Here is a 57,671-nt window from a genome sequence, read left to right as displayed (position 1 = left end):
ATGTCTCTGGATATCATTCGTGGCATATCAATTTTAGGAATATTTCTTGTGAATATGATGTCATTTCATTCCCCGTTGTTATACATTGATCCTTTGACTTGGTGGGACGAACCTTTAGAGAAAGCAACATATATATTCATAGATGTCTTTGCTCAAGCTAGCTTTTATCCATTATTTTCGCTGCTGTTTGGCTATAGTCTTATCTTAATTCGCGAAAAGTCGCAAAGTCGTGGCTTGAATTTTCCGGTCCTTGCTGTAAGACGATTATTCATGCTTCTTATGATTGGGATTTTTCATGCCTTTTTTGTATGGCATGGTGATATTTTAATTGAATATGCGCTGTTAGGTTTTCTTGTTTTACCCATGTTGGTGTTCTCCGGTCGGACGCTGCTCTTGTTTGGTACAGGCCTTTACGGTATTCCAACGATTTTGTTAGTTTTTCTATTAATGTTCACTTCAAGTGGAAGTCAGATGCTTCCAAGCGAATTGACTGATATTCAAGCTGTTGAACAATCCCTTGTAGTTTATCAAAGTGGAACTTTTTGGGAAATTACGACGCAGCGGGTTAGTGATTGGTATTTTACAAATAATCTCGGCAATCTCCCATTTTTCCTCATCTCGATTTATCCGTTTATGTTAATTGGTGCTGGGGTTGCCAAAGAAAGCTGGCTCATTCGTACGCGTCAATATAAGCACGAGATTTTAATCCTTTGCTGTTTGACGTTTGTGGTCGGTCTCATCGTGAAGCTGCTTCCGTATTGGTTGGAAGGGAACGCCGCCGTACAGTTTGCTCAGGATAGCATTGGTGGCTTTAGTTTAACGATTTTTTATGGTTTATGGATCGTGCTTCTTGTCGAAAAAGAAAGCCTGAGAAGATGGCTTGCCCCGTTTGCAGCAATTGGAAAAATGTCGCTCAGCAACTATCTATTCCAATCAGTTATCGCTACATTAATTTTTTACTCATATGGACTGGGGCTTTATGGGGAAATATCTTTGTTTGAAGGAGCATTGCTTGTATTGGCAATATTTGTAGTGCAGCTATTGTGCAGCTCATTATGGCTGCGGCGCTTTTCATACGGACCGGTTGAATGGCTGTGGCGTTTAGTTACATATGTAAAGTTTGTGAAGCTGCGAAAATCAACTGAGAAATGACCGCTTTTTTAAATTTTTATAGTTTTTAAGTTTATCACCTTATATTTAGTATTTTTCTACAAATTGTGATATGATGTATTTGTTAATAATAATTATTAAGTGGGAATTAGGGGGAAATTTAATTGGTTCACGCACATATCACGGCATGGTTACTGGCGCTAATTCTATTTTTTGTGGCTGTTTCGCTGCAAAAGAGAGGCAACGAAAAGGGCGCAAAAATTGTCAAAATGATTTTAAGAGTTTTCTATATTTTAATTGTATTAACTGGCGGTATGATCATCACAATGTGGAGCATGCACCTATTGAAAGCTGCAGTTGGAATTTGGGTCATCGGTAGCATGGAAATGGTCTTAGCAAAGCTTAACAAGCAGCAGAAAGCAACTGGAGCATGGGCTCAATTTGTGATTGCGTTAGTTTTAGTATTCGCTTTAGGCTTTTCCTTACCAATCGGCTTCGATTTCTTTTAATCAATGAAATGAAAACCAGGTCCGCTAATGATGCGGGACCTGGTTTTTCTTTTTCAAAAATCATGGGAGCGGGCCGCTTCCGCATTTCTAATTAAGAAATCTTTTCGATAATCAAGCGTTTCCCGCTGTTTAGTGTAAATTCAAAGCGATCGCTACTTTTTTCATAGTAGGTGAAATGATGTTGCACGGTACAAATTAGTTCCTGATTATCAAATACAAGAAAATTCACACCGCTATTTGGAATATTTCGATTCAAAAACGTTAAATGATTGTAGCAATAAATACAATCATAAATGGAGAATTTTAATGAGTTTAGTGTCGTGATGAAGTGAATGAAGGCATCATCATGAAGATCCTCCACCAATCTTTCCAAAGAATAAATCAGATGCCTCTTAATTCTGAGTGTATCTTGATTTTTGAAAAGATAAATATCGTCAGCAAATCCAAGCTTTCCTTCCTCGAATAAAATTCCCTTTTTCCAGCATTTGTTGTGAAATACTTCAATTTCTTGATGTAGATATTCATCGAGACTTGAGGCTTCCTCTGTTTCTTCATCAAAGAAAACCCATTGATCGTTAATATATTCAACTATTCCAGTTGTAAAGGCCCTTGCCTGACCTTCAAATAGGCGCATTCGCTGTTGTCGATTCATGATTTCCCTCCGTGGATAGTCCCTCACTTTCTTTCTAGACACTTTACCCACTTTTTAAACCATTAGCTTGTTTTTTAAAATAACCATTTTTTCGAGGATGCATAAGATAAATCATTACCGGAACAATAGTCTAATTTGGAAGTGAGGAGAAAAGACAGATGTGCGGAATCTCGGGTTGGGTTGATTATCAAAAAGACATTCGTTCTGAAGCAAAAACAATTGCGAAGATGGCAGAAACTTTAGCAAAACGTGGTCCTGATGATACGAATGTTTGGACGGATTTACATGCCGGATTTGGTCATAAACGCCTCGTCGTTGTCGACCCTGTTGGGGGTAAGCAGCCGATGACCAAGGACCGTTACACCATTTGTTATAATGGCGAACTTTACAATACTGAGGATATCCGCAAAGAGCTTCTTATTAAAGGATATTCTTTCAAGGGTCATTCCGATACAGAAGTTTTACTAACGGCATATATTGAGTGGCAGGAGCAGTGCGTTGATTATTTAAACGGGATATTTGCCTTTGCTGTTTGGGATGAAAAACGGGAAAAACTGTTCATCGGTCGGGATCGTCTTGGTGTAAAACCACTATTTTACAAGGAATCTGGGAGCGGTTTGATTTTTGGTTCTGAATTAAAGGCCCTACTAGCACACCCACAGGTTGCTTGCGAAATTGATCGTGAAGGCTTGGCGGAGGTGTTTGGACTTGGACCATCCCGTTCTCCAGGAGTTGGTGTTTTTAAAGGAGTGAAGGAATTGCGTCCGGGCCATGCTCTTTCGTTAACCGTGAACGGATTAAAGGTGTGGCGTTACTGGAATGTGGTGAGTGCTGAGCACCAGGACAGTGTCGGTGATACGATTGATAAGGTCCGCGAACTTGTTACGGATGCTGTGACTCGCCAGCTCGTTTCCGATGTTCCGCTTTGTACGTTTTTGTCCGGCGGTGTCGATTCTAGTGCGATAACAGCGATAGCCGCTCGGCAGTTTGCCGCTGAAGGAAAGGGTTCGTTGCATACTTATTCCATCGATTACGAAGGGAACGCGAAGTTTTTTAAAGAAAATGAATTTCAACCCAATTCTGATGCCGCTTTTATTCAGAAAATGGTCCAGGATTTTGGAACCATTCATCATAGCTGCATCATTTCTCAAGCTGATTTGGCCCAGCATTTAAACGAAGCAGTTCATGTGCGCGATTTGCCAGGAATGGCCGATGTCGATTCGTCATTATTATGGTTTTGTCGCGAAATCAAGCAGGATTTTGTTGTTAGCCTGTCAGGGGAATGTGCTGATGAGATTTTTGGCGGTTACCCATGGTTTTATCGCGAGGACGATTTGAATCGAGCAGGATTTCCATGGATGAGAAGCGTTGATGCACGCCAATCATTGTTGAAAGATAAGTGGCAAGCACGATTGCGATTGCCTGAATACACGATGAGCAGGTACTCAGAAGCCATTGCTGAGACGCCACGACTTGATGGTGAAAGTACGGTCGATGCTAAGCGGCGTGAGTTGTTTTATTTGAATATGATTTGGTTTATGACCACGCTCTTAGATCGTAAAGACCGAATGAGTATGGGAGCGAGTCTTGAGGTGCGCGTACCATTCGCTGACCACCGACTAGTCGAGTATGTGTGGAACATTCCATGGGAAATGAAAACCTTTGGTCATCGTGAAAAAGGGTTATTGCGTAAGGCATTAGAAGGCTTGTTACCTGCTGAAATCCTTTATCGGAAAAAGAGCCCTTATCCGAAAACGCACAATCCAGAGTATACGAAGCTAGTAACCGGGTTGTTAGGCGATGCTCTCGGCGATAAGAACTCTGCTTTACATGAGTTTTTTGATGGTGAGAAGTTGCGTGCGATTGTTGATACCGGTGGTGCATCGTTTAAGGAGCCGTGGTTCGGCCAACTGATGACCGGTCCGCAATTATTAGCTCATCTCTATCAAATCCATGTGTGGTTCAAAGATTACGGGATTAATATAGTGGAAAATTGAGTCGGGGCCGCCTGTAGGCGGCCTTTTGGTTTGGGTATGAGTGCTGAAAATCGGTTTTGGCAAATAAATCTTTATTTTGGCAAATAAAAATTAAAATTGGCAAATAAATCTACAATTTGGCAAATAAATTTAAAAAATGGCAAATAAGCTTGTTCGCACCTTACTTTTTAATCTCAAAAGGAAGTTGATAAACTCTATTTTTCTTTGCATCAGTGTGTGGTAGCCCCAACTTCTTCAACATTTTTGAAGCTACATAAATAGATTCTAATCCCAAAAATTCACGAAACTGCTGATTTGTGATCTCTGGACCAAAAATCAGGTAATAGTCTTTTAACGCTTTAAGATGTGCATCTTTAGATTTACACTCACATCTCATGCAGTGCCATGAGCCCCCGTGATATTTCATACCGAGCTGGCCGCAGAGCGGACAATGCACCCCGCAGAATACTTCAGAGCACTTTATTTTATACATTTTTTCGATATTGTATGTAGGTTCAACATGATGCTTTAACAACACTTGGCTTATGTATTGAAGGTCGGTATGTGAATAAATAACGTGTTGATATTTTGCCGAAAATTGATTCAGGCGAGGAATGACACTGCGGCCACGGCATACTCGAAACTCTGCTTCGGAGCCAGGTGTGGTTTTAATGATACAATTTTGATTCGTCAACGCTACCAAATATTCGAACGATGCAATCGGAAATCCGAAACTCGCAAGCCATCTGTGTAATTCACCAAGCTGAAATTGTGCCTGGAGCATCGGATTTTCGTAGCCGATTTCACCGTTTTGAATCATTTGAGCACGGTTTTCATCAACTTCGATGGTACCGGCTAGATTTTTGGCTTCAATAATTGGAATATGTGTTGGAGTTAGGAGCAAGGTATCAATTTGGAAGTGGGTGTGACGCTCGTTGGCTAAGCGCAGTCCTTTGATGATGTAGTAATCTTGATAGGGAAGGTAATGAAGAAAAGAATCTAGAGTTAATTCACCTTGGTGTCCTGATTTTTCACGCCTCAGCTGCTCTTGAATAACAGGAATCTTTGGATGATTGCTTCGAATTCGGCAAAGGACTGCCTCGAGCAATTCGAGTTTCCGCGATCGTTTTCGTTTGTTCATATACATTGTCGATTCTCCTTACTTATAATAATCTAATAAAAAAATTACAAAACTTCGCCATAAACATAATGATTCGCTATCAAACTCAATTCGACCTCTTTCCCTTTTTATTTTTCAAAAATATTACATAATCTTTCTTGTTTGACCTTATCCTCTTAACAAGCTAATCTAGAGTCATATGTAAAATTGTGAGAAGATTTAGCGAATACTTGCGAATCATCTCATTTCAAGGGGGAGCGGAAGCTTGAATAAAGGGATGTTTACTTTCATACTGACCATGTTTCTTCTTTTATCTGGAACGGCAGTAGCTGCTGAAAACAAAGAAGATAACTGGGAGAATGAATCAATTTATTACATCATGATTGATCGCTTCAATAATGGTGATACGACTAATGATTTTACGGTGGACTCGAGTGATCCAACAGCCTATCATGGCGGCGATTTTAAAGGGGTAGAATTGCAGCTTGATTACATTAAGAAAATGGGCTTTACGACGATTGCCTTGTCTCCGATTTTTGCTAATCAGGAAAAAGGCTATCAAGGCTATTGGGTGAACAATTTTAAAAAAACTGAAGAGCATTTTGGGACGCTTAAGCAGTTTAAGAGTCTTGTGAAGGAAGCGCATAAACGCGATTTAAAGGTTATGATTGAATTCGCACCAAACACAGCGGGTACTGATCATCCTTTTCTAAAGGAAGCTGACAAAAAGGATTGGTTCACTTCTAATCAATCAGGACAGCCACTGCTTAATCTTGGCAATAGCGACGTTCAAGATTATCTTGTTGAGGTTGGCGATTGGTGGATAGCAGAAACTGATATTGACGGCTATGTGCTTGATCAAAGTCAGCCAAATACAACGGAATTTTGGAACAATTTTTCAAAAGAAATCAAACAGAGTAATCCAAGTGTGTTCTTGCTCAGTGATAACACAGCGTTAGACGGGGAAGAAACAGAAATAGATGGAATCGCTGATTATCAAGGAAATCAAGTGCTGCGTAAAGGCTTTGCAAAGCCGGACGCCCCACTGGCAGATATGATTCCGATTTTAGAAAAAAATCAACAAATTTCATCGCAAAAAGTTGTGGCCAATTTCATGGACAATTTGCGGATGAACCGCTTTACCCATGAGGCAGTCGTTAACAACCTCCATCCTGGCTCACGCTGGAAACTGGCGCTAACGTGCCTTTATACCGCCCCGGGCGTTCCGGTAGTTTATTATGGTAGTGAAATTGCGCTTGAAGGGAATGCAAGCGATCATAAGCAAATGGATTTCAGGACTGACCAGGATCTTGTTGACTATATTACGAAGCTGGGTGAGTTGCGGAATAAAATCCCTGCATTGACGAAGGGGACATTTGAACCGTTATATGCTGAGGGTGGCATGATTGTGTACAAGCGGGAATATGAAGGCGAAATTGCTGTGATTGCCATCAACAATACATCGAAAACACAAAACATCACGATTGAGGCTGATAAAATTGCCGAGGATATGCAGTTGCAAGGGTTGCTCATGGACGATCAAGCGAAGGCGAAGGATGGCAAGTATAAGCTGATTGTCGACCGTGATGAAGCTGAAATATATATGGTCACAGAAAAAAGCGGCTTAAACATTCCATACATTGTCGTAATGGGAATCGTTTATTTGCTGTTTACGGTGTTTATTATTATGTTATTAAAACGTAGAAAACGAAAAGCAACAGAATAATGAAAAGCAGGACTGGAATCAAAATTCCAGTCCTGTTGTATTTTAGCGGTAATTCACAAACTGCACGTCTACAGTTAGGTCAGCCTCACGCACGGCAGTGATGATTTTTTGGAGATCATCCCGGCTTTTTCCAGTTACACGAACTTGGTCGTCTTGAATTTGGCTCTTCACTTTGACACCACTGTTTTTAATAATTGTATTAATTTTCTTTGCGTTTTCTTTATCAATTCCCTGAACTAATTTGGCACGTTGGCGAACAGTGCCACCGGATGCCCCTTCAATTTTGCCATAATCAAGGTTTTTAATCGGTACACCGCGCTTGAATAATTTGCTGAACAGAACGTCTTTCAATTGGCCAAGCTTATATTCATCATCAGAAATGAGCACGAGCTCTTCCTTATCTAGCTTTACCTCGCTTTTGCTTCCTTTAAAATCGTAACGTGTTCCGATTTCTTTCATTGTTAAGTTAATAGCATTGGTAACTTCAGAAAAATCAACCTGTGAAACAATATCAAATGAACTATCCTTTGCCATAGCTACCTCCGAAAATTTTTACTTTATTCACTTATAGTTCCATTATAGTAAAAATTCAGCAAAATAAAAACGATTGCTTCCTAATAAACATTTATTGCGAACTTGACTCATGTCAATTATTTTTCATAATGATCATTATAAAATCTAGCTATAAACCATTAAAGGAGGAACTGGATCATGTCATTAGCGAGTTTTCAATTAGAGGAATTAACATGTCCATCTTGTATAAAAAAAATAGAATCTTCCCTTCAGAAAATTGACGGAGTGGCCTCAGTCAAGGTGATGTTCAATTCAAGTAAGGTCAAAACGGAATTCGATGCAACACTAGTAAACGCGACGGTACTTGAAGAAACCATTAAAAAGCTTGGTTACGAGGTGTTATTAACTAAAGTTTCTTAACGAGAGGATGAAATCATGAATCATTTTATTAAAAAGAATAAAAATTATGTGACCGTCATTGCACTTGGTTTAATCGTAAGCGGTTTTACGGTGGGAGCTATCGGTCAAGAGAAACTACAACAAATTGCCTTTATCCTGACAACCATTCTTGCAGGAATTCCTATTGCTTATAAAGCAATTCAATCGCTAAGGATGAAAACCTTCAGCATTGAGTTATTGGTCACGATTGCAGTGATTGGGGCGTTAATCATTCAGGAATATACTGAATCGGCAGTTGTAACGTTTTTGTTCTTGTTTGGTGATTATTTAGAAGCTCGTACTTTAGCGAAAACACGTTCAGCATTAAAAGCCCTGCTCGAGATGGCGCCCGAGGAAGCGGTTGTGCTTCGCAATCATATGAGTGTTACAATCCCAGTTGATGAGGTTGAAATTGGTGACCAAGTAATTATTTATGCTGGAGGGAAGGTTCCTGTTGATGGTCGAATCACCTCCGGGCAGGCTACTTTAAATGAGGCAGCAGTTACAGGTGAATCTGTACCTGCACAGAAAAAAATCAGTGATAAAGTCTTTTGTGGCACGATTGTGGATAATGGCTATATTGAAGTAATCGCCGAAAAGGTGGGTGACAATACAACATTTGCAAGAATTATTGAATTAGTGGAAGAGGCCCAGGAATCAAAATCAAAAACGGAAAAATACTTAAATAAATTTTCTAACTACTACACACCTACTGTAGTAATCTTGGCATTAGTGGTTCTTGTTTTAACCAGAGACCTCCATATAGCGATCACCTTTCTTGTCATCGCCTGCCCTGGAGCATTGGTTATTGGCGCTCCAGTTTCAAATGTGGCTGGAATTGGTAATGGCGCCAAAAATGGTGTGCTTGTTAAAGGTGGTGAGGTCATGGATAAGTTTGCGAAGGTGGACACTGTTGTCTTTGATAAAACAGGTACGTTAACGAAAGGGAAACCGGAGGTCACTGATATTAAAACCTTTGGTATATTTACCGAAAATGAACTGTTAAAATTGGTCGCTCAGGCCGAAACCATTTCGGAGCACCATTTAGGGCAAACGATTGTGAAAGAGGCAAAAGCTCGTAATCTAGAGCTAACGAGGGACATTGCCGATGGTGAAATCATTAAAGGTAACGGTATCAGAGCAAAGGTTGGGGGTAACAGCTTAATCATCGGCAACCGCAATTTTATGGACAGTGAAAACATCACTCTTTCCAAAAATATCACTGATTATGCACTATCACGTGAAAAAACAGGTAATACTGCAATCTTTGCAGCTATTGATGGACAAATCGGTGGAATTATTTCGATTGCTGATCAAATTCGAGATGATGCCCGCAAAGCGCTGACTGAAATGAAAAAGAACGGGATAAAGAAAATGGTGATGCTGACAGGTGATAATCGGCACACCGCTCAGTTAGTCGCAACGCAATTAGGTTTGGACGAATTTCATGCTGAGTTACTACCTGAAAATAAAGTTGAGTTTGTGAAAATCTTAAAAAACAGCGGTCATGTCGTGGCGATGGCAGGCGATGGTATAAATGATGCGCCAGCGATTGCCACAGCAGATATCGGTTTAGCAATGGGTAAAGGCGGTACGGACATCTCAATGGAAACTGCTGATGTTGTGCTAATGGCTGATAAATTGATGCAGTTTTCTCATGCCTACTCGCTATCGAAAGCAACGATTCGAAATATGAAGCAAAATACATTATTCGCTGTGGCGACTGTAGTCTTTTTACTAATTGGAGTATTATTTGGCTCCGTTCATTTAGCATCAGGGATGTTTATTCATGAGGCAAGCGTATTGCTGGTTATTTTAAATGCGATGCGCCTGATAAAATTTAACAATCAATCTCCAATCACGAAGAGCTAGAAAAAACATGACGCTGACCTCGTTTAATTTTTCCCATTGTAGTAAAATATAGAAGTTCATATTTCACAATGGATTATTTAAAATTAAATGGAGGAAAAAAGCATGCCTTTAGCAGAAAATTTAGGTCATGTCATCGAACTAACCGTAACGAGAGAATCAGAATTTGGCTATTTCTTAACAGATGGTACAGAAGATGTATTGATGCATAAAAATGAAGCAAGCAAAACTTACAGCCTTGATGAAGCGGTCAATGTGTTTCTTTATACAGATTCACATGGGCGAATCGCCGCAACTGATACGATTCCACTTGTGACTGTTGGAAAATATGAGTGGGTGAAGGTTGCGGATGTAAAGCCTGGCTTAGGGGTATTTTTAGATATTGGTACCCAAAAGGAACTGTTGCTTGGGGAAGAAGATTTACCTGCGCATAAAGCAGTCTGGCCAACAGTTGGTGATTTATTGTATGTAACGATTCGCGTCAACAAAAACCAACGCCTCTATGCGAAACTTGCTACCGATCCAATTATGGAGGAAAAAGCGGTAGAAGCCACTGAGAAAGATTTTAACAAAAATGTTCATGGCTATATATATCGAACAGCGAAGGTTGGTAGCTGGTTGTTCACGGCTGAAGGATACAAGGGATTCATCCATGAATCACAGCGCCCGAATGAGCCGCGTCTTGGTGAAAAAGTCGAGGGGCGCGTCATTGATGTCAAAGTGGACGGTACGATCAATGTGTCTATGCTTGCAAGAAAGCAGGATGTGCAAGACGTTGATGCTGATAAAATTTATCAGTACTTGTTAACACGAAATGGGGCGATGCCTTATGGTGACAAGAGCTTACCTGAGGATATTACGGAACGCTTCAACATGAGCAAAGCCGCCTTTAAACGTGCGCTTGGGAAATTAATGAAAGAGGGCAAGGTCTATCAGGAAGACCGCTGGACTTATATTAAGAAAGAAGAGGGCGACTCCAATTAAGGAGTGCCCTCTTTTTCTATGCGCCTTGCGCTTTTCTTATAGGTGATCAGTCTTTTTAGAATACGACCGTTCTCCGGCTTTGCGATTTTTTTCGCGCATCATATTCTTTTCGTGCCTCAATGCATTATTGTCCTGGGCCTTTTTGTCATTATCAGATGTACGCGGCATTTTCCATTCTCCTTTCAAAAATAACTACAGTTTATTGTTTGTCAGATGAGAAAGGAGTATGTAAATGGCGTTAAGATGGAATCTTATTTAAAAAGAAGATAGCGATCGTTCCAGGACCGGTGTGAGCTCCTATAGCTGAACCTATGTCGGTGACAACAATCTGTTTTGGATGAAATGTATCTTCAATCATCGCTTTAATGTCTTGAAGGGTATCATCGCTTTCAGCATGGCTGATGCCGATAATTTGAGTCTCGAGCTGGTCGCCACGCTCCTTCATTAATTCAATCAAGCGGCTTAACACTTTTTTCTTGCCACGAAGCTTTTCAATTGGAACAAGCTTGCCTTCTTCCATATGGATTAAAGGTTTAATGTTTAAAAGACCACCTAAAAATGCTGATGCCTTTGATAATCGACCGCCACGGGCTAAGTAGTCTAAATCGTGGACCGAGACAAGACTTTCCATATGATGGCTAAAGAATTCAACTTGATTTACAAGTTCTTCTTTTGGGACGCCTGCGTTCACCAGGCGGACGGCCTCCATGACGACTAAACCATGTCCCAATGACGCACAAGTTGAGTCGATGACGGTTAGCTTAAAATCAGGATAATCTTCTTTCACTTGATTAAGAATCATTGAGGCGGTTGAGTATGTACCGGAAAGCCCAGAAGAGAATGCGATATACACGCCATCTTGATTGTTTTTTGCCATTTCCGTAAATAGATCCTCAAAAACATTTGGTGGAACTTGAGCTGTTTTCGGAATTTTCCCTTCTCGAATGGCCTGATATATTTTACTAGGTTCGATTTCAATTAAATCATCATATTCCTTATCATCAAGTTGGACCTTTAATGATAGTAGAATAACATTATTTTCTTTAAAGTAGCTTAATGGTAAATCTGCTCCACTATCCGTGATAATTGTTAATGCCATTTGTTTCACCTGCTTTTGCGAAATATTTATTTTAAGTGTATCGGTTCCTTGAAAAAAATACAATCTTTCACTATGTGTTCACTATAATGTTGGGGGTCTTAGAATGGTCATAACGGAAATAAGAAAAATCATTGCTGTATTAATCGGAGCTGTATTAAATGCAATGGCTTTAAATTTGTTTTTGATTCCTGCCAATGTATATTCGAGCGGATTTAGTGGAGCAGCTCAATTAGTCTCAAAGATTGTTACGGATTATACACCGTTTACTTTGTCTACAGGGGTATTATATTTCCTTTTTAATATACCGGTAACAATCATCGCCTGGAAGAAGGTCGGTAAGTCGTTTACTATTTATAGTTTTATTAGTGTGTTATTAATGTCTTTATTTCTAGGAATCGTCCCAGTTAAGGAAGTATCTGACGACATTCTGTTGAATGCCGTTTTTGGTAGTGTGATTTCTGCTGTAGGTGTTGGTTTTACGTTAAAATGGGGCGCGTCAACCGGTGGAATGGATATTGTTGCGATGCTTTTATCGAGAATGAAGGATCGACCGGTCGGCACTTACATTTTTGCGTTAAATTCTTTCATCATATTATCAGCAGGGTTATTGTTCGGCTGGGAGAAGGCGCTTTATACGCTTGTTACATTGTATGTCTCGACTAGGGTAATTGATGCCATCCATACTCGTCATGTGAAATTAACAGCCATGATCATTACAAAAAAACCGGAGGAACTCAAGAAGGCGATTCATGCCAAATTGGTACGCGGGATTACCTCAATCAATGTTAAAGGGGGCTTTACCAATGAGCCCAAGGAAATGTTGATGACGGTAATAACGAGGTACGAGTTGTATGATTTGGAACGAATTATTAAGGAAGTTGATCCCGGAGCATTCACAAATATCATCCAAACAACCGGAATATTTGGCTTCTTCAGGAAGGACTAAATGAACAAGGCTGATTTCCTAATAAAATCAGCCTTGTTCCGACTTACATCCTAATGTAGATTCTCAAGCTCGCTTTGCAGTTGGCTAAGTTGATGTTGTTCGGCTACGGTCGAATTGGCATAGGCCGATACTAAAGCATTTTTTGCTCGATCGATTGCCAGTTGCTTTTCATCATCAGACGCCTGCTTTGCCAAGTTCACAAACTTTCGGGCTTCTTGGAATAGTGGATTACCCATCTTATAATCCCCCGAAAGTTGTAGTGTGATCATTGGACATCTTACGGGCCTCTGCCTCAGCATAGGTCGTATGATAAGGAAGGCGCTCATCATGTTTCATGACCGTCGTTGCACCTTGTGTTACAAAGCGTCGAGATTTATTCCGTTTACCCATCTACAATCCCTCCAACTGAGCTTGATTTTAAAGCAAGAAAGAAAGTAAGTAAGTAAGTAACTCTCTTGCTTCATTCATAGTATCTCCGTATCAAAGGGATTTACAAAGGTAAGAGTTGGTTTGTCATGTAATTGTCAAAATTAACCTATAGAGCGTTAAGATTCAAATACTCATTTAAATAAACGGCGACGCCATCCTCTTCATTTGTCAGGGTAACGTCATTAGCGATTGCTTTCACATGATCGATGCCGTTGCCCATTGCAATTCCTTTTCCAGCAAAATCAAGCATCTCTAGATCATTGTCCTCATCACCAAAGGCAATTACTCTTTCTCTTGGAATGTTGTAATAATCGCAAGCACGTTTTAAACCAACTGCTTTATTTAAGCCGCTTTTAATGATTTCGATAACATGCCAAGGGGCCGTCCAACTTCGATGGTCGACAACTTCCGCATGAACTTCTGAAAGGTGCTCACGAATTTTAGGCAAATGCTCCTCATTAGTGTGAATGAGCATGCTCGTCGGGGCATCTGGAAGGAATTTCAATAAGTCGCCACTCGTCACATTTGGTTTTCCAAGCTGAAAGATCTCGATTAATTTTTCATCATGATAATGTAAATAAACGTCATCTCTGATTTCGGCGATAATATTATGAAAAGAGTATGAGTCAAGTGCTTCGATGATTTCCTTCGTAACTCTCATATCAAGGGGGGAATGGTAAATGCCCCATTGGTCGTTGTGCGGATGATGAATAAATGCACCATTAAAGTTTACAATAGGTGTATCTAAATTTAATTCACGATAATACATTTCACTGGAGCGGTAAGGCCTGCCTGTCGCAATCATTACAATGTGCCCATGCTCACGTGCTCTATGGATGACTGCCTTAGTTTTATCTGATATTCGTTTATCATCAGTTAATAACGTCCCATCAAGGTCTAATGCAATAAGGTGTTTATTCGTCATAGATTCCCCTTCTCTATTTTTAGTATTAACCTCTTTAAGTTTAAACGAGGATGTTCACCTGAGTGTTAACGATGTGTAAAGCTTGGGAAAATATTGCTAACATGGTAAACTAATTTTATGTTTTTTATAAAAGAAAATGCAAATAGATTGACCAAAACTTTTCGATATTTGTGAAGGAGTGATATAGATGGATGAAGCGTTAAAAGAAAATATTATGGGTGCATTAGAATTAGTCATCGACCCTGAACTAGGAATTGATATCGTAAACCTCGGACTGGTATATGGTGTAGATATGGACGAAAATGGTAAAACAACAGTGACCATGACCTTAACGGCAATGGGCTGTCCACTTGCAGGTGTAATAGTTGATCAAGTGAAAACGGCTTTAGCTGATATTTCAGAAGTAAAAGAAACTGAGGTGAATATTGTCTTTAATCCACCTTGGACCAAGGATAAAATGTCACGATATGCCAAAATTGCGCTAGGAGTACGTGATTAATCATGAACAATAAAGTCATTCTAGTTAGCTCTAACCAGCTTGGAAAAGGAGATCAGGAGCTTGGTGAAGGAATTTTGGAGACATTTTTTACGCTTTTAAAGCAACGTGAGGATTTGCCAACTGCCATCTTTTTAATGAATAGTGGTGTGCTGACATTAACTGAGCAATCATTAGTCTCCGTTCATCTTAAAGAGCTTGAGGCGAAGGGTGTTGACATCCTCGCCTGTAAAACCTGTGTCGATTATTATCAAGTTGAAGAGCAACTTATTGCTGGTAAAATTAGCGGCATGCCGACATTTATTGACCTCGCTGCTACACACGAAGTGATCACGATTTCTTAATAGCTTACTTAAAAAACTCCTGCCAAGTAGGAGTTTTTTTATTGAAAAAAACATAAATTAATTCCATTTATTGTATAATCACTTTATGTTGAAAAATTGCTAAAATATTCACATTCTTTTTAATAATCTAAGGTGCAGTTATGTATGGTAAAGATAACAGAGAAGAAATTAGGTGAGAGGTGAAAAAGATGAGTATACTGACTGTTCGTGATTTGCAGAAAAGCTTTGGAGATTTTCAAGCTGTCAAAAAGGTTTCCTTTTCAGTTGAAAAGGGTGAGGCCTTTGGATTATTAGGTCCGAATGGAGCGGGAAAATCAACAATCATCAATATGATTACGGGTTTATTTTCACCAACATCAGGAAGCATTTACTTAAACGAGATCGATGTAAAGAAAAACCCAAAGCAGGCACAAAAATCGATTGGAGTAGTACCACAGGACATCGCATTGTATCAGGATATGACGGCAAGGGAGAATTTAAAGTTTTGGGGCAGGATGTACGGTTTATCAGGGAAAGCATTACATAATAGTGTTGAGGAAGTTCTGGGAATTATTGGGCTAACTGAGAGGGCGAAGGACAAGGTTAATACTTTCTCGGGTGGAATGAAGCGACGTGTTAACATTGGTGCAGCAATTCTCCATAAGCCGGAACTGCTCATCATGGATGAACCAACAGTCGGAATTGATCCGCAGTCAAGAAATCATATTTTAGAAACAATTAAAACCTTGAATAGTCAGGGAATGACGATCATTTATACGAGCCATTACATGGAGGAAGTTGAGTACCTGTGCCAACGCATTGGAATTATTGACCATGGCGAGCTGATTACGTGCGGGACGATGCCGGAGCTACGCGAAACAATTGGTGACCGTTCGCGTATTAACCTTACCTATGAAGGTGATCTGCCAAACATAGATCAAATGCGTCAGGAATTATCACCTTTGTTCGCTGAAAAGGATATTAGTATTTTTGACCATCAATTAACTGTGTTTCATAAGGAGCCGCAATTAGTGTTAACGGATTTTATCAAAGTGGCTACCGGTACAGGTGCAAAGATCACTTCGGTTGATATTGTTGAGCCCAACCTTGAAAGCGTCTTTTTGCATTTGACTGGCCGCAGTCTGAGAGATTAGGGGGGAGGATCATGAGTTTTTTCTGGCTGGCAGTAAAGGATTTACTGCTTACATGTCGTGATAAAAAAGCCTTTTTAACACTTATCGCAATGCCTCTCTTACTTATTGCTATTTTAGGTGCAGCATTCGGAAATGTTTTTCAAGAGGAAGAGGGAAATGTAACGATTGAAAAATTTACACTTGGAATTGTTAACGAGGATGTCGGTGAACTTGGAAAGGTATTAAGTGATGATGTGTTCGCAAAAGCATTATCCGAGCAAGTTCGCGTCAAAAATTTGGATGAGAAAGATCTCAAAGAACAAATTGAAACTCGCAAGCTTAAAGTTGGCATCGTCATCCCGAGCGATTTTTCAGAAACGGTTTTGGCAGGAAAAGAGGCTGACATCAAATTAATATCCATCCCTAATCCTGGCATTAAAGCTACAATTGTTCAAAGTGTGTTAGAGCAGTTTACCCAGTCTGTTGCAGTTGAAGCAGAGCTAACAAAAATAGCAACGGAGCAAGCACTAAAGTCAGGAATGACGTTGGAACAATTTCAAGCTAGTAAAAGCAGTGGCAAGCAGCAAGCAGTTGATAAAGAGGAGTACGAAAAATTAATAGCAGAGAAAACGGTTAAAGCTGATAGCAATCCAGTTGGGGCATTTCAATATTATGCAGCCGCCATGGGCGTGATGTTTTTATTGATTACTGTTACAGATGGCGTTTCTGCGATGATACAAGAGAAGGAACAGGAAGTCTATAAGCGTCTCCTAGTATCCAAGCTAAGCTTTGCTAATTATTTAACAGGTAAAATGCTGGGGCTGATTGTGATCAGTTTAATTCAATCCTTTGTCATCATTCTTGGTACAACTCTCTTGTTTGATGTTGCATGGGGAGATTCATTGCTTGGAATCATTACAAATACGGTTGCTTTCGTTATCAGTGCTTGTGGTCTTGGTGTGCTCGTGGGCTCTTTTATTAAAAAAGAAAAAACCTTCAGCGTCGCGGCCATGCTTGGCACACAAATAATGGCGGCATTAGGTGGAAGTATGGCGCCGTTATATATTTTCCCTGATTGGGCTGTGTGGGCCGGAAAAATGTTGCCAAATGGTCTAGCATTGCAAACATATTTGGATTTAATGTCTGGTGCATCCTTTCTGGAGATCCTACCAGAGGCGTCAGTAAGTTTGGGCCTAGGTCTCGTATTTTTTACACTAGGCTTAATTCGCCTTTCAATCGAGAGGAGGGGCAGTTATGCATAGAATTTTGGCAATTCTCATGCTCCATTTAAAGGAATTTGCTAAGTCGCCCGCATCTTGGGTACTGATGATCCTTATGCCAGTTGTTTTTAGTTTTATTTTTGGCGGAATGGCGATGAACTCGGAAACCGCAAAACCAGTAGTAAATATTGTTGCCAATGATGATGTTGTTTCGACTGAAGTGGTTAAATTGCTAAAGCAAAATGACCAATACCAGTGGGAGATGGTGACAGAAACGAAAGCGAAGAATAATGTGCTCGAACAAGAAGCGATTGCGGCGGTGGTGATTCCTGCCAACCTTAAACAACGATTAGCAGATCGAAACGCGTTATTTGATACCATCCTTCAGCGAAAAAGTGAACAATACATGGGGCTGGAACCATTTATCAATGGCACTGCCCAATTGCTGGTCCGCACTTATCAGGTAACAGGTGAGATAAAAAGTGAGGATTTTGCTAAGGTGTTATCAGCAATAAATAGCACTGCAAAAATCAATGTAGAGAAGAAAATTCTTCAGAAAAATGATGAGACAAAAGATGCTGTCAATTTAATGTTTGTAGGCTTTGCGATTATGTTTATGATGTTCGGTTTGACTGGAGCAGCTTCAACGATTCTTGACGAAAAGCTAGGGGGAACCTGGGCGCGTTTATTCATATCCCCGGCAACGAAGCTTGAAATCAGTGTAGGCTATTTAGTTTCCTATTTTTTGATGGGCTGGATTCAATTTGCCGTGTTGATGCTCGCAATGAATTTAATGTTTGATATCAAATGGAGTCATTTGGAATATTTAATTCCATTTGCATCGCTCGTTATTTTATGTGTCGTTGGCTTCGGCTTAATGATTGCCGGTTTAGTAAAAACGAAACAGCAAGCGATGGCATTAAGTGCAGTGGTAATTACCAGTACTTGTATGCTTGGCGGTGTGTATTGGTCGCTTGATTTAGTTCCAGAATTTATGAAGAAAATTTCACTCGCTGTTCCACAAAGCTGGGCAATGGCAGGTTTTGAAGAAATTATCAGCGGGAGTCTTCATACCGGTACACTTATAACAGATACGCTAGTTTTGTTTGGGTTTAGCATCGTATTTTTCTCAATAGGTTTACGCCTAATAAAATATGATTGATTATAGGTTGTGACAGAAAAAAGACGTGTTTTTCGCCTTTATAACAATTTCCCTTCACCATTGTGACGAACTTCACTTTTATGAAACCAGAAGTGACTTATAATACATTTACAAGCTGGTTGAATTGGAAAATAGGAGGCGAATCAAAATGGTGTTTAATCGAGATTTTAATCGCGATCCATTTATCGTCATTTGGGAATTAACAAGAGCATGTCAGCTAAACTGTCTGCATTGTCGTGCAGAGGCTCAATATAAACGTGATCCAAGAGAGCTAACATTTGAAGAAGGTAAAGTATTAATCGACCAAATAAAAGAATTAAATAATCCTATGCTTGTTTTTACTGGTGGAGACCCGTTAGAACGCGAGGATGTATTTGATATTGCCAAATATGCAGTAGATAAAGGTGTTCGTGTATCGATGACACCAAGTGCAACACCAAATGTGACAAAGGAAGCAATCCAGAAAGCAAAAGAGGTCGGCTTGTCACGTTGGGCATTTAGTTTGGATGGACCAACGGCAGAAATACACGATCATTTCCGTGGTACAAACGGGTCCTTTGCCTTAACAATGGAGCGAATTAAGTATTTGCATGAATTGGAAATTCCAATTCAAATTAATACGGTTATTTCCCGTTATAACATCGATCATTTAGAAGAGATGGCTAAGCTAGTAGAAGAACTTGATTGCGTATTATGGAGTGTTTTCTTTCTTGTTCCAACTGGGCGCGGTCAAACTTCTGATATGATTTCGCCGGTCCAACACGAACAGGTATTTACGTGGCTTTATAAGTTAAGCAAGCGTGTTCCGTTTGATATTAAAACGACAGCAGGTCAGCACTACCGCCGCGTTGTGATTCAACAAAAGAAACGCGAAGCGAAAGAACAGCCAACTGAAATCCAATATTTAGATGCTTTAACTCAACAAGGATTAACGGGTTCAATTGACGGATTAGGACGTGCACCAAAAGGTGTTAATGATGGAAACGGGTTTATCTTTATTTCACATATTGGTGATGTTTACCCGAGCGGATTATTACCAATCAAGGTTGGTAATGTTAGAGAACAGACACTTGGAGAAATCTATCGCGAATCGCCAGTATTAAAAGCGTTAAGAGATCCTGATCAATATAAAGGTAAATGTGGTGTTTGTGAGTTCCGCCACGTTTGTGGTGGCTCACGCTCTCGTGCTTATGCAATGACGGGCGACTATTTAGAAAGTGAACCATTCTGTGTTTATGTTCCGAAAGCGCTTCGTAAAAAAGAAGAAACTGTACCTGTGCAACAATGAAAAGAAAGGGGCTGACCTTGAAAAAAAGTCAGCCTCTTTCATTAGTGAATTATTCGATGCTGCAATAAACTGCTGGGCAATTTTCACAGCCGATTTCATCCTTTAAATATTGGAGATTATGGACGAAAATTTTGCCTTTTTTTATCGAGATAACTTTTTCGCGTTTTAGCTCATTTAAGATCCTGTTAGTGCTTTCGCGTGATGTGCCACAGAAATTAGCAAGCTCCTGATTGGTTAATGGTAAATCAATAAGAATTCCATCAGGCTGTTCTATTCCATAGCTATTGGTCATACGAATAAGTGTGGAAAATAAGGCTCCTCTTTTTCCATTTAAAACGAGGTCCCGGAACTTTGTTTGCGTTTTGCGGAAGTGGTCACTCATCCATTTCATGAACTCAAATGCTAATGAAGGGTTTTGAAAGATTTCTTTTTCGAGAACATCTTTGCGGATTGCCGCGACTTCACCCTCTTCAATCACAAGTCCACTAAGTAAATACTTAGGAGCATCAGTGAACAAGGTTAATTCGCCACATAAATCGTTCGCACTGCAAATTCGTAATGCTAATTCGCGCCCATCAGCGGTAATTTTGCTTATTTGGACTTTTCCAGATAGAACGAGATAAAGTTCTTCCGCAGTCGTTCCTTCCTGAAACAAGTATGCCCCTTTTTTTGTATGAATAATTCGATCGGTAAATCGTAGCAGTTCCTTAATCTCTATTGGTTTTGTTGCTTTGAGTGTATCAGGCATTGTCATCACCCTTTAATTAATATCATTCCCAAATAACATCATCGATATTTCTCCTAATTCTAACACCGATGTGGTGTTATTGAAAGATAATGAAATAACGATTATTAGCCATTCATCCATCATTTTTGGGAAAATTCACAGAAACGACAAAAACTAAGAAAACATGACGTTTTTGCTGAACTTGTCGAAGTTTAATTGTGAATAAGCGTTGTGTGGTATGTACGAAAAGATAATTTTGTGAGATAATTAACAGTCAAAGAACCGTTTTCACTATTACAATATTTATAAGGACTTCTATATATATATGGAGTTGAACTATATGACTAATCAACAGGTAAGAGACCAGTTAGATCGTCCGCTTCGGGATATTCGCATATCAGTTATCGATAGATGTAATTTTCGATGCCAGTATTGTATGCCGGCTGAACTTTTTGGACCGGATTTTGCTTTTTTACCAAGATCAGAATTGCTCTCCTACGAAGAAATACATCGGCTTGCCAGTATATTTATCGGGTTAGGTGTTGAGAAAATCCGACTTACAGGCGGTGAACCGCTGATGCGGAAGGATTTGCCAGTTCTTGTTCAAATGTTGTCTAATATTCAAGGTCTGAAGGACATAGCTCTTACCACTAATGGAGTCATGCTGCCAAAGTATGCCGAAAAGCTTAAGGCAGCAGGTCTAAAACGGGTTAATATTAGCTTAGACAGCTTAAGTGATGAGTTATTTGGTCAAATCAATGGTCGTAATGTTGGAGTTGGTCCTGTCCTTAAGGGAATCGAATCAGCCCAAAAGGCGGGTCTAGGCGTCAAGATTAATATGGTCGTGAAAAAGGGACTAAATGATTCGGAAATTATTCCAATGGCTAAATTCTGTAAAGAGAATGGCCTCGAGCTTCGTTATATTGAATTTATGGATGTCGGAAGCACAAATGGTTGGAAAATGGATGATGTTGTCACGAAAAAGGAAATTTATGAAATGTTAAAAGAGCATTTTGAATTTGAACCTGTCGAGGCAGCCTATTATGGCGAAGTAGCAAAGCGTTACCGTTATAAAGGGACAAATGTTGATGTCGGCTTTATCACCTCTGTTTCCGAATCCTTCTGTTCAACCTGTACGAGAGCAAGATTGTCAGCTAACGGACAAATCTTCACGTGTCTCTTCAACGGGAACGGCCATGATATAAAAGATTTTATGCGCAGTGGCGTATCTGATAAAGAGATTGAGAAACGCATTACAGAAATTTGGAACCATCGTCAGGATCGTTATTCAGATGAGCGAACTGAAGAAACAAGAAAAGCACGCAAGAAAATTGAAATGTCCTATATCGGCGGATAATAAGAAAAGCGGAAGCGGCTGTCGCTTCCGCTTTTCTTATTTATTTTCATAAGACAAAACAACCCTCAACGAGTGAGGGTTGTTTTGAATTCGGTAATATTGGCAATTCTTTAATAGTATCTAGGGAATAGAATATTGTTTTCAAGATGAACGTGCATAAATGTTTCGGATTCAAGCATTTCTAAACGCTTGTATACTAAGCGGTATGTGCCACAAGCATCGATTGGTGGAACATAGTCGGAAGTGATATCGCGTAATTCAAATAAAATCGCGCCAGCTGCATCATGCTCTTTTTCAAGCTCTTTCAGTTCAGCGATCATCGCATCACGCTCAGCGCCTTCAACCTGATCCAACTTTAACAGTGTCGGGAATATTGTTGCTTCTTCCTTAGCTGTATGCTCAAGCAATTCCTTCTTTAATGAGAAAAATAAATCATGAAGTCTTAGTAATTCGGGATGAGAGTCCCCGTGAACCTTTGCAACCTTCGTCACATAAGGACTAAGCATGGTTAATTCTTCTTCTAATGGGCGGTGGTATTTTTCAATAATGTGGTTAACTAAAGTCTCGGAATCAGTGCTGGTCCAAACTTCCATATCAACCGGCTCACCGCTATTCTTTTCATACACTTGTGTTAGTTCTTCCATTAATTTATCTGTATCAATATTTCTTTCTGCAGCTGCTTCACGAACTGGACGGTTTCCACCACAACAGAAATCGATTCGATAACTTTTAAAAAGGTCGGCTGCCTTTGGAACCTCGTTAACAATATCTCTCACTAATGAATCAACATTAAATGGCATTGTAGTTGTCATGAATCTTCCTCCTTGATATCCCTTTGTTTTATCTTCCTCTTTAGAATATAAAAAATGACCAAGGTGCTAGGTGATATAAATCACACGTAAAAGGTGTTTTTACTAACTTGCCAATTTCAGCCGATTATTATGACAAGGAAAAAAAGACAAAAATCTGTGATAAAATGCATGTTATATCCATTTTTATTATGCTTATAATGTAATGACGTATAGTGAAAAATAAGAATTATTTCATACATAAGGAATAGTGTGTACACAATGAGGAGTTGACCGCAATGTTAGATAGACGAAAACCCATTCCAATCGCTGATGCAGTGCAGCATGTGATGAACCATAAGCGAGCTGGACAAACAGAGTTTGTTTCAATTTTTGAAAGCCATAACCGTTATTTAGCGGAGGATCTTGTGGCGACAAGTGACGTGCCTCATTTCGATCGCGCTCCATACGATGGCTTTGCGATTCGCTCAATTGACTCGAAGGAAGCTTCACTTAATTTCCCAGTCGAATTTGAAATTGTTGACCATATCGGTGCTGGCCAGGTTTCAAAGAAGGAAGTTGGACCATTTCAAGCTGTTCGGATTATGACAGGTGCGCAAATGCCAGAAGGTACTGATGCCGTTGTGATGCTTGAACTTGCCAAAGATATTGATAAAGATGGAGATAAATTTATGTCCATCAAACGCTCATATAAAAAAGGAGACAATGTTTCTTTTACAGGAGAAGATGCCAAAAAAGGTGAGGTTCTCGTTAAAAAAGGTACATTAATTAACCCTGGAATTCAGGCAATGTTAGCGACATTTGGCTACGCCAAGGTGCCGGTCGCTAAAAAACCGCTTGTTGGCTTGTTCGCTACAGGAACTGAATTACTTGAGGTCGATGAAGAACTTGTGCCAGGTAAAATCCGAAACAGTAACTCGTATATGATTTCGGCACAAATTGATCGAGCTGGGGCTGAGGTCGTTTATTTTGGTAAACTTCCAGACGAATTTGATACCTGCTACGATGCGGTTATTGGGGCATTGGATAAGGTTGATATGCTCATCACTACTGGAGGCGTGTCGGTCGGTGATTTTGATTTTATGCCGGCTATTTATGAAAAGATGGGTGCTGAAGTTTTATTTAATAAAGTGGCAATGCGTCCAGGAAGTGTGACAACAGTTGCCCAGTCCAAAGGGAAACTACTATTTGGGTTGTCAGGAAATCCGTCTGCGTGCTATGTTGGTTTCGAATTATTCGCACGACCAATTATTCGCACAATGCTTTGTTCGGAAAAACCGCATCTGCGAAAAGAATCAGCGATATTAGAGGTTGATTTCCCTAAAGCTAACCCGTTTACAAGATTTGTACGCAGTGCAACCACCGTTAGAAACGGCGGGCTAGTTGCAGCACCAAGCGGCTTGGATAAATCCAATATTGTTATGAGTCTGGCTGGTGCGAATTCGTTGATGATTTTACCAGGTGGAACAAGGGGCTATGAAGCTGGTACTGAAGTGGAAGTATTATTACTCGAGGACACAACGGGGAGCGCATGGCCGTGGTAGATGGCGTCAAGCAGCCGGTCATTTTCCAGCTCGCAGGCTATTCAAATAGCGGGAAAACGACGCTACTGAATAAATTAATCTCATTACTTAGCGAATACTCAGAGAGAGTAGTGACCTTAAAGCATCATGGACATGGTGGTAGGCCTGATTTGTTGCAAAATAAAGATTCGAGTCAGCATCTTGCATCAGGTGCAATGGCTTCGCTTGTAGAAGGGGATGGTCGAATCCTTCTTCAAGCAGAGAAACAAAGCTGGACACTAGCAGAACAAATACAACTGATCGCTCCACTTCAGCCAGATTTTATATTGATCGAAGGGCACAAAGAGGAGAACTACCCGAAAGCGGTGTTGATTCGAAAACCACAGGACATTGAGCTGTTGACAAAGCTTTCGAATATTGTTGTTGTGTATTGCTGGGATAAAGGATTGGTAAGTGCCGACCCACTTTTTGGCGTTCCAGTTTTCCAGATAGATGATAAAGCGGGGCTTTGGTGGTTAAAGGAATTTCTTTATGGAATGAAGAATACAACTAGATAACTTAAATATTACAAAATGAAGGCAAAGTGCTATACTTGCCTTCATTTTTCATTTGGTTGTGACGAGGTTCACTTATGGATAGAAGGGATTCTCCTATAGTTAAAGTAGTAAGAGAAACAAAGGAGTGATTCGCATGCAATTATTTTTACCAAAACAGCATGGTGCTTGGGCGATGCTTATTATACCATTTTGGCTTGGCGTAGCCGCTTCAGGCTTCCAATGGCAGCACATTCCCTTCTTTTTTGGCTGGTTATTCCTTTATTTAGCAACTTATCCGTTGCTTTTATTATTTAAAAAGAAAAAGATTCCGTTTTATACAAAGTGGGCTGTGATTTATTTCATCCCTGCAGTTCTACTGTTATTTATTGTGTTAATTACTAGACCATCCATCATATATTTTGGACTCATTATGATTCCGTTCTTTTTCATTAATGCTTATTTTTCTAGTAAAAATAATGATCGTGCCTTCTTAAACGATGTTAGTGCCATTTTGACCTTTTCAATTGCCGGGCTTGCGAGCAGCTATTTTTACAATGGTAGTATTAATGAAAACACGATTTTGATTTTTATTGCTTCTATCCTATTCTTTACAGGTAGTACTTTCTACGTAAAAACGATGATTCGTGAGAAGAAGAATCAGCAGTTTAAGTGGGTTTCATGGGGGTACCATGTGATTGTGCCAATGATTTGGGCTGTGCTTGGCGAATGGGTCGTTGCCATCGCGTTTATTCCAAGCCTAGCTCGAGCGATTTATATGTATGGCAAACCGTATTCAGCTAAGCAAGTTGGGATTTATGAAATCGTAAACGCAGCCATCTTTTTCCTACTCATAGTCGCTGCAATTTTCCTATAAAATACAAGATAAGGAGCTAGCCTTGAAGGTTAGCTCCTTATTTACGAGAAAACCCCCAGCGAGGTTAACAATCTTCGCTGGGGGTTTTTTGCAGTATGCTCTATGAGATATTACATATTTCGATGGGACAGTTCTCGCAATCGATTTCTCGTTTGATATAATATAGATTGTGGATGGTAATCATTCCCTTATTGGCAGAAATGATTTTGTTTTTTCTTAGCTCACTTAAAAACCGATTCACTACTTCACGAGAGGTACCGCAAAAATTTGCCAATTCTTGATTGGTAAGATTAATATTTAAGTGAATACCATCGTCTGTTTTGACACCATAACTATTAGCAAGGCGAATCAGGGTTGAATACAAGGCGCCCTTTTTCCCATTTAAAATTAGATCCCGAAACTTTGTCTGCGTTTTTTGTTGTTGAAGGCTCATCCATTTAACAAATTCAAGGGCAAGGATGTGATTGGTGGATAATTTACTTTCTAATTGCTGTTTAGTAATGACAGCAACTTCACCACCGTTGATGACTTTTCCGGTTACCATATATCTTTGTGTAGAATTAAATATGGATAGCTCCCCGATAATATCACCTTGTTCGCACATTCTAAGGGTAAGCTCACGTCCATCTGGGACGATTTTACTCACTTGAACAGTACCGCTATGAACGATAAATAATTCGTTAGCGGGTGCATCCTCCTGAAATAAAAATGTCCCTTTTTCGATTTTTTGTATATGTTGAATTGATTGAAACAATTCTGTAAGACCTTTGGAGAGTCCAGTCATTGTACTCATACTCATTACCACCTTTTTGTGCGAATCGCACAGTTAATATGTTCAATTGGCAGCAACTAGAACATCTATATAAAATTCAATACATTAGGTTCGTGATGTGATGAAAAAATAAATATAAGTTAATTAAGGTATTGAATTATTTCACTATAATTATAGTAGAAACTATACCAATCAATCAATGAGTTTGCTTGCGTGTTCACATATTATTTAAAAACATATTGATTTTATTTTTCTAAATTTTTATAATTATAGAATCATGAATTTATAATTATAAGATAAAATGATTAAATATACATTTTTGTGATTATAGGGGGAGCAAAATGAACGTATCTATTATAGGAACGACAGGATATGGCGGTGGCGAACTGTTTCGACTTTTGCATCATCATCCCGTATTCAATATACAATCTGTTCATACTACACGCGATGAAATTCCTTTAGCTAAGGAATTTCCGCACTTACATGGTATCTCAGACATTCATCTTGAAAAAATTAATCCTGAAAAGATCGCCAAACATTCAGATATTGTTTTTTTGGCAACACCACACGGAGTATCTTCGAAGCTTGTTCCGGAATTTTTGGAAACAGGCATTCAAATCGTAGATTTATCAGGTGATTTACGGTTGAAGGACGGCAACGTCTACCGTGAATGGTACAAACATGAGCCTGCTGGAGCGGGAATTTTGGAAAAGGCAGTATACGGACTACCTGAATGGAATAAAGCGAAAATTGCTGAAGCCAAGCTATTATCGAATCCAGGCTGCTATCCTACAGCAACGTTGCTAGGTTTAGCTCCAGTCATTCAAGAAAACCTGGTTGATCCGACAATGATTATCGTAGATGCAAAATCAGGAGCATCAGGAGCTGGGCGAACCGCTGCGAAGAACTTGAGTTTTGCGGAAATTAATGAGAACTTGCGTATATACAAAGTGAATCAGCATCAGCACATCCCAGAAGTTGAACAACAACTGCGGTTTTGGAATGGTGCCGTTGAGCCAATCAGTTTTAATACCCATTTATTACCGATTACACGAGGAATCATGGCAACTATGTATTTAAAGCTTACAAAATCAGTAAGTACTGAGGACATCATTGCTTTATATAATGAAAAATATCAAGATCAACCATTCGTGAAAATTCGTCCTGTTGGCAACTTCCCTGAAATCAAAGAAGTGAGCGGGTCAAATTTCTGTGATATCGGCGTTCATGTTGATGAAAGAACAGGTCGTTTAACAATTGTTTCAGTAATTGATAACTTAATCAAAGGTGCAGCAGGTCAGGCGATTCAAAACGCAAACATTATGAACGGTTTAGATGAGCGTACAGGATTAGACTTTGTCCCTTTGTTTCCTTAAGGAGGAAGAACGGATGCAAACATTATCCGCAGTAGATAAAATCAAAACAGTTGAAAATGGTGGTATTTTAACTCCGCTTGGGTTTCAAACTGGAGCAGTTGCAGCTGGGATTCGCTATACAAAACTTGATTTAGGGGTTATTTTAAGCGAAAAGCCCGCAAGTAGTGCAGCTGTTTATACAACAAATTTATTTCAAGCAGCGCCCATTAAGGTAACGCAAGAGAGCATTGCTGAAGAAGGTCAGCTTCAGGCAGTTGTTGTCAACAGTGGTTGTGCCAATGCCTGCACTGGTAAACAAGGCTATGAGGATGCTGTGAAAATGCGCAACTTAACCGCTAAGAAGTTTGGTTTGAAGGAGACACAAGTTGCTGTAGCTTCTACAGGTGTTATTGGCGAATGTTTACCAATGGAAAGAATCGAAGCTGGGATTTTAGCGTTATCACTTGGAAAATTAGCTTCTGATGGTGATAGCTTTCAGACAGCCATTTTAACAACCGATTTAGTGATGAAAACATGCTGTTATTCAGCAGAAATAGATGGTAAAACCGTAAGCATGGGTGGTACTTCAAAGGGGTCAGGAATGATTCATCCGAATATGGCGACGATGCTAGCCTTCTTAACAACAGACGCCAATATTTCGTCAGAAAATCTTTCACTAGCCTTAAAACAAGTTACTGATCAAACCTTTAATCAAATTACGGTTGATGGTGATACCTCAACCAATGATATGGTCCTTGTAATGGCTAATGGAATGGCTGAAAATAACCCATTAACACCGGATCATCAAGACTGGGAAACCTTTGTTGAATTATTAAGAGCAAGCTGTGAGAGTTTGGCAAAGCAAATTGCCAAAGACGGCGAAGGAGCTACAAAGCTAGTAGAAGTTGAAGTGAAAGGTGCTATCAATGATTCAGAAGCACGCTGGGTTGCTAAGCAAATTGTTGGTTCAAGCCTTGTTAAAACAGCTGTATACGGTGCTGATGCCAACTGGGGTAGAATTATTGGCGCGATCGGACAAAGTAAAGCAAGTCTTGACCCTAACACGGTCGATGTGGCGATTGGACCAATCAAGATGCTGCAAAACAGCGAGCCACAGAAGTTTTCAGAGGAACAAGCGCTAGACTATTTAAAACAGGACTTTATTCAAATTTTCGTAGATCTTCATTACGGAGAAGGCTATGGAAAGGCATGGGGCTGTGATTTGTCCTACGATTATGTCAAAATCAATGCCAGCTATCGTTCGTAACGTTAGGGGAGAGAGAAATGAAGATTGTTGTCATAAAACTAGGCGGAAGCGTGATAGATGAACTAGCTTCAGGATTTTACCAAAGCCTTAATGAACTGCAAAATCAAGGCTATAAGCTCGTGTTTGTACACGGCGGAGGCCCAGATATCAATGAAATGCTCGCGTTATATAATGTAAAGCCTGAGTTTGTGAACGGATTGAGAAAAACAGGGCTTGATACGTTGAAGGTTGTAGAAATGACGTTAGCAGGTCAAACAAACCGCAAATTAGTGTCGCTACTTTCAAGTCATAACTTTAATGCCATTGGTATAAATGGCAGTGACGGAAAGCTGTTAAACGCTGAATTCATTAACCAGGAAGAGCTTGGTTATGTTGGTGAAATTACTGAAGTGAATACAAATTTACTTCAGTTGTTAATTGCGCAAAATTACATTCCGGTTGTAACGCCAATCGGTATTTCTAAAGACTGCGCTAAGCTGAATATTAATGCCGATTATGCAGCTGCGGCTGTAGCTAAGGCATTAAACGCTGAGCAATGCCTATTTGTAACCAATGTCGATGGCGTTTTAATTGAAGGTAAATTGGCCGAATGCCTAACCGCATCTGAAATTAACACATATATTGAGAATGGGGAAATTAGCGGAGGAATGATTCCAAAAGTTCAATCAGCGTTAGCTACGGTTGAAAAGGGCGTTGATTCTGTGATGATTGTCTCCGGAAAAAATCCGTTTTATCAAAATGAAAAATGGCACGGCACTAGTGTGACTAAAAAGGAGCCGATGATTAAATGAGCAATTTATTTCAAACCTATGGCCGTTGGGAAATTGAACCAGCCTCTGCCCAAGGGAGCTGGATGATCGATATTAATGGAAAAAAATATTTAGATTTTACGTCAGGAATCGGCGTTTGCAATATTGGCCACAGACCGGAAAAAGTTCAACAGGCTGTGCTTGAGCAAATCAATCAATACTGGCATGTTTCAAATTTATTTACAAACTCCAAGCAGGAAGAAGCTGCAACAAAACTAGCAGAGGCGGCTGGGATGGACCGAGTATTCTTTGCAAACAGTGGCGCCGAGGCAAATGAAGGAGCTATCAAACTTGCAAGAAAGGCGACTGGCCGAACAAAAATTATTACCTTCTTAAATTCATTCCATGGTCGTACATTTGCAACGATGTCTGCTACTGGTCAAGATAAAATCAAGCATGGATTTGGACCAATGCTCGAAAAATTTGTATATGTTCCGTATAACGATCTCGACGCGGTTAAAGCTGCGATCGGCGATGATGTTGCAGCAGTCATGCTCGAGGTGATACAAGGTGAAGGTGGAATCCATGTTGGAGACCAAGAATTCTTTCATGGAGTAGAAGCGCTTTGTAAAGAAAATGGTGCATTATTTGTTATCGATGAAATTCAAACAGGAATAGGTCGAACAGGTAAACCATTTGCGTTCCAACATTTCGGCTTAACGCCGGATATTGTCACATCTGCTAAAGGTTTGGGAAGTGGTTTTCCAATCGGAGCTGTAATCGGCAGAGAAAATCTTAGTGAATATTTTGGACCGGGTAGTCACGGTTCTACATTCGGTGGAAACCCTGTGTCAATTGCTGCAGCAATTGCAACAATGACTGAAATCTTTAACAGCGGGCTTTTAGAAAACGTTCAAGAAAAAGGTAAATATTTAACAAGCCAATTACAAACTCATTTACAGGATGTTTCTTTTGTAAAAGAGGTACGTGGCCTTGGCCTCATGATTGGGATTGAGTGTGACCTGGCTGTAGCACCGCTGTTAAGCGAGCTTCGCAATCAAGGCTTAATCCTCTTGCAGGCGGGCGAAAAAGTAATTCGTTTATTACCTCCATTAACGGTTACTACTGCGGAAATCGATGAAGCTGTAAAAACCATTGCAACAGTTCTTAAAAAAAGTGATGTAGTGAAAGCATAAAAAATGTATGAATTTGCCCCTGTCTTATGTTTTTTTTGAGACAGAGGCAGATTTTTTATAAAAATAAATGCATAAATATAAATTTGTATGATATATTTATACAAAAACCTTCGAGGTGTAAAAATATGCGCGGGATCTTAAAATTATCAAGTGGGGAAGTTTTTGAAGGAAAATGGAAGACCAATACGAACTTAACAGAAGCCTTCGGGGAAGTGGTTTTTTATACAGGCATGACCGGTTTTCAAGAAGTATTAACAGATCCTTCTTATAAAGATCAAATTGTTGTTTTTACGTATCCACTAATCGGAAATTACGGGATTAATGAAGCTGATTTCGAAAGTTCGATGCCACATGTTGCTGGCGTTATTGTCTACGAGGCAAATGAAGAAGTGTTTCATTATCAAGCAAAATACTCACTAAAGCAATATTTGGATAAGTGGAATATTCCATTGCTCGATGAAATTGATACGCGAGCGCTTGTGAAAAAAATTCGCGATAAAGGCTCGATGCCTGCGGTTATCTCCAAAGGAGAGGTGAGCGAAGCGGAAATCACTTTGAAAAACAATTGTAAAGTAGAAGAAGTGTCCACAAAGGAAATTGTGAAACTTGGTGCAGGCGACCACCATATAGTTGTTGTCGATTTTGGCTTTAAGCATTCTATCGTTGCGTCTCTCCTCAATCGCAATTGCCAAGTAACCGTAGTTCCATTCCATACGAGCTTTGCTGACATTGCTGCGTTAAAGCCAGATGGAATTTTACTTTCAAACGGACCTGGAGATCCCAAGGATGTTCAGAGTGAATTGACAAAAATTAATCAACTTGTTCATAAATATCCAACGCTTGGAATTTGTCTTGGACACCAGCTTACTGCATTGGCATTAGGTGCTGATACAGCAAAGCTAACGTTTGGACATCGCGGTGCGAATCATCCGGTCTGTGACTTAGTGACTAATCATGTTTTCATGTCTTCGCAAAATCATAGCTATGTGGTGCATGAAGACAGTTTATTTGGAACAGGATTGCAAACACGGTTTTATAATTTGCATGATCGTTCTGTTGAAGGGTTAACTCATGATACATTGCCATTACGTACAGTCCAATTTCATCCGGAAGCAAATCCAGGACCAAGTGATAGTGAATACATCTTTGATGAATTTATCGATTTAGTTAAAAATAACGGGAGAGTTGCTACGTATGCCTAAAGACACTAGTATAAAATCCATTCTTGTAATCGGTTCGGGACCAATCGTCATTGGTCAGGCAGCAGAATTTGATTATGCCGGCACTCAGGCTTGTATGGCGCTTAAGGAAGAAGGTTATCGCGTCATCCTTGTTAACAACAACCCGGCAACCATTATGACTGATGAATTTTGTGCAGATTTCGTTTATTTTGAACCGCTTACGGTTGAAAGCCTAGAAAAAATCATAGCGAAAGAACGTCCAGACGGAATGCTAGCAACCATAGGCGGACAGGTTGGACTAAACCTTGCTTTCCGTCTTAGCGAAGCGGGCATTATTGAAAAATACGGAGTAAAGCTCCTTGGAACTTCGATTGATTCGATTAAAAAAGGGGAGGACCGAGAAGCCTTCCGGGCATTGATGAACGAGCTTGGTGAACCTGTCCCAGAAAGTACAATTGTTCATACAAAAGAAGAGGCAGTTCAATTTGCCAACGAAATTGGTTTTCCGATTATCATTCGCCCAGCCTATACTCTCGGTGGAACTGGCGGGGGAATTGCCAATAATTTTGACGAGCTAACGAGCCTCGTCACAAGCGGTTTATCTGAAAGTGCGATTAACCAGTGCTTAATTGAAAAAAGCATCGCTGGTTTCAAGGAAGTTGAATATGAAGTAATGCGTGACGCAGCAAATACATGTATTACTGTTTGTAATATGGAAAATATCGACCCGGTAGGCATTCATACCGGTGACTCAATTGTTGTCGCACCATCGCAAACATTAACGGATGACGAATACCAAATGCTGCGTACGGCATCTATTAAAATCATTTCGGCACTCAAAATCGTCGGTGGCTGCAATATACAGTTTGCGCTTGACCCATACAGCAAACAATATTACTTAATTGAAGTAAATCCACGGGTCAGCCGTTCATCGGCATTGGCTTCAAAGGCTACCGGTTATCCAATTGCTCGCATGGCCGCTAAGCTTGCTGTCGGTTATTCCTTATCTGAAATCATTAATCCGGTTACCGGTGAAACGTTTGCGAGCTTTGAACCAGCTCTTGATTACGTAGTCGTTAAATTTCCAAAATGGGCATTTGATAAGTTCCCACAAGTCAACCGCAAGCTAGGTACGCAAATGAAGGCAACCGGAGAAGTCATGGGAATTGATCGTAATCTGGAACGCTCATTGTTTAAGGCGATTCATTCTTTGGAAATTGACAATCAGGACTTGATTTTACCAAGCCTGAAAAATCAGTCAGTTGAACAGCTTCAGGAAATGATGCTTGCGCAAACGGATGAGCGCTTGTTTGTCATCTTTGAATTAATCCGTCGTGGTGTGGAGATCGAAGAAATTCACCAGCAAACCAAAATAGATTTATTTTACCTGACACGCTTTAAAAAGCTTATCGGCCTTGAGGCAGAAATCGTAAAAACAACTAGTGAAACAGTTACAAAGGAAGCCCTTCAACTTTATAAGAATAAAGGCTTTGGGGACAAATTCTTAGCTGGTGTATGGGCTATTACTGAAAGTGATGTCCGAAAATTAAGAAAAGGCTTTAGCGTTTTACCTGCCTATAAAATGGTTGATACATGTGCTGCAGAATTCCATTCAGTCTCTAATTATTACTATTCCAGCTATAGTGGTGAAAATGAACAAAGTCCATCCGAAAAACAAAAGGTTCTAATTATTGGAAGTGGCCCAATCCGTATTGGTCAAGGAATTGAGTTTGACTACTGTTCAGTGCACGGAGTATTAGCGTTAAAGGATGAAAACATAGAAACAATTATGATTAATAATAATCCGGAAACAGTGAGTACTGATTTTGCCACAGCTGATAAGCTCTATTTTGAGCCATTAACGATCGAATCAGTTTTAAATGTAATGGAAGCAGAAGGAATTAGCGATGTGATTGTCCAATTAGGCGGACAAACGGCATTGAATCTCGCTGATGAGCTTGAAGCATATGGTGTAAATCTGCTTGGCACAAGTTCAGAAATGATTGATTTATTGGAGGACCGCGAACGCTTTTATCAGTTACTTGATGAGCTTGAAATCCCACGTGTCCGCGGTGACATTGCCAATAACGAAGCGGAATTATTGGCATGTGTAGAGGATCTTGGCTACCCAATTTTGCTTCGTCCATCCTATGTAATTGGTGGTAGAGGGATGGAAGTTCTGAAAAATAAAGCTGAGCTTGAGAAAAAATTAGCAAATGGTTCCGTTTCTTATCCCATTCTGGTTGACCAGTATATTTACGCTCAAGAGGCTGAACTCGATTTAGCTGCAGATGGCGAAAATATTTTGGTGCCAACTATTGTTGAGCACATCGAAAAAACGGGTGTTCACTCTGGTGATAGTATGTCGATTTTACCGGCACAAAGTTTTTCAACTGAGACAGAACAAACGATGTTAACTTATGCGGAAAAAATCGTGAGAAAACTCCACTATAAAGGTTTAATGAATATTCAATTTATTGTTACAGACAAATCTGTGTTAGTATTAGAAGTGAATCCACGAGCTAGTCGTACCGTGCCGATTGTTAGTAAGGTAACAGGACAACCACTCGTGCAAATCGCAACGAAAATCTTACTTGGAAAACTATCTTTGGCTAATCGTGCTGAGCAAAACAAGCCAGTTTCCTTGCCGTTTATTACAATTAAGTATCCTGTATTCTCAAACTATGCCCTTCATGGTTTAGATTCAAAAGTTGGTCCGGAAATGAAATCGACCGGTGAAGGTATCAGTATTGCAGGTAGTATAAGTGAAGCATTAGCAAAATGGCTTCATGTGAACGTGAAAAATTCTATAAATGGTGGAAAGCTCGTTTGTAGTCCATTGGATGATGTAACAGAACTCACACAATTGGCAAAACAAGCAAATATCGAAATCGTGCAAACAGAAGAATTAGAAGAGGCACTTAAAGATGGTCAGACGATTGCCTTTTTCAATACTCAAAAACAAGCAACAGATATTAAAGCGCGCCAAATCGCAACGCGTAACCGAATATTAACTTTTACTGAAAAAGAAACAGCAAAAGCTTTCTTAATTGCAGTGGCAGTGAAGGATTGGCAAGTTCAATCAATCAGCCATTGGCATCAATCCATAAATAAGGACGTGACGGTAGGATGACTCAAACAAGTGTATACGATACACAACTTAAAGGAAAAGATTTATTAACATTAAAGGACCTTCCACCTCAGACAATTCAAGCATTAGTAGACAACGCTATTAAATTAAAGCAAGAAAAGCTTGCTGGTATTGATCATGGCAAGCCTCTCGCAGGCAAAATTCTTGGGATGATTTTTGAAAAATCATCAACAAGAACGCGTGTCTCTTTTGAGGCAGGGATGCTGCAATTAGGCGGTCAAGCCATCGTGATGAACAGTAAGGATTTACAAATTGGCAGAGGCGAGCCAATTTCAGATACAGCGAAAGTGATGTCTCACTATATCGATGGGATTATGATTCGTACTTTCTCACATTCCATCATTGAAGAATTGGCTGAACATGCTTCGATTCCTGTCATTAACGGCTTAACAGACTTGTACCACCCATGCCAAGCACTGGCTGACCTGCAAACGGTATATGAGCAAAAAGGTAAGTTCGCTGGCTTGAAAATGGCATACATTGGTGATGGAAACAACGTGGCACATTCCTTAATGATCGCTTGTGCAAAAATGGGTATGGATATTGCGGTTGCCTCACCGAAAGGCTATGAGCCAGATGCTACAGTTGTTGAAGCGGTTCAGGGCTTTGCAGCTGAAAGTGGCGCTAAAGTGGTCATCACAAATGACCCAGTCGAGGCGATTACTGATGCAGACGCAGTTTATGCGGATGTATGGACTAGCATGGGACAGGAAAAAGAAAACGAAATCAGATTAAAAGCATTCGAAGGCTTCCAAATCAATGATGAGCTTGTGAAGCATGCTAAACCAGATTACATTTTCTTGCATTGTTTACCAGCACACAGAGAAGAAGAGGTAAGCACTAGCGTAATCGACGGTCCTAACTCAGTTATTTTTGAGCAGGCAGGCAACAGATTACACGCTCAAAAAGCGTTGTTGGTGGAAATCTTAAAAGATTAATGTTAGGTAAAGACCAATCGGCACTTGTTTGTGCTGGTTGGTCTTTTTAAGTTTTTGCAGGGATGTTGCTGGTTGTGTCGAATTTAGTCGAAAAGCGGATAAATAGCAAAATTCGGCGGATAAACGCCTGTAAAAGTCGGATAACTGGCCAAAATCGTCGGATAAACAGCTTGAAACGTCGGATAAAGTCCCGATTTTGGCGGATAAAATTTGAACGGCCCACTTAATATCCTAATTTTGGCTGCTAACAATCCCAACTTAACTGGAGATAATAGCAAATGAACCATTCAGCTAAGGAGGTTGAACCAAATGGGCCAAAACAGGCAATTTAAATCAGGACATAAAGCGCCAAATAACGGAGTATATATCGAGATTGGAGATTCTGGCGATCAAGTCAACAACCCGAAAATGATTCGTTTAAAAGCAGGAGACAAATTCCCGGAAAACTCAAATGATGACAGGGTTTGGTCATATAAGCGTAGACCTTAAACTTTGTCCAAAACAAACTTAGCCATCCACTCCTGGATGGCTTTATTTTTTGGAAAAATAGGAATATAATATACATAAAGGTCAGGAAAGGTCAAACTAATAAATAACATGCACTACAAGCGTGAGTCCAGATAGACCTTTAGCCACTAGCAGTAAGGAGGATATTAAAATGGATTTAAACAAAATGACGGAGCGGCTTCAAACCGCATTGCTGTCAGCCCAAACTCTTGCTCGCGAAAATAACCATCAAGAAATTGATGATATTCATTTATTTTTAACGATTCTATCAACAGACGATAATCTAGTATCCAGTGTGCTCGAAAGATTAAACTCTGCTCCAGCAGCATTTAAGCAGGAATTACAAAGGGCGCTCGATAAAAAGCCACGCGTCACCGGCTCTGGTGCCTCAGGGCAGAATATTTATATTTCCGCAAACCTGCAACGTCTAATGACGGATGCGGAAAAGGAAATGAAGCAATTTACCGATGAATACTTATCGATTGAGCATGTGCTGCTTGCGGTAATTCATTCCAAAACAGAAACAGGTAAAATTTTACAACAACTAAAACTTACGAAAGAAAAGCTGTTAACAGCAATAAAAGAAATTAGGGGGAATCAAAGGGTGACTTCACAAAATCCAGAATCAACCTATGATGCATTAAAGAAATATGGCCGCGATTTGGTTGCAGAAGTTAGAACGGGGAAAATTGATCCCGTGATCGGCCGTGACAGTGAAATCCGCCATGTGATTAGAATTTTATCACGGAAAACAAAGAACAATCCGGTACTAATCGGTGAACCAGGTGTTGGGAAAACAGCAATCGTTGAAGGATTGGCCCAACGAATTGTTCGTAAAGACGTTCCAGAGGGTTTAAAGGACAAAACCATCTTTGCTCTCGATATGAGTGCGTTAATTGCCGGAGCAAAATTTCGGGGCGAATTTGAAGAGCGCTTAAAAGCTGTGTTAAATGAAGTCAAAAAGAGCGAAGGAAAAATCCTCCTCTTCATTGATGAGCTTCATACCATTGTTGGTGCCGGTAAATCTGAAGGAGCTATGGATGCAGGCAATATGCTTAAACCAATGCTGGCACGAGGAGAGCTACACTGTATCGGGGCAACCACATTGGATGAGCACAGAAAATATATTGAAAAAGACCCTGCACTTGAGCGCCGCTTTCAACAGGTCCTAGTCCAAGAGCCTGATGTTGAAGATACGATTTCAATTTTGCGGGGCTTAAAGGAAAGATTTGAGATTCATCATGGAGTAAATATTCACGACCGTGCTTTAGTAGCGGCTGCAACTCTTTCTGATCGCTATATTACTGATCGGTTCCTTCCAGATAAAGCGATTGATCTTGTTGATGAAGCGTGTGCGATGATTAGAACCGAAATCGATTCAATGCCAACTGAAATTGATGAAGTCGTGCGCAGAGTGATGCAGCTTGAAATCGAGGAAGCTGCATTACAAAAAGAGACGGATCCGCAAAGTCAACAGCGTCTTGAAACTTTAAAAAAAGAGTTGGCTGAATTACAGGATAAAGCAAACATCATGAAAGCTCGCTGGCAAAATGAGAAAGAAGGAATTCAAAAGGTAAGCGAGCAGAGAGCTATACTTGAAAAGTTACGCCGCGAGCTGGAGGATGCTGAAAATAATTACGATTTAAACAAGGCTTCTGAGCTTCGGTATGGAAAAATTCCGCAGGCTGAAAAGGATCTAAAGCAGCTAGAGGATGCAGTTACCGAGCATCAAGAGACAAAGTTGCTCAGAGAAGAAGTAACCGAAGAGGAGATTGCCTCTATCGTTGCCCGCTGGACGGGTATTCCAGTTACAAAGCTTGTCGAGGGTGAACGAGAAAAGTTACTGAGACTTGAGAGCATCCTTCATGAACGAGTTATTGGTCAAGATGAAGCGATTGAATTAGTGGCAAATGCCGTACTCCGAGCACGGGCAGGAATTAAGGACCCGAATCGGCCAATTGGTTCGTTCATTTTTCTTGGACCAACTGGTGTCGGAAAAACTGAACTTGCAAAAACACTCGCACAAGCTTTGTTTGATAGCGAAGAACAAATGATTCGCATCGATATGTCCGAATACATGGAAAAGCATGCAGTATCAAGACTGATTGGCGCACCTCCAGGTTATGTGGGCTATGAAGAAGGCGGACAATTGACAGAGGCTGTCAGACGTAAGCCGTATTCCGTTATTCTTTTAGACGAAATCGAAAAGGCGCATCCAGAGGTATTTAACATCCTACTACAAATGCTTGATGATGGTAGAATCACCGATTCCCATGGACGCACGGTGGATTTCAAAAATACCGTCATTATTATGACAAGTAATCTTGGTTCACATTTATTAATTGAAGATGCCATCAACAATAATGGGGATATTTCTGAAGAAACACGGGAACGAGTGATGGGAACGTTAAGAAATCATTTCCGACCTGAATTTCTTAACCGGGTCGACGAATTGCTGTTGTTTAAACCGCTTGGCTTAAGCGAAATTAAAGGAATCGTCGTCAAATTGGTGGCTGAGCTTCAAGAACGCCTTGCTGACCAACAAATACGTTTAAATATGACTGATGGTGCAAAGAATTTTATTGCTGAAAATGGTTTTGATCCTGTATATGGAGCTCGTCCGCTCAAACGCTATATTCAACGAGAGTTGGAAACGAAGCTTGCTAAGCTGATCATTGCCGGGAAAATTACCGGAGAACATCCTGTTAATATCGTGGTGAAGGATAACAGATTAGATGTTGAAATCTAAACTAAAAAAAGCTGGCTCGAAGGAGTCAGCTTTTTTCAAACAAAAATTCTTAATGTTTTTCTACTGGATCGTTTGGAATGATTGCAGGAATGATGTAAAGTAACAAAGTTGCTGGTACAGCAATAAGTACACCAGTCATAGCATCGAATTCAGTCCCAATCATCGAGCTACCTACATATACAACCATTTCAATTAGGATTAAAGTCCAGAATAAAGTCCAAAAGTATTTCACCGAAATCACCTCTTACTTATGTATTCCTCATCTCATCTTACCATATCATTCTTAATAATTAAATAATTTTTCTGTCAAGTTTAGTTTATCCATTTCGTTGAACTAATAGGCAAACCTCCCATTCAAATCTCGAACACCTTCATACATTAATATGAATCCACACTAAAAGGGGTAATTTTATGGTAATGGAGAACCGGAACTTCCAATTGGATACCGAATGGAGTATTGTTCATTATCCCTACCAGCCTAATGGTTTCGGTATCCTCATTATTGGTGATGAAAGAAGTTTTGTCGAAAAGGATTTGAATTTTTGGACGCAAAATGAAGGCAGACTAACGCTCATTAATCATTTTAAGGAAAAAGGCTATACTGCATTTTACTCTAATTTATATGGAAAGCATTGGGGTTCGAACAAAGCAACAAAGCTCGCGAAGCAACTTTACTATTATGTCATTCGCAGGGAAATTCTTAATGAAAAAATCCATATATTTGCAGAAGGAATGGGCGCATTAGTTGCACTCAGATTACTTGAGGAACTGAAGGGGAAAATTCGTTCAATCGTTTTGGTCAATCCGATATATTCATTAAAAAGTCAATTGGAACATGAAAAGGAACATAAATTTTTCTATAAAAAACTGACACGAGAGATTGCAGCGGCTTATGAAATTGACCCTAAACAAGTTGAAGCCATGATAGAGGGGATGGAGGAAATTGATTCACTATCAACAAGTGCTCCGATGAAAATCATTCATCTTTTAAACGGATCAAGGGCTTATAAGCAATCAGCACTGACTAATTTATTAATGGCAAAACTTAATCAGGATGGTGCAGTCATTTCTGTTAGTTATTTGCTACCAGAAAAAATGACGCAGCTAAAACAGTACACTTGTGATTTCTATAAAAGCTTTGAAACGGAATTGTAATGAAAAATAAAGCAAATTCTCCTCTCCCTGTGCATAGGATACCATGAGGCATTGCGCAGGGAGGTAAAGTTATGGACAAGATTGTCATCGTAGGTGGTTATGAGTTTTTGAGCTTTCATCTTTGCAGGCAATTTTTAGAGCAAGGATATCTCGTAGAGTGTATCAATTTTGAAAATAATACCGATCTATTCTATGAAGAAAAACAGTTTTCAGTCGGACGCAATAGTAACTTGGTGGAGCATACTCTTCGTGAATGGATGGAGATCGGAATAGCTTGCGAACAAGATTCCCTCATTATCATAACGATATTTGATTTATTTTTAAAAAAGAATGCGGAAATGTTGATTGCCCAATTGGAAGGTGTGGCCAATGAGCTGCCGAAAACGGAGCGATTTAATCCAGCCAAGGTCGTATTTCTTCAACCGCTATACCAACAGATCGATAATCCGAATTCATTGGGAGCGATTCATGAAAAACTTGTCAAATGTGTCACCGATAAAGGGATTCCGCATTGTACAATTTCATTACCCACCTTATATGGACCGTGGCAGCCTGTTGAGTTTTCCTTTCAACAAGCGATATATAATGATTTGAAAAATTGTGACGAGTTCGCTTTGAATCCGAAAGAATGGTGCTATGATGCGATTTATATTGATGATGCCGTGACCGAGTTGTTCCGACTTATTAACGATGAAAAACTTGAAACATGTACTTTTAAAAATAGGATAGAGGATGAGTGGATGAATTGCGCAAACTATTTGGGAATAAATTCAATTCCTTGTAGTCTTACACTGGTAAAAGACGGAACGAGAGCGAATGATGTTTATAAGGAGATATGTGGGACTGTTGATTGTCAACAAGGACTGCTTATCCAAAAGGAGCATTTAATAAGGTTTTTAGCGGGAATGTAATGATTCTGTAATACAATATTTCTTTTCAATGTGAATAGCTAGCGGTAGAATGAATAGGGAGATGGGTATAATCCCTAGGTCAAAGATTGTTACCAAAAAGACAATTGCCACAGCTAAATTGTGCTGATGATTAAAGGAGTTGCAATTTTTTGAAGCGTTTCGGAGTTTTTCTGTTAATCTTGGCTTTATTAGCCGGGTGTGAGCACCAAGTAGGAAACGGAAAGTTGTCAAAGGTAGGATTGCTGGTTCCAGAAACTGTTAATGACCAAGTATGGGGCACTAAAGGCTATAGTGGTCTGTTGAAAATCCAATCTGAATTTGATGCTGAGGTTTATTATAAGGAAGGCATGAATACAAAAGAGGCTGTAGCAAGAGGTGTGAAGGATTTTGATCAAAAGGGTGTTACCCTCATTTTTGGACATGGCAACGAGTATGCTGAGTACTTTAATGATTTGGCAGAACAATATCCTGATATCCACTTTGTTAGTTTCAACGGAAATGCCAAGCAAAATAACACGACAAGCATGAATTTCAATGGATATGCCATGGGCTTTTTTGGTGGAATGGTAGCTGCTCACATGACAAAAACGAACGAGCTTGGTGTCATTGCCGCTTTTGAATGGCAGCCAGAAGTAGAAGGATTCTATGACGGTGTTCAATTTGAAAATAAACAGGCAAATGTTACAATTAGTTATGTTGGTCATTGGAATGACAAAGGCAAAGCCTTGGACTTATTAGATTCGATGCTCAAAAAAAGAATAGATGTAATTTATCCAGCCGGTGATGGCTTTAACGTGCCAGTTATCGAAAAAATCAAAGAAAATAGTAAATACGCCATTGGCTATGTCTCTGATCAATCTGACTTAGGCGAGTCGACTGTCCTTACTAGTACAGTACAGGATGTTGAAAAACTTTATGTGATGGTGGCACAGCAATATGTTTCAGACGAGCTAAGGGCTGGTAATCAGTCGTATGACTTCAATGATGACGTGATTATGATGGGAAAATATAGTCCCCTTATTGATAAGGCCTATATTGAAAAGATCAATGTATTAATTGAAGATTATATTAGGACGGGGAAACTTCCGAATGATAATTGACAAAAAATCCATCAGCATTTGATACTGATGGATTCGTTGTATTTGCTTATTTCCTTTTAAGGAATTTCATAATGATTGGGTTAAGCTCATTGTATAATGGCTTAAATTGTTCCGCCGTTTTCATCAGTAAATCTATGTTTTCGTATAAAAGGTCAACATCAAGGTTATTTAAATATTTTTCAACGCTGGCAGGATTGATGAGAGCTGAAACTGTTTCATTTTGCTGAGACATTTGTTTAAATCCCCTGTTCCGTTGTGGAGAGTAGTTACGTGTCTGTGTGTTAGATTTTTTTTCAGTTTCTTGTTGATAATCTTTCTGTCCATGATGCTGTGATGAATGATTACCAAATAAAAATTGTCTAAAGGGGTCACCCTGTCTGCGCCGATCTCTGTCGTTTGAATTATTCAAGTACATATTTTAGCTACCTCCTTTTAGCAGTTTTATTTATTTACTATATTATGTTCGCTTCATATTTTTGTATGGTCATCTGTCTTTATGTGTCACATGTCAATGTCCGAAACAGATTAAAAAAAAGTTGCCAATGAAGTTTGTTTTTTGATAAAATTAGTACCAAGTCATAATATTTGATAATAAAATATACTATTAACTATCATGTTATATATTGAAAAGGAGTTGTTTCCATGAACGCTGGTATTAAAGGAATAGGTCGTTATTTACCTGAACGAATTGTGACTAACCAGGAACTGGAACAAAGAATGGACACAACAGACGAATGGATTCGGTCAAGAACGGGGATTGAAGAACGTAGAATTGCTGATGACTCTATGAATACGTCTGATTTGGCTTATGAAGCTGCGAAAAATGCAATTGAGAATGCTGGAATTACAGCAGAGGAAATTGACTTAATACTTGTTGCAACGGTTACACCTGATCAACCATTTCCAACAGTTTCGTGCATTCTTCAAGATCGTTTAGGAGCGAAGAAGGCAGCTGCAATGGATATCAGTGCGGCATGTGCTGGGTTTATGTACGGAATGGTAACCGCAAAGCAGTTTATTGAGATTGGAACTTATAAGCATATATTAGTAGTTGGTGTGGAAAAACTTTCTAAAATTACTGATTGGAATGATCGCAATACAGCAGTTTTATTTGGTGATGGTGCAGGAGCAGTTGTGATGGGTCCTGTATCTGAAAACAGAGGTATCCTTGCGTTTGAGCTAGGTGCTGACGGCTCAGGTGGAAAACATCTTTATCAGGAAGATTACATTGTAATGAATGGCCGTGAAGTCTTTAAATTCGCGGTTCGTCAAATGGGGGAAAGCGCAGTCAATGTCATCGAAAAAGCTGGCCTTTCCAAAAAAGATGTAGATATGCTCATTCCACATCAGGCGAATATTCGCATTATGGAGGCATCCCGACAACGATTGGAGTTGCCTGAGGAAAAAATGTCAAAAACGGTAAATAAATACGGGAATACATCTGCCGCATCGATCCCAATTTCAATTGTAGAAGAACTTGAAGCAGGAAAGATTAACGATGATGATGTAATCGTGATGGTCGGCTTTGGTGGAGGTTTAACCTGGGGCGCAATTGCATTGCGTTGGGGTAAATAAGATATTATAAATGTCGCAATCATCTTATTTTTTACTTAGAAAAGGAGTGCAACAGTAATGGAAAAACGAAGGGTTGTCGTAACAGGCGTTGGTGCGGTTACACCACTTGGAAATGACGTAGAAACAACATGGAAAAACCTCATTGCAGGCGTATCTGGTGTGGGACCTTTAACCAGACTTGATGCGGATCAATACCCGGCGAAGGTTGCAGCTGAATTAAAGGATTTTAATATTGAAGCTTTTATTGAAAAAAAAGACGCTAGAAAAATGGACCGTTTTACGCAATATGCGGTGGCAGCAGCTTCAATGGCTGTCAAGGATGCAAACCTTGAAATTACCGACGAAAACGCAACACGTGTTGGGGTATGGATTGGGTCGGGAATTGGTGGAATGGAAACATTCGAAAATCAATTTGAAACCTTTTTGAACCGTGGTTATAAGCGGGTAAGCCCATTCTTTGTTCCAATGATTATTCCTGATATGGCAGCAGGTCAGGTTTCAATCATGTTAGGTGCTAAGGGAATTAACTCCTGTACGGTAACTGCTTGTGCTACCGGAACAAATTCAATCGGTGATGCGTTTAAAGTGATTCAACGCGGTGATGCTGATGTTATGGTAAGTGGTGGTGCTGAAGCGCCGATTACGAGAATGTCTGTAGCAGGTTTTTGTGCCAACACAGCATTATCAACAAATCCAGATCCCCAAACAGCGAGCCGCCCGTTCGATGCAAATCGTGATGGTTTCGTAATCGGTGAAGGTGCTGGTATTGTCGTATTAGAAGAACTTGAGCATGCTTTAGCCCGTGGTGCAAAAATTTATGCCGAAATCGTTGGCTATGGTGCAACAGGTGATGCTTACCACGTGACTGCTCCTGCTCCAGGCGGTGAAGGTGGTGCTCGTGCGATGAAGCAGGCACTAGCTGATGGCGGTATTAAGCCTGAGGAAGTAGACTATATCAATGCTCACGGAACGAGCACAGGCTATAACGATAAATATGAAACGGCAGCTATCAAAGAGGTATTTGGTGAGCACGCATACAAGTTAGCTGTTAGCTCAACCAAATCAATGACTGGTCACCTTCTCGGTGCAGCCGGTGGAGTTGAAGCAATTTTCTCTGCGATGGCGTTACAAGAAGGCATCCTTCCGCCGACTATGAATTTACAAACTCCTGATCCTGAGTGTGATTTAGATTATGTCCCAAATGAAGCACGTAAACAAGACATCAGTGTTGTTATCAGTAACTCATTAGGGTTCGGCGGACACAACGCAACGATCGCATTAAAAAAATATTAATAATTGTTTAAAAAAGTCGACTAAGCGAATTGGGGGATTCGCTTAAGTCGGCTTTTTTTGACTTGCACATTTTGTGACGGCAAACATAGACTCTCATAAAAAGCTTAACTGGAGGGTTTCAATTGGGGGTAATTGAGACAAATACATGGTTGGATGAGGATTTTGATGATCCACTTGAAATTTGTACTAAAGTGCTAGAATGGAAAAATCGTTCTGAAAAATATAGCAAATTAGTAAAGACTCGTCGAACTGAGGCAATTAGGGAGCCGCGTGGCTTTTATCGCTATTTGCAAAATTTTGGCATGTACAGACCGACTCGACTTTCCAAGGAATCCTTTGAAGAATTGAAGCAAAAGCGAGTATGGAGCATGGTAGAACAGCTATATGAGCATTACAGACATAAATGGATAGGCCAAGATATTCCAATCTTTATTTTTCCATTTGGAGAGAAACAAGGGTTATTTGGGCGATCTTCTTATAAAAATAAGTCTGGTTTATCATTTCACGATAAGCTTTTCCTCTTCCTCACTCCTAAACTGACTAAACAGGATATAGAAGCGCTCTTTGTTCATGAATACCATCATGTGTGTCGTATGAATACAATTGATAAACGCATTGAGGACTATAACTTGCTTGACTCCATCATTTTAGAGGGGGTGGCAGAAGTGGCAGTAGAAGCTGAATGTGGTTCTAACTATTTAGCACCATGGTGTACGAGATATACCGAAAAACAATTAACGGAATTATGGAAAAAGTACGTAGCTGATCATTTAAGCGTGAAAAAAATGGAGTCACTTCATGACCAAATTTTGTTCGGTGAGCGCGGGTTTCCAACGATGCTCGGCTATGCTGCGGGATACTTGCTGGCGAAGAAATATTATCATGATCGGCCTTTTTCAATAGGAGATACATTTACGGTTAAGTCCCATAAGTTTTTGGAGACGGTCGGGGATTGGTGAAGTCATTTGGGCGGCCTAGCTGCTGACGCTCTATGAAACAAATTGAATGATTTTTGGGATAGAAATGTACCGTAGCAGGGCTCTATGAAACAAAATGAATGAATTTTAGGCCTAAAATGTATCGTAACTAGGATCAACAGATCAATTTGATATTGGAAAATTCCCCTTCAGAAGCTTTTCCCCAACTGGTATTTTTCTGAAGGCAGTATTAAAGCTTAGTATTAATTTATCACAAGTTGATTGGAGCGTAAGGCACGAAGACTCCTGCGGGAGTAGCTGGTTTGGGAGACCCCACAGGCGCAAATGCTCCGAGGAGGCTCCCAACTAGCCCCGCGGAAAGCGAAGTGCCTGTAGCGGAAATCAACATTCATGTTTATCACAGCCTATAAGCAAAAGAACCTGCTAAACGATAGAAATGGAGGAATAATTTAACTGTTCCCTGCCCATACTGATTGAAAACAACAGTTTCTTGAAGTGAGGGGTAAATTCATGTTGTATCTTCATGATGTATGGGTGAACTGGTTTGAAGGGGAAGAAAACGGCTATAATATTTGTCATTTCCATGAGTGGCGTAAAGATGATGCGGTAGAACTGCTTGATCAAGTGCCGTTGTTGAAAGTTGAATCCGTCCTGTTCCATTATATTGAAAATGACTTAGCGGAGCTACCACAAGAGCTATTGGCAGATGTATATCAAAAAGCGTTTTTACGCAAGAATCATGAACGGATTCAGCTTGATAATTGCTTCGTAGTGACGGACGGAGTAGGAATTCTTGCAATTGACACAATGGGATACACTATTCCCATTAGAAAAAGCAGATTAATTCCGCGCCAGGAGCAGCTTGTTTATGAAATGATTGAAACAAATGATACGATTAAGTATTCATTTGAGTTTCAGCCGGAAAAGAAGGAATTTCATATTTTATCTCCAGAGCCTGATTTAATGAGGGGGCTAACTCGTAAAGAAAGACAATTAAAGCAGTTGTTATTTATGGCGTTAGATCATTTATTTACATCCAAGAATGTTGCCGAAATTCGATATTGGTATACAGAATGGCGACCAGAACGCTATGAAGATATCCAATGTCTCGAGTTTGAAGAGGCTTGGTATCAGCTATTTGAGGAAACTAAATACGGGTGGACAGCAAAACATTATAAATTTTGTGAAAATATTATAAAAGGACAACCATTCTTTGAAAAACTATGGGAAATGGAGCATGGTCCAAAAGTAAATTGAGGAGCTGAATGAACAGCTCCTCAATTTTTATTTTGTGTCTAGCACCTGGCCAATGGCTCTAGGTCACTAGTCGATAAGCAATTTATTACGCTTTCTGATTATTTCCGTTTACGCCCCAGCCCCATAGCGTTTTCCATTTTCTTCAGCATTTTGCTGGCGACTTTATTTGCTTTTTCTGCACCGCGGTCAAGGATTTCATCAAGAACTGCTGATTCCATCAATTCATGGTATTTCTGCTGGATTGGTGCAAGTTCATCAACAACAACTTTGGCTAAATCTGCTTTGAAGTCACCGTACCCTTTCCCTTCGTATGCTGCTTCTATTTCAGGAATTGGGCGTTTTGAGAAAATTGAATAGATTGACAAGAGATTAGAAATTCCTGCTTTATTTTCACGATCGTACTTTACGATTCCGTCAGAGTCAGTAACGGCACTCTTAATCTTCTTTTCGATTTGTTTTGGATCATCAAGAAGGGTAATCGTAGCTTTTGTGTTTGGATCCGATTTACTCATCTTTTTATTAGGCTCTTGTAAGGACATAATCCGTGCGCCCACTTGCGGAATTCGAATTTCAGGAATGGTAAAAATGTCATTATATTTTTTGTTAAAGCGTTCAGCTAAATCTCTTGTTAATTCGAGATGCTGCTTTTGGTCCTCTCCAACTGGGACAAGATCGGTGCTATACAATAAGATGTCAGCAACCATTAATGGAGGGTATGTAAGTAGTGCTGCTGGAACTGCCTCTTTTCCAGCGGATTTGTCTTTGAACTGGGTCATTCTTTCTAGTTCACCGATGTAGGATATGCATTGCATCATCCAACCAGCTTGTGCATGTGCGGGTACCTCGGATTGGATGAAAAGCGTCGCTTTCTCCGGGTCGATGCCACAAGCTAGATAGAGAGCAGCAAGACTGCGAATATTTTTACGTAATTCTAAGCGATCTTGTGGAACGGTGATGGCATGTTGGTCAACGATACAGAAGTAGCAGTTGTATTCGTTTTGAAGTTCGACAAATTGCTTCATCGCACCGATATAGTTGCCAAGCGTAATCGTTCCGCTCGGTTGAATACCTGAGAAGATAGTCTTCATCAATAAAATTCCTCCCTTTCTTTCTCTTTAAATTAAGGCTGTGTTAAAGCTTAGTGTTGATTTTTCGCAAGTTGATTGGAGCGGAAAGCGAAGTGCCTGCAGCGGAAATCAACATTCATGCTTAACGCAGCCTAAATTAAAAAAACCAATCATCCTTTTTGAATAAGGACGATTGGTCCATTTTTACCAGCCGACTATTCAATCATGCTTATCATATCAAAATTATAACAAGAACAAAAAAAAATCAACAGAACCCACAGAAAAATTTTACCAAAAAATTTGTCGTCAAAATATCGCAAAAAATCAGTAAAAATGTTACTAGAATAATATTAAAAGTGTCGAAATATGACGTATATTCTTGGAAAAAGCAGAAAAAATGCTTGTATCGCACAATGAGTTAACCAAAAAGTTACTTGCATTAACTATTCAAACTATTTATAATAAACCTAACAAATGGGTACATACTGAGCGGATATAATCTTCGAAAAACTGTATAATCTCAAGGATATCCGTAAAAAATGAGTTTATAACATACTAAGTTTTAATCGCTAGATGGGGTGGTGAAAGCTAGCCTAATGGGTCATTCAACTTCAGGTTTATAAACTTATTTTTTATTGTCAATTTTTTGTCATAAATTGACTGATTATTATATAAATATACCTGAGGTGTACATGTGTATATGAAGAAAAGAAATCGTTTAGTACCGTTTGCAAATAAAAAATATATAAATAGGGGGTCACAGCGTGAGGAAAAAATTATTTGGCTTACTAGCTTTACTAATTGTTTTCAGTTTATTTTTAACTGCTTGTGCAGGCAGTAAGAAAGACAATGCTGGAGATAAAGACAAAGACAAAGAAAAAGTGGCACAGGATCTTCGCATTAACATTTTCTCAGAGCCACCAAGTTTACATCCAGGTTTAGCTAAGGATTCTACATCTGGAACAGTGCTTCGTCAAACCTTTGAAGGTTTAACTCGTATTAACCCAAAAGGTAAACCAGAAAATGCAATGGCTAAAGATGTAAAGGTATCTGATGATCAAAAGACTTATACATTTACACTCCGTGATGCAAAATGGACAAATGGTGACCCAGTAACCGCTGAAGATTTCGTTTATGCTTGGAAATGGGCACTAGATCCAGCGAACCAATCTGAATATGCTTATCAGCTTTATTATATTGATGGTGCTGAGGCGTATAACCAAGGCTCAGGTTCAGCTGATGCAATTGGTTTAAAAGCAATTGATAAGAAAACTTTAGAAGTAAAATTGGTTAATCCAACTCCTTACTTCTTAGAACTCACTGCTTTCTATACTTATTTACCAGTTAACAGCAAATTGGCACAGGCGAATCCAAACTGGGCTACTGATGCTGGTGAGAATTATACATCCAACGGTCCATTCAAAATGACGGAATGGTCTCATAACGATAAACTAGTTCTAGAAAAGAACGAAAATTATTGGGATGCTAAAAATGTTAAATTAGAAACTATTACGATGCATATGGTTGCTGATGCAAACACTGAGTTATCAATGTTTGATAACGGTGAACTAGATTGGGCGGGTTCTCCTACAAGCTCACTTCCTACTGATGCAATGCAAGCCTTAAAAGATGATGGATCACTTAAAGTTCAATCAATCGCAGGTATTTACAATTACAAATTTAATACTACTGTTGCACCTTTAAATAATGTAAATATCCGTAAGGCTCTTGCTCTTGCGATTAACCGTAAAGAATTAATTCAAAATATTACTCAAGGCGAACAATTACCAGCAATGGCGATTGTACCACCAACAATGTTCAAAGAAAATGAAAAAGGCTACTTTAAAGACAATGATGTAAAAACAGCCAAAGAATACTTGAAAAAAGGTTTAGAAGAACTTGGATATAAAGATGCTTCTGAACTACCTCCAATTACAATTTCTTACAATACTAATGAAGCACATCAAAAAATTGCTCAAGCAATTCAAGATATGTGGAAGAAGAATCTTGGTATTGAAGTAACGATTAATAACCAAGAATGGGCTGTATACTTAGACAAGCTTCATAGCTTAGATTATCAAGTAGGCCGCTTAGGTTGGTTAGGTGATTTCAACGACGCGATTAACTTCCTTGAGTTATACCGTGATAAAGATGGCGGAAATAACGATACTGGCTGGGAAAGTCAAGAATTTAAAGATTTATTGGCTAAGTCTCAAACGGAGGGAAATGCTGAGAAGCGTCAACAACTGTTAAAGGATGCTGAAGCGGTATTTATGGAAGATATGCCGGTAGCTCCTATCTATTTCTACACTAATACTTGGGTTCAAAAAGACAACTTAAAAGGAGTTGCTTTATCAGGTCTTGGTGACGTCCAATTTAAATGGGCATTTTTTGAATAAGAATTAAATTTTTTTGTGAAAGGTATATGGGGATTATGCCCCATATACCTTCGTTGCTGAATAGAAAGAAATATGAAATATTGGAGGTGTTTGTCATTGCTTAAATATATAGGGAAACGACTGGTCTATATGCTGATATCGCTATGGTTAATCATAACAGCTACTTTTTTCTTTATGCGTCTAGCACCAGGAAATCCTTTCACATCTGAGAAAAAATTACTTCCAGAGATTGAAGCAAATTTAAATGCACATTATGGATTAGATCAACCATGGTATGTTCAATATTGGGAATATCTCGTTCGGATTGCCAATTGGGATTTTGGTCCATCGTTTAAGTATAAAAGTCAAACAGTTAACGAATTAATTAATAATGGTTTCCCTGTTTCCTTAGCTTTAGGTGCCCAAGCGATATTAATTGCAGTAGCTATAGGTGTAATCCTCGGAATTATTGCGGCACTCAAGCATAATAAATGGCAGGACTATAGTGCGATGATAGTGGCTGTTATGGGTATTTCTGTTCCATCGTTTATTATGGCAACGTTTCTACAATATTTTCTGGCTATTAAATGGCAGGTTTTTCCTGTAGCTCTTTGGGAATCCCCTATGCATACAGTGCTACCATCGTTAGCATTAGCTGCCTCTCCAATGGCCTTTATTGCTCGACTGACGAGGTCCTCTATGTTGGAGGTTTTAGCAAATGATTATATTAAGACCGCTAAATCTAAAGGTTTAAGTCAAGGTGTCATTACGGTAAAGCACACGATTCGAAATGCTATGTTACCAGTTGTTTCGTATATGGGGCCTTTATCGGCAGGAATTATTACAGGTAGCTTTGTTATTGAAAAAATATTTGGTATTCCAGGATTAGGCTCTCATTTCGTATTAAGTATCGGTAATCGTGATTATACAGTTATTATGGGTGTTACAGTTTTCTATAGCATAATTTTACTTGTATCGATTCTCCTTGTTGACATTGTGTATGGATTAGTTGATCCTCGGATCAAATTGGCAGGCGGGAAGAAAGGAGAATAACGAATGAAACAGATATCTACTGATCGATTTAAGGTTGTTGGACCTGTAGGCATAGACGCCGAAAAAATTTCAAAGCCTAGCCTTTCGTTTTGGAAAGATGTATTGCATCGTTTTAAGAAAAACAAACTTGCCCTATTTGGTGTCGTTATCCTTTTATTATTAATTATCATGGCTATTTTTGGACCTTATATGTCGGGATATGATTATGCATCAAACGATTTAGCGAATAAAAATCAGGCCCCATCAGGAGACCATTGGTTTGGAACAGATGACCTTGGTCGTGATGTTTTTACAAGGACATGGGAAGGCGCAAGAATATCATTATTTATTGGGATTGCTGCAGCACTTGTAGATTTAACGATTGGCGTACTATGGGGTGTAATTGCAGGATATAAAGGTGGTCGCACCGATGAAATCATGATGCGATTGGCTGATGTTCTATACGGAATTCCTTATTTATTACTTGTTATTTTGTTAATGGTTGTATTAGGTCAAAGCATTGGAACAATGATTTTAGCAATGACGATTACTGGATGGATTAATATGGCCAGAATTGTTCGTGGACAAGTTTTATCCCTAAAGGGTCAGGAGTATGTGTTGGCATCCAAAACTTTAGGTGCCGGACTGTCACGTATTATGACAAAACACTTGATTCCAAACTCAATGGGCCCAATCCTCGTAACGATGACATTAACTATTCCATCTGCCATTTTTACCGAGGCATTCTTAAGTTATCTCGGATTAGGTTTAACGCCTCCATTAGCGAGTTGGGGAACGATGGCATCTGATGCATTGCCAGCACTAAAATATTACCCTTGGCGCTTGTTTTTCCCAGCGACATTTATTTGTTTAACTATCTTTGCATTTAACGTTATCGGTGATGGTTTACGTGATGCTCTAGATCCAAGACTTCGAAAATAAGGGGGAGTGAGAAAATGGAAAAAATACTAGAAGTGAAAGATTTATCAGTCTCATTCCAAACTTATGGAGGTGAGGTTAAGGCGGTTAGTGATGTTAGCTTTGATCTTTATAAAGGTGAGACGCTTGCAGTAGTGGGGGAATCAGGATCTGGTAAATCCGTCATGACCCAAACGATTATGAAGCTGATTCCAATGCCACCTGGAAAAATTACAGGCGGACAGATTCTATTTAATGGTGACGATATTGTTCCAAAATCAGACAAGCAAATGGAAAAGGTTCGTGGAAAAGAAATTAGTATGATTTTCCAAGATCCGATGACATCGTTAAACCCAACGATGAAGGTCGGCAAGCAAATTATGGAGGTTTTGATTAAACATCAAAACATGTCAGGGAGACAAGCAAAAGACCGTGCAATTGAATTGCTTAAACTAGTTGGTATTCCGATGCCCGAAAAACGAGTCAATCAATATCCACACGAATTCTCGGGTGGGATGAGACAACGTGCCATGATTGCGATTGCGCTTGCTGCTAATCCAAAGCTGTTGATTGCTGATGAACCAACAACTGCACTTGATGTGACGATTCAAGCTCAAATCCTAGAATTAATGAAGGATTTACAGGATAAAATGGATACTTCGATTATTTTTATTACCCATGATTTAGGCGTTGTTGCGAATGTAGCAGACCGGGTAGCGGTTATGTATGCTGGGAAAATTATTGAAATGGGCACAGTTGATGAAATCTTCTATGACCCACGTCATCCTTATACATGGGGTTTATTAGCTTCCATGCCAAGTTTGGAGAATGATGATAAAACAGAATTGGCTGCTATTCCGGGGACTCCTCCAGATTTAACTAATCCACCAAAAGGTGATGCTTTTGCAGCAAGGAATCCATATGCGTTGGCAATCGATTTTGAAGAGGAACCACCAATGTTCCAAATCTCAGAAACACATTTTGCGAAAACATGGCTTCTTCATCCTGATGCACCAGCAATCGAACCACCTGAGACAGTAAAGAAGCGGATTCGCCCAATGCCCTCGAATTTTGCTCAGCCGATTATGGTAGGGGAGGGGAAATAATATGGCAGAAAAATTAGTAGAGATAAAAAACCTAAAACAATATTTTAATGAGGGCAGACCGAATATGGTTAAAGCAGTTGATGATGTAAGCTTTGATATATATAAGGGTGAAACACTAGGCTTAGTTGGTGAGTCTGGCTGTGGAAAATCAACAACTGGTCGAACAATTATCCGTCTTTATGATGCGACAGACGGTCAAGTTTTGTTTAATGGCGTGGATGTACATGGGAGGAAGTCGAAGAAGGACTTAAAGACATTTAACCGAAAAATGCAAATGATATTTCAAGATCCATATGCGTCATTAAATCCACGAATGACGGTTACGGATATTATTGCTGAGGGGATAGATATTCACGGCTTAGCAAGTAGTAAGCAGGAGCGGATGCAACAAGTTTATGATTTATTAGAAACGGTTGGTTTAAATAAAGAGCACGCAAACCGCTATCCCCATGAATTCTCAGGTGGACAAAGGCAGCGGATCGGGATTGCTCGTGCCCTTGCGGTGCAACCAGAATTCATCATTGCTGATGAGCCCATTTCAGCATTGGACGTTTCTATTCAGGCCCAGGTTGTTAACTTAATGAGGAAGCTGCAGCGGGAAAAAGGCTTAACATATTTGTTTATTGCTCATGACTTGTCAATGGTAAAGTATATTAGTGACCGAATTGGAGTGATGTATTTCGGGAAACTGGTTGAATTAGCTCCTTCCGATGTACTATACAAAAATCCGCTTCACCCATACACTCAATCACTTCTGTCAGCAATACCACTTCCAGATCCAGAAACTGAACGAACTCGACGCCGTCATACGTACGATCCTAATGTCCACGGCTATAGTGAAAGTGAGAAAGTGGAAATGCGTGAAGTGCGTCCAGGACACTTTGTATATTGTTCGGAGAGTGAACTAGCGAAGTATAAAGCGAATTATAAAGATTAAAAAAACGATCTCGATATATGAGATCGTTTTTTTTTATAGAATATGTCTAGCTACAGCTATCTAGCACCCAAGAACATACTAACTGGCTTTCGCCTTTTGTTTTTATTTCTTTTTTCCGCCGACTTGCTTCCAGCCTACTTGGAATCTAGCAGATTGGTCTACGAACTCTGAACGTTTTTTGCCGCCTATGATTGAGCCAATTCCGTTAGTCAACGCTCCCATCATCGCGGTTATTCCGATTATTAAAAGTGCAACAATTGCAAAATCCATTATGAATCCTACCATGAAAATCCCCCATTTTTCATTGTGTAACTCGTTTAGACGAGTAAATATTTTCAATTCTAAACGTTTCCACAGTTGTCCTTCTTATATATTTTAAAATAAGTGTGAACAGAATGAAAGAAAGAAAACCCTTTAATTGAAAATAAATCACACTATTGGTATTTATTTTCAATGTGTTAATCTAATTGAGAATTAAATAAGGTTGTTTTCTGCTTTTGTGAACTAATGATCAATAAAAATTATCATAAGATTCTTGAAAACGCTTTAAATACAATGTTATCAACATGATAGTCTATGACAAATATCAATCTAAATTGTAAAAAACGATATAAAAAGTGATAAAAAGTGAAACTTTTTTGGTTTTTATACGTAATAAACTATAGTGGACAATTATTACATTAGATTAAAGGAATTTTAAAAAAGGGGTATCAATTTGATGTTGGTTGGTGTATAATTTGAATATAAATTTCTTAATTAAAACAATTTTTATTTGGGATTCGCTATAAATTATTAAAACTTACCAATTCAGTATATGTCTATAAAAGGGAGTGTGAATTTGTATGGTTACATTATACACTTCACCAAGTTGCACATCTTGTCGAAAAGCAAAAGCATGGTTAGAAGAGCACGAAATCCCTTATCGGGAAAGAAATATCTTTTCAGAACCGTTGTCAATTGATGAAATCAAGGAAATTCTTCGTATGACTGAGGATGGAACAGACGAAATCATCTCAACAAGATCGAAAACTTTCCAAAAATTAAATGTTAATGTTGAAACTATGCCACTTCAGGACTTATTTGAACTAATTAAAGATAATCCTGGATTATTGCGCCGTCCGATTATCATCGATGAAAAACGCCTTCAAGTGGGTTACAACGAAGATGAGATTCGTCGTTTCTTACCAAGAAAGGTTAGGACTTTCCAATTGCGCGAGGCACAACGTCTTGTAAACTAATTAAAAGAGGCTGACATCGTTAGCCTCTTTTGTTATCTAAAAATATAAAAAGTGAATCAAAAAAAGGCCGATACTACATTTCCCCTAATAAAGTGTTCAAAATTGAGATTCAAGGTTTTTTTTGATACTATATAAGGAATATACTTTGGGTAATAGGCTAATAATGGTTTTTCAGAAGCTTTAGTTTTTATTTCCCTAATTTTTGTTTTTATCATAAAATAAGAGTACAAGGTAGAATCATTAGTCAGTTGGTAACGATTAGGAACACCTTTTATTACAAACGGAAAGAAGGGTGCGGAATCGTTCTAAGGAGTATTGATTCCCTTCATTCCTTTATCAGAAAGGAGAGTTGTTATGATGGAAATTGAGCGCATTAATGAGAATACCGTTAAATTTTATATTTCTTATGGTGATATAGAAGAACGGGGCTTTGATCGCGAAGAGATTTGGTATAATCGCGAACGAAGTGAAGAACTTTTCTGGGAAATGATGGATGAAATTCATCAGGAAGAAGAGTTCAGCGTTGAAGGTCCATTATGGATTCAAGTCCAAGCTATGGAAAAAGGCTTGGAGGTTTTAGTAACAAAGGCTCAGCTCTCTAAGGATGGTCATAAGTTTGAATTACCAATGCCTGATGAGAAGCTAAAAGATATACCAGTTGACGAGCACATCGAGGAAATATTAGATCACCATTTTAGTTCACGCCACGATTCGCGCAATGATGACGATTATGAAGTCAATTTGGAGTTTCTGTTGGCCTTTAACGATTTCGAGGATTGCATTGCTTTGGCAAAGCGACCTGGAATTGATGATTTGCATACAAAGCTTTATTCCTTTGAAAATAAATACTATTTATTTGTCGACTTTCCTGAGGAAGAGTACGAGGAAGAGGAAATTGACGATAAATTAAGTATCTTGCTTGAATTCGCACACGAATCTGCATTAACCATTCATCGTTTAGAGGAATATGGTAAACTCGTCTTAGCAGAGAATGTGTTCCCAACCTTAAGAGAATATTTTGCTTAATTAACCGACCGATTCTGATAAAGGAATCGGTTTTTTTTTATTGTTTAGGAAATTATAAAATTCTCGACTTGTGGATAACTGTTCGATACACTGTTCGTATAAATCCTTAGGGGAATGGATATGGGTAAACA

At 39.4% G+C, this 57,671-nt stretch carries 56 protein-coding genes (1 of these 56 running past the window's edge); 41 read left to right on the top strand and 15 right to left on the bottom strand.

Annotation, left to right across the window (positions count from 1 at the left end):
- Together HHO41_RS11110 and HHO41_RS11105 are read left to right on the top strand one after the other, a co-directional pair.
- Positions 1 to 1,152, top strand: the 3' portion of a protein-coding gene (locus HHO41_RS11110) for a DUF418 domain-containing protein (RefSeq protein ID WP_348981262.1). 27 nt of this gene lie to the left of the window's left edge; 1,152 of the gene's 1,179 nt are visible here — the last part of the coding sequence; its start codon lies off the left edge, out of view; its stop codon occupies positions 1,150 to 1,152.
- Positions 1,153 to 1,274: 122 nt separating this feature from the next.
- Positions 1,275 to 1,619: a YisL family protein gene (locus HHO41_RS11105; RefSeq protein ID WP_169098512.1), complete on the top strand. Its 345-nt coding sequence runs from the start codon at positions 1,275 to 1,277 to the stop codon at positions 1,617 to 1,619.
- 91 nt (positions 1,620 to 1,710) lie between these two features.
- Here the strand turns inward: HHO41_RS11105 and HHO41_RS11100 are convergent, their stop codons facing one another.
- Entirely contained in the window at positions 1,711 to 2,271 is a 561-nt protein-coding gene (locus HHO41_RS11100) for a DUF2777 domain-containing protein (RefSeq protein WP_169098510.1), read from the bottom strand.
- A gap of 158 nt (positions 2,272 to 2,429) precedes the next feature.
- Between HHO41_RS11100 and asnB the strand changes: the two genes are divergently transcribed.
- A complete protein-coding gene (gene asnB, locus HHO41_RS11095) occupies positions 2,430 to 4,268 on the top strand; it encodes an asparagine synthase (glutamine-hydrolyzing) (RefSeq protein WP_169098508.1) in 1,839 nt (612 codons plus the stop codon).
- A 160-nt stretch (positions 4,269 to 4,428) separates the two neighbouring features.
- Here the strand turns inward: asnB and HHO41_RS11090 are convergent, their stop codons facing one another.
- Entirely contained in the window at positions 4,429 to 5,394 is a 966-nt protein-coding gene (locus tag HHO41_RS11090) for a nuclease-related domain-containing protein (protein ID WP_169098506.1), read from the bottom strand.
- Positions 5,395 to 5,632: 238 nt separating this feature from the next.
- Here HHO41_RS11090 and HHO41_RS11085 point away from each other — a divergent pair, with 238 nt between their 5' ends.
- Positions 5,633 to 7,093 (top strand): alpha-amylase family glycosyl hydrolase, encoded by a 1,461-nt coding sequence (locus tag HHO41_RS11085; protein WP_169098504.1) that lies wholly within the window; start codon positions 5,633 to 5,635, stop codon positions 7,091 to 7,093.
- Between the two features lie 42 nt (positions 7,094 to 7,135).
- On the opposite strand, the gene HHO41_RS11080 is transcribed toward HHO41_RS11085, so the two are convergent.
- Positions 7,136 to 7,627: a YajQ family cyclic di-GMP-binding protein gene (locus HHO41_RS11080; RefSeq protein ID WP_169098502.1), complete on the bottom strand. Its 492-nt coding sequence runs from the start codon at positions 7,625 to 7,627 to the stop codon at positions 7,136 to 7,138.
- Between the two features lie 177 nt (positions 7,628 to 7,804).
- Here HHO41_RS11080 and HHO41_RS11075 point away from each other — a divergent pair, with 177 nt between their 5' ends.
- The 3 genes from HHO41_RS11075 (at position 7,805) to HHO41_RS11065 (ending at position 10,897) form a co-directional block, all read left to right on the top strand.
- Positions 7,805 to 8,026, top strand: coding sequence for a heavy-metal-associated domain-containing protein (locus HHO41_RS11075; RefSeq protein ID WP_169098500.1), 222 nt, complete (start codon positions 7,805 to 7,807; stop codon positions 8,024 to 8,026).
- Between the two features lie 15 nt (positions 8,027 to 8,041).
- Complete coding sequence (locus tag HHO41_RS11070) at positions 8,042 to 9,916, top strand: heavy metal translocating P-type ATPase (protein ID WP_211171127.1); 1,875 nt, start codon at positions 8,042 to 8,044, stop codon at positions 9,914 to 9,916.
- A gap of 102 nt (positions 9,917 to 10,018) precedes the next feature.
- Positions 10,019 to 10,897, top strand: coding sequence for a CvfB family protein (locus HHO41_RS11065; RefSeq protein ID WP_169098498.1), 879 nt, complete (start codon positions 10,019 to 10,021; stop codon positions 10,895 to 10,897).
- Between the two features lie 36 nt (positions 10,898 to 10,933).
- Here HHO41_RS11065 and HHO41_RS11060 read toward each other — a convergent pair whose 3' ends face one another.
- Both HHO41_RS11060 and HHO41_RS11055 read right to left on the bottom strand, forming a co-directional pair.
- Positions 10,934 to 11,065, bottom strand: coding sequence for a DUF3941 domain-containing protein (locus HHO41_RS11060; RefSeq protein WP_169098496.1), 132 nt, complete (start codon positions 11,063 to 11,065; stop codon positions 10,934 to 10,936).
- A 70-nt stretch (positions 11,066 to 11,135) separates the two neighbouring features.
- The gene (locus tag HHO41_RS11055; RefSeq protein WP_169098494.1) at positions 11,136 to 11,996 is read right to left on the bottom strand and encodes a DegV family protein; all 861 of its coding nucleotides are present in this window, start codon (positions 11,994 to 11,996) and stop codon (positions 11,136 to 11,138) included.
- Positions 11,997 to 12,099: 103 nt separating this feature from the next.
- Here HHO41_RS11055 and HHO41_RS11050 point away from each other — a divergent pair, with 103 nt between their 5' ends.
- The gene (locus tag HHO41_RS11050) at positions 12,100 to 12,942 is read left to right on the top strand and encodes a YitT family protein (RefSeq protein WP_169098492.1); all 843 of its coding nucleotides are present in this window, start codon (positions 12,100 to 12,102) and stop codon (positions 12,940 to 12,942) included.
- A 50-nt stretch (positions 12,943 to 12,992) separates the two neighbouring features.
- Here the strand turns inward: HHO41_RS11050 and HHO41_RS11045 are convergent, their stop codons facing one another.
- The 3 genes from HHO41_RS11045 to HHO41_RS11035 all read right to left on the bottom strand — a co-directional run bounded on the left by HHO41_RS11045 (position 12,993) and on the right by HHO41_RS11035 (position 14,296).
- The gene (locus tag HHO41_RS11045) at positions 12,993 to 13,178 is read right to left on the bottom strand and encodes a DUF3813 domain-containing protein (protein ID WP_169098490.1); all 186 of its coding nucleotides are present in this window, start codon (positions 13,176 to 13,178) and stop codon (positions 12,993 to 12,995) included.
- A 1-nt stretch (position 13,179) separates the two neighbouring features.
- A complete protein-coding gene (locus HHO41_RS11040) occupies positions 13,180 to 13,332 on the bottom strand; it encodes a hypothetical protein (protein ID WP_169098488.1) in 153 nt (50 codons plus the stop codon).
- Positions 13,333 to 13,477: 145 nt separating this feature from the next.
- Positions 13,478 to 14,296, bottom strand: a complete 819-nt coding sequence (locus tag HHO41_RS11035) for a Cof-type HAD-IIB family hydrolase (protein WP_169098486.1) — start codon at positions 14,294 to 14,296, stop codon at positions 13,478 to 13,480.
- A gap of 187 nt (positions 14,297 to 14,483) precedes the next feature.
- Here HHO41_RS11035 and HHO41_RS11030 point away from each other — a divergent pair, with 187 nt between their 5' ends.
- The 6 genes from HHO41_RS11030 to HHO41_RS11005 all read left to right on the top strand — a co-directional run bounded on the left by HHO41_RS11030 (position 14,484) and on the right by HHO41_RS11005 (position 19,918).
- Entirely contained in the window at positions 14,484 to 14,795 is a 312-nt protein-coding gene (locus HHO41_RS11030; protein ID WP_169098484.1) for a metal-sulfur cluster assembly factor, read from the top strand.
- Positions 14,796 to 14,797: 2 nt separating this feature from the next.
- Positions 14,798 to 15,136 (top strand): DsrE family protein, encoded by a 339-nt coding sequence (locus HHO41_RS11025; RefSeq protein ID WP_169098482.1) that lies wholly within the window; start codon positions 14,798 to 14,800, stop codon positions 15,134 to 15,136.
- Positions 15,137 to 15,330: 194 nt separating this feature from the next.
- Positions 15,331 to 16,269, top strand: coding sequence for an ATP-binding cassette domain-containing protein (locus HHO41_RS11020; RefSeq protein ID WP_169098654.1), 939 nt, complete (start codon positions 15,331 to 15,333; stop codon positions 16,267 to 16,269).
- An 11-nt stretch (positions 16,270 to 16,280) separates the two neighbouring features.
- A complete protein-coding gene (locus HHO41_RS11015) occupies positions 16,281 to 17,510 on the top strand; it encodes an ABC transporter permease (protein ID WP_169098480.1) in 1,230 nt (409 codons plus the stop codon).
- Positions 17,503 to 18,630, top strand: coding sequence for an ABC transporter permease (locus HHO41_RS11010; RefSeq protein ID WP_169098478.1), 1,128 nt, complete (start codon positions 17,503 to 17,505; stop codon positions 18,628 to 18,630). Before HHO41_RS11015 ends, HHO41_RS11010 begins: the two co-directional genes overlap by 8 nt.
- A 148-nt stretch (positions 18,631 to 18,778) precedes the next feature.
- Positions 18,779 to 19,918 (top strand): TIGR04053 family radical SAM/SPASM domain-containing protein, encoded by a 1,140-nt coding sequence (locus tag HHO41_RS11005; protein ID WP_169098476.1) that lies wholly within the window; start codon positions 18,779 to 18,781, stop codon positions 19,916 to 19,918.
- Positions 19,919 to 19,967: 49 nt separating this feature from the next.
- On the opposite strand, the gene HHO41_RS11000 is transcribed toward HHO41_RS11005, so the two are convergent.
- The gene (locus tag HHO41_RS11000) at positions 19,968 to 20,666 is read right to left on the bottom strand and encodes a Crp/Fnr family transcriptional regulator (protein WP_169098474.1); all 699 of its coding nucleotides are present in this window, start codon (positions 20,664 to 20,666) and stop codon (positions 19,968 to 19,970) included.
- A gap of 319 nt (positions 20,667 to 20,985) precedes the next feature.
- Here HHO41_RS11000 and moaA point away from each other — a divergent pair, with 319 nt between their 5' ends.
- Positions 20,986 to 22,002: a GTP 3',8-cyclase MoaA gene (gene moaA, locus HHO41_RS10995; protein ID WP_169098472.1), complete on the top strand. Its 1,017-nt coding sequence runs from the start codon at positions 20,986 to 20,988 to the stop codon at positions 22,000 to 22,002.
- A 110-nt stretch (positions 22,003 to 22,112) separates the two neighbouring features.
- Here moaA and ric read toward each other — a convergent pair whose 3' ends face one another.
- Positions 22,113 to 22,814, bottom strand: a complete 702-nt coding sequence (gene ric / locus HHO41_RS10990; protein WP_169098470.1) for an iron-sulfur cluster repair di-iron protein — start codon at positions 22,812 to 22,814, stop codon at positions 22,113 to 22,115.
- Between the two features lie 275 nt (positions 22,815 to 23,089).
- Here ric and HHO41_RS10985 point away from each other — a divergent pair, with 275 nt between their 5' ends.
- The 3 genes from HHO41_RS10985 (at position 23,090) to HHO41_RS10975 (ending at position 25,744) form a co-directional block, all read left to right on the top strand.
- Complete coding sequence (locus tag HHO41_RS10985) at positions 23,090 to 24,355, top strand: molybdopterin molybdotransferase MoeA (protein WP_169098468.1); 1,266 nt, start codon at positions 23,090 to 23,092, stop codon at positions 24,353 to 24,355.
- Positions 24,343 to 24,891, top strand: coding sequence for a molybdopterin-guanine dinucleotide biosynthesis protein B (gene mobB, locus HHO41_RS10980; RefSeq protein ID WP_169098466.1), 549 nt, complete (start codon positions 24,343 to 24,345; stop codon positions 24,889 to 24,891). The genes HHO41_RS10985 and mobB overlap by 13 nt, the downstream gene beginning before the upstream one ends.
- A gap of 133 nt (positions 24,892 to 25,024) precedes the next feature.
- Positions 25,025 to 25,744 carry a YwiC-like family protein gene (locus HHO41_RS10975; RefSeq protein WP_169098464.1) on the top strand — a complete coding sequence of 240 codons (720 nt, stop codon included), beginning with the start codon at positions 25,025 to 25,027 and terminating at the stop codon, positions 25,742 to 25,744.
- Between the two features lie 100 nt (positions 25,745 to 25,844).
- Here the strand turns inward: HHO41_RS10975 and HHO41_RS10970 are convergent, their stop codons facing one another.
- Entirely contained in the window at positions 25,845 to 26,537 is a 693-nt protein-coding gene (locus HHO41_RS10970; protein ID WP_169098462.1) for a Crp/Fnr family transcriptional regulator, read from the bottom strand.
- 320 nt (positions 26,538 to 26,857) lie between these two features.
- Here HHO41_RS10970 and argC point away from each other — a divergent pair, with 320 nt between their 5' ends.
- The 9 genes from argC to clpB all read left to right on the top strand — a co-directional run bounded on the left by argC (position 26,858) and on the right by clpB (position 39,609).
- The gene (argC, locus tag HHO41_RS10965; RefSeq protein WP_169098460.1) at positions 26,858 to 27,892 is read left to right on the top strand and encodes an N-acetyl-gamma-glutamyl-phosphate reductase; all 1,035 of its coding nucleotides are present in this window, start codon (positions 26,858 to 26,860) and stop codon (positions 27,890 to 27,892) included.
- 13 nt (positions 27,893 to 27,905) lie between these two features.
- The gene (gene argJ, locus HHO41_RS10960; protein WP_169098458.1) at positions 27,906 to 29,138 is read left to right on the top strand and encodes a bifunctional ornithine acetyltransferase/N-acetylglutamate synthase; all 1,233 of its coding nucleotides are present in this window, start codon (positions 27,906 to 27,908) and stop codon (positions 29,136 to 29,138) included.
- A gap of 17 nt (positions 29,139 to 29,155) precedes the next feature.
- On the top strand, positions 29,156 to 29,929 hold the full coding sequence (gene argB, locus HHO41_RS10955; protein ID WP_169098456.1) for an acetylglutamate kinase: 774 nt from the start codon (positions 29,156 to 29,158) through the stop codon (positions 29,927 to 29,929).
- Positions 29,926 to 31,083, top strand: a complete 1,158-nt coding sequence (locus HHO41_RS10950; RefSeq protein WP_169098454.1) for an acetylornithine transaminase — start codon at positions 29,926 to 29,928, stop codon at positions 31,081 to 31,083. The genes argB and HHO41_RS10950 overlap by 4 nt, the downstream gene beginning before the upstream one ends.
- Positions 31,084 to 31,208: 125 nt before the next feature.
- Positions 31,209 to 32,285: a carbamoyl phosphate synthase small subunit gene (locus tag HHO41_RS10945; protein ID WP_169098452.1), complete on the top strand. Its 1,077-nt coding sequence runs from the start codon at positions 31,209 to 31,211 to the stop codon at positions 32,283 to 32,285.
- Positions 32,278 to 35,397: a carbamoyl phosphate synthase large subunit gene (locus HHO41_RS10940; protein WP_169098450.1), complete on the top strand. Its 3,120-nt coding sequence runs from the start codon at positions 32,278 to 32,280 to the stop codon at positions 35,395 to 35,397. Before HHO41_RS10945 ends, HHO41_RS10940 begins: the two co-directional genes overlap by 8 nt.
- Positions 35,394 to 36,353, top strand: coding sequence for an ornithine carbamoyltransferase (gene argF / locus HHO41_RS10935; RefSeq protein ID WP_169098448.1), 960 nt, complete (start codon positions 35,394 to 35,396; stop codon positions 36,351 to 36,353). The genes HHO41_RS10940 and argF overlap by 4 nt, the downstream gene beginning before the upstream one ends.
- A gap of 309 nt (positions 36,354 to 36,662) precedes the next feature.
- The gene (locus HHO41_RS10930) at positions 36,663 to 36,842 is read left to right on the top strand and encodes a YjzC family protein (protein ID WP_169098446.1); all 180 of its coding nucleotides are present in this window, start codon (positions 36,663 to 36,665) and stop codon (positions 36,840 to 36,842) included.
- 169 nt (positions 36,843 to 37,011) lie between these two features.
- Positions 37,012 to 39,609, top strand: a complete 2,598-nt coding sequence (gene clpB, locus HHO41_RS10925; protein ID WP_169098444.1) for an ATP-dependent chaperone ClpB — start codon at positions 37,012 to 37,014, stop codon at positions 39,607 to 39,609.
- 49 nt (positions 39,610 to 39,658) lie between these two features.
- Here the strand turns inward: clpB and HHO41_RS10920 are convergent, their stop codons facing one another.
- Positions 39,659 to 39,841: a DUF2929 family protein gene (locus HHO41_RS10920; protein ID WP_169098442.1), complete on the bottom strand. Its 183-nt coding sequence runs from the start codon at positions 39,839 to 39,841 to the stop codon at positions 39,659 to 39,661.
- 179 nt (positions 39,842 to 40,020) lie between these two features.
- Here HHO41_RS10920 and HHO41_RS10915 point away from each other — a divergent pair, with 179 nt between their 5' ends.
- The 3 genes from HHO41_RS10915 to HHO41_RS10905 all read left to right on the top strand — a co-directional run bounded on the left by HHO41_RS10915 (position 40,021) and on the right by HHO41_RS10905 (position 42,775).
- The gene (locus HHO41_RS10915; protein ID WP_348981261.1) at positions 40,021 to 40,764 is read left to right on the top strand and encodes a lipase family protein; all 744 of its coding nucleotides are present in this window, start codon (positions 40,021 to 40,023) and stop codon (positions 40,762 to 40,764) included.
- 71 nt (positions 40,765 to 40,835) lie between these two features.
- Positions 40,836 to 41,675: a hypothetical protein gene (locus HHO41_RS10910; protein WP_169098440.1), complete on the top strand. Its 840-nt coding sequence runs from the start codon at positions 40,836 to 40,838 to the stop codon at positions 41,673 to 41,675.
- Positions 41,676 to 41,824: 149 nt separating this feature from the next.
- Positions 41,825 to 42,775, top strand: coding sequence for a BMP family ABC transporter substrate-binding protein (locus HHO41_RS10905; protein ID WP_169098438.1), 951 nt, complete (start codon positions 41,825 to 41,827; stop codon positions 42,773 to 42,775).
- Between the two features lie 46 nt (positions 42,776 to 42,821).
- On the opposite strand, the gene HHO41_RS10900 is transcribed toward HHO41_RS10905, so the two are convergent.
- Entirely contained in the window at positions 42,822 to 43,190 is a 369-nt protein-coding gene (locus HHO41_RS10900) for a hypothetical protein (protein WP_169098436.1), read from the bottom strand.
- Between the two features lie 227 nt (positions 43,191 to 43,417).
- Here HHO41_RS10900 and HHO41_RS10895 point away from each other — a divergent pair, with 227 nt between their 5' ends.
- From HHO41_RS10895 to HHO41_RS10875, 4 genes are all read left to right on the top strand, one after another.
- Positions 43,418 to 44,350 carry a beta-ketoacyl-ACP synthase III gene (locus HHO41_RS10895; RefSeq protein ID WP_169098434.1) on the top strand — a complete coding sequence of 311 codons (933 nt, stop codon included), beginning with the start codon at positions 43,418 to 43,420 and terminating at the stop codon, positions 44,348 to 44,350.
- A 57-nt stretch (positions 44,351 to 44,407) separates the two neighbouring features.
- On the top strand, positions 44,408 to 45,643 hold the full coding sequence (gene fabF / locus HHO41_RS10890; protein WP_169098432.1) for a beta-ketoacyl-ACP synthase II: 1,236 nt from the start codon (positions 44,408 to 44,410) through the stop codon (positions 45,641 to 45,643).
- Positions 45,644 to 45,765: 122 nt separating this feature from the next.
- Positions 45,766 to 46,602 carry a DUF2268 domain-containing putative Zn-dependent protease gene (locus tag HHO41_RS10885; RefSeq protein WP_169098430.1) on the top strand — a complete coding sequence of 279 codons (837 nt, stop codon included), beginning with the start codon at positions 45,766 to 45,768 and terminating at the stop codon, positions 46,600 to 46,602.
- Between the two features lie 489 nt (positions 46,603 to 47,091).
- On the top strand, positions 47,092 to 47,838 hold the full coding sequence (locus HHO41_RS10875; RefSeq protein WP_169098428.1) for a YjbA family protein: 747 nt from the start codon (positions 47,092 to 47,094) through the stop codon (positions 47,836 to 47,838).
- 98 nt (positions 47,839 to 47,936) lie between these two features.
- On the opposite strand, the gene trpS is transcribed toward HHO41_RS10875, so the two are convergent.
- Entirely contained in the window at positions 47,937 to 48,929 is a 993-nt protein-coding gene (gene trpS, locus HHO41_RS10870) for a tryptophan--tRNA ligase (RefSeq protein ID WP_211171125.1), read from the bottom strand.
- Between the two features lie 740 nt (positions 48,930 to 49,669).
- Here trpS and HHO41_RS10865 point away from each other — a divergent pair.
- The 5 genes from HHO41_RS10865 to HHO41_RS10845 all read left to right on the top strand — a co-directional run bounded on the left by HHO41_RS10865 (position 49,670) and on the right by HHO41_RS10845 (position 55,276).
- Entirely contained in the window at positions 49,670 to 51,304 is a 1,635-nt protein-coding gene (locus HHO41_RS10865; protein WP_169098426.1) for an ABC transporter substrate-binding protein, read from the top strand.
- Positions 51,305 to 51,400: 96 nt separating this feature from the next.
- Complete coding sequence (locus HHO41_RS10860; RefSeq protein ID WP_169098423.1) at positions 51,401 to 52,336, top strand: ABC transporter permease; 936 nt, start codon at positions 51,401 to 51,403, stop codon at positions 52,334 to 52,336.
- 3 nt (positions 52,337 to 52,339) lie between these two features.
- Positions 52,340 to 53,257 (top strand): ABC transporter permease, encoded by a 918-nt coding sequence (locus HHO41_RS10855; protein ID WP_169098421.1) that lies wholly within the window; start codon positions 52,340 to 52,342, stop codon positions 53,255 to 53,257.
- A 14-nt stretch (positions 53,258 to 53,271) separates the two neighbouring features.
- Positions 53,272 to 54,339, top strand: coding sequence for an ABC transporter ATP-binding protein (locus HHO41_RS10850; protein ID WP_169098419.1), 1,068 nt, complete (start codon positions 53,272 to 53,274; stop codon positions 54,337 to 54,339).
- 1 nt (position 54,340) lies between these two features.
- Positions 54,341 to 55,276 (top strand): ABC transporter ATP-binding protein, encoded by a 936-nt coding sequence (locus tag HHO41_RS10845; protein WP_169098417.1) that lies wholly within the window; start codon positions 54,341 to 54,343, stop codon positions 55,274 to 55,276.
- A gap of 102 nt (positions 55,277 to 55,378) precedes the next feature.
- Here the strand turns inward: HHO41_RS10845 and HHO41_RS10840 are convergent, their stop codons facing one another.
- Entirely contained in the window at positions 55,379 to 55,561 is a 183-nt protein-coding gene (locus HHO41_RS10840; protein WP_169098415.1) for a hypothetical protein, read from the bottom strand.
- 557 nt (positions 55,562 to 56,118) lie between these two features.
- Between HHO41_RS10840 and spxA the strand changes: the two genes are divergently transcribed.
- Together spxA and mecA are read left to right on the top strand one after the other, a co-directional pair.
- Entirely contained in the window at positions 56,119 to 56,514 is a 396-nt protein-coding gene (spxA, locus tag HHO41_RS10835; protein ID WP_169098413.1) for a transcriptional regulator SpxA, read from the top strand.
- A gap of 357 nt (positions 56,515 to 56,871) precedes the next feature.
- Positions 56,872 to 57,540, top strand: a complete 669-nt coding sequence (gene mecA, locus HHO41_RS10830; protein WP_169098648.1) for an adaptor protein MecA — start codon at positions 56,872 to 56,874, stop codon at positions 57,538 to 57,540.
- Positions 57,541 to 57,671: the final 131 nt, after the last annotated feature.

The organism is Bacillus sp. DNRA2, from assembly GCF_012843265.1.
GTDB lineage: Bacteria > Bacillota > Bacilli > Bacillales > Cytobacillaceae > Bacillus_BU.
The sequence above is the reverse complement of the archived record's forward strand: the minus strand, read 5'-3'. Positions and strand labels throughout refer to the sequence as shown.

Bases quoted from the DNA above. Each gene is read 5' to 3' on its own strand.
- HHO41_RS11100 (WP_169098510.1), bottom strand. From the start codon at position 2,271: ATGAATCGACAACAGCGAATGCGCCTATTTGAAGGTCAGGCAAGGGCC.
- HHO41_RS11075 (WP_169098500.1), top strand. From the start codon at position 7,805: ATGTCATTAGCGAGTTTTCAATTAGAGGAATTAACATGTCCATCTTGT.
- mobB (WP_169098466.1), top strand. From the start codon at position 24,343: ATGGCCGTGGTAGATGGCGTCAAGCAGCCGGTCATTTTCCAGCTCGCA.
- argJ (WP_169098458.1), top strand. From the start codon at position 27,906: ATGCAAACATTATCCGCAGTAGATAAAATCAAAACAGTTGAAAATGGT.
- HHO41_RS11010 (WP_169098478.1), top strand. From the start codon at position 17,503: ATGCATAGAATTTTGGCAATTCTCATGCTCCATTTAAAGGAATTTGCT.
- clpB (WP_169098444.1), top strand. From the start codon at position 37,012: ATGGATTTAAACAAAATGACGGAGCGGCTTCAAACCGCATTGCTGTCA.
- HHO41_RS11090 (WP_169098506.1), bottom strand. From the start codon at position 5,394: ATGTATATGAACAAACGAAAACGATCGCGGAAACTCGAATTGCTCGAG.
- moaA (WP_169098472.1), top strand. From the start codon at position 20,986: ATGACTAATCAACAGGTAAGAGACCAGTTAGATCGTCCGCTTCGGGAT.
- ric (WP_169098470.1), bottom strand. From the start codon at position 22,814: ATGACAACTACAATGCCATTTAATGTTGATTCATTAGTGAGAGATATT.
- HHO41_RS10975 (WP_169098464.1), top strand. From the start codon at position 25,025: ATGCAATTATTTTTACCAAAACAGCATGGTGCTTGGGCGATGCTTATT.
- argB (WP_169098456.1), top strand. From the start codon at position 29,156: ATGAAGATTGTTGTCATAAAACTAGGCGGAAGCGTGATAGATGAACTA.
- HHO41_RS11060 (WP_169098496.1), bottom strand. From the start codon at position 11,065: ATGCCGCGTACATCTGATAATGACAAAAAGGCCCAGGACAATAATGCA.
- HHO41_RS10985 (WP_169098468.1), top strand. From the start codon at position 23,090: ATGTTAGATAGACGAAAACCCATTCCAATCGCTGATGCAGTGCAGCAT.
- HHO41_RS11045 (WP_169098490.1), bottom strand. From the start codon at position 13,178: ATGGGTAATCCACTATTCCAAGAAGCCCGAAAGTTTGTGAACTTGGCA.
- HHO41_RS10840 (WP_169098415.1), bottom strand. From the start codon at position 55,561: ATGGTAGGATTCATAATGGATTTTGCAATTGTTGCACTTTTAATAATC.
- fabF (WP_169098432.1), top strand. From the start codon at position 44,408: ATGGAAAAACGAAGGGTTGTCGTAACAGGCGTTGGTGCGGTTACACCA.
- HHO41_RS10900 (WP_169098436.1), bottom strand. From the start codon at position 43,190: ATGTACTTGAATAATTCAAACGACAGAGATCGGCGCAGACAGGGTGAC.
- HHO41_RS10875 (WP_169098428.1), top strand. From the start codon at position 47,092: ATGTTGTATCTTCATGATGTATGGGTGAACTGGTTTGAAGGGGAAGAA.
- HHO41_RS11040 (WP_169098488.1), bottom strand. From the start codon at position 13,332: ATGGGTAAACGGAATAAATCTCGACGCTTTGTAACACAAGGTGCAACG.
- HHO41_RS10910 (WP_169098440.1), top strand. From the start codon at position 40,836: ATGGACAAGATTGTCATCGTAGGTGGTTATGAGTTTTTGAGCTTTCAT.
- HHO41_RS11035 (WP_169098486.1), bottom strand. From the start codon at position 14,296: ATGACGAATAAACACCTTATTGCATTAGACCTTGATGGGACGTTATTA.
- HHO41_RS11030 (WP_169098484.1), top strand. From the start codon at position 14,484: ATGGATGAAGCGTTAAAAGAAAATATTATGGGTGCATTAGAATTAGTC.
- HHO41_RS10970 (WP_169098462.1), bottom strand. From the start codon at position 26,537: ATGAGTACAATGACTGGACTCTCCAAAGGTCTTACAGAATTGTTTCAA.
- HHO41_RS11065 (WP_169098498.1), top strand. From the start codon at position 10,019: ATGCCTTTAGCAGAAAATTTAGGTCATGTCATCGAACTAACCGTAACG.
- HHO41_RS11050 (WP_169098492.1), top strand. From the start codon at position 12,100: ATGGTCATAACGGAAATAAGAAAAATCATTGCTGTATTAATCGGAGCT.
- HHO41_RS10940 (WP_169098450.1), top strand. From the start codon at position 32,278: ATGCCTAAAGACACTAGTATAAAATCCATTCTTGTAATCGGTTCGGGA.
- argC (WP_169098460.1), top strand. From the start codon at position 26,858: ATGAACGTATCTATTATAGGAACGACAGGATATGGCGGTGGCGAACTG.
- HHO41_RS10930 (WP_169098446.1), top strand. From the start codon at position 36,663: ATGGGCCAAAACAGGCAATTTAAATCAGGACATAAAGCGCCAAATAAC.
- HHO41_RS11025 (WP_169098482.1), top strand. From the start codon at position 14,798: ATGAACAATAAAGTCATTCTAGTTAGCTCTAACCAGCTTGGAAAAGGA.
- HHO41_RS10845 (WP_169098417.1), top strand. From the start codon at position 54,341: ATGGCAGAAAAATTAGTAGAGATAAAAAACCTAAAACAATATTTTAAT.
- HHO41_RS10915 (WP_348981261.1), top strand. From the start codon at position 40,021: ATGGTAATGGAGAACCGGAACTTCCAATTGGATACCGAATGGAGTATT.
- HHO41_RS10950 (WP_169098454.1), top strand. From the start codon at position 29,926: ATGAGCAATTTATTTCAAACCTATGGCCGTTGGGAAATTGAACCAGCC.
- HHO41_RS11080 (WP_169098502.1), bottom strand. From the start codon at position 7,627: ATGGCAAAGGATAGTTCATTTGATATTGTTTCACAGGTTGATTTTTCT.
- HHO41_RS11000 (WP_169098474.1), bottom strand. From the start codon at position 20,666: ATGCCTGATACACTCAAAGCAACAAAACCAATAGAGATTAAGGAACTG.
- argF (WP_169098448.1), top strand. From the start codon at position 35,394: ATGACTCAAACAAGTGTATACGATACACAACTTAAAGGAAAAGATTTA.
- asnB (WP_169098508.1), top strand. From the start codon at position 2,430: ATGTGCGGAATCTCGGGTTGGGTTGATTATCAAAAAGACATTCGTTCT.
- HHO41_RS10850 (WP_169098419.1), top strand. From the start codon at position 53,272: ATGGAAAAAATACTAGAAGTGAAAGATTTATCAGTCTCATTCCAAACT.
- HHO41_RS11005 (WP_169098476.1), top strand. From the start codon at position 18,779: ATGGTGTTTAATCGAGATTTTAATCGCGATCCATTTATCGTCATTTGG.
- HHO41_RS10895 (WP_169098434.1), top strand. From the start codon at position 43,418: ATGAACGCTGGTATTAAAGGAATAGGTCGTTATTTACCTGAACGAATT.
- mecA (WP_169098648.1), top strand. From the start codon at position 56,872: ATGGAAATTGAGCGCATTAATGAGAATACCGTTAAATTTTATATTTCT.
- HHO41_RS11070 (WP_211171127.1), top strand. From the start codon at position 8,042: ATGAATCATTTTATTAAAAAGAATAAAAATTATGTGACCGTCATTGCA.
- spxA (WP_169098413.1), top strand. From the start codon at position 56,119: ATGGTTACATTATACACTTCACCAAGTTGCACATCTTGTCGAAAAGCA.
- HHO41_RS10945 (WP_169098452.1), top strand. From the start codon at position 31,209: ATGCGCGGGATCTTAAAATTATCAAGTGGGGAAGTTTTTGAAGGAAAA.
- HHO41_RS10855 (WP_169098421.1), top strand. From the start codon at position 52,340: ATGAAACAGATATCTACTGATCGATTTAAGGTTGTTGGACCTGTAGGC.
- HHO41_RS11015 (WP_169098480.1), top strand. From the start codon at position 16,281: ATGAGTTTTTTCTGGCTGGCAGTAAAGGATTTACTGCTTACATGTCGT.
- HHO41_RS11055 (WP_169098494.1), bottom strand. From the start codon at position 11,996: ATGGCATTAACAATTATCACGGATAGTGGAGCAGATTTACCATTAAGC.